Annotated in this window: 59 protein-coding genes and 5 pseudogenes (1 of these 64 running past the window's edge); 22 read left to right on the top strand and 42 right to left on the bottom strand. The window is 42.4% G+C overall.

Annotated features, from left to right (window positions below):
* Positions 1-153 carry the 3' portion of a hypothetical protein gene (locus tag Q0C11_RS02365; protein ID WP_293005394.1) on the top strand. It extends 51 nt beyond the left edge of the window, so only the last 153 of its 204 coding nucleotides appear in the window; its start codon lies off the left edge, out of view; its stop codon occupies positions 151-153.
* A gap of 1,087 nt (positions 154-1,240) precedes the next feature.
* Entirely contained in the window at positions 1,241-1,591 is a 351-nt protein-coding gene (locus Q0C11_RS02360; RefSeq protein WP_293005392.1) for a KfrB domain-containing protein, read from the top strand.
* Positions 1,592-1,598: 7 nt separating this feature from the next.
* On the opposite strand, the gene Q0C11_RS02355 is transcribed toward Q0C11_RS02360, so the two are convergent.
* Both Q0C11_RS02355 and Q0C11_RS02350 read right to left on the bottom strand, forming a co-directional pair.
* The gene (locus Q0C11_RS02355; protein WP_293005390.1) at positions 1,599-1,952 is read right to left on the bottom strand and encodes a hypothetical protein; all 354 of its coding nucleotides are present in this window, start codon (positions 1,950-1,952) and stop codon (positions 1,599-1,601) included.
* Positions 1,945-2,667, bottom strand: coding sequence for a ParA family protein (locus Q0C11_RS02350; protein ID WP_293005388.1), 723 nt, complete (start codon positions 2,665-2,667; stop codon positions 1,945-1,947). The genes Q0C11_RS02355 and Q0C11_RS02350 overlap by 8 nt, the downstream gene beginning before the upstream one ends.
* A gap of 792 nt (positions 2,668-3,459) precedes the next feature.
* On the opposite strand from Q0C11_RS02350, the gene Q0C11_RS02345 reads away from it, so the two are divergent.
* Positions 3,460-3,702, top strand: a complete 243-nt coding sequence (locus tag Q0C11_RS02345) for a hypothetical protein (RefSeq protein WP_293005386.1) — start codon at positions 3,460-3,462, stop codon at positions 3,700-3,702.
* Positions 3,703-4,083: 381 nt separating this feature from the next.
* Here Q0C11_RS02345 and Q0C11_RS02340 read toward each other — a convergent pair whose 3' ends face one another.
* The 6 genes from Q0C11_RS02340 to Q0C11_RS02315 form a co-directional block, all read right to left on the bottom strand.
* Complete coding sequence (locus Q0C11_RS02340; RefSeq protein ID WP_293005385.1) at positions 4,084-4,392, bottom strand: type II toxin-antitoxin system RelE/ParE family toxin; 309 nt, start codon at positions 4,390-4,392, stop codon at positions 4,084-4,086.
* Positions 4,392-4,652 (bottom strand): type II toxin-antitoxin system Phd/YefM family antitoxin, encoded by a 261-nt coding sequence (locus Q0C11_RS02335; RefSeq protein WP_110342087.1) that lies wholly within the window; start codon positions 4,650-4,652, stop codon positions 4,392-4,394. The genes Q0C11_RS02340 and Q0C11_RS02335 overlap by 1 nt, the downstream gene beginning before the upstream one ends.
* A 185-nt stretch (positions 4,653-4,837) precedes the next feature.
* A complete protein-coding gene (locus Q0C11_RS02330; protein WP_293005382.1) occupies positions 4,838-5,317 on the bottom strand; it encodes a hypothetical protein in 480 nt (159 codons plus the stop codon).
* 52 nt (positions 5,318-5,369) lie between these two features.
* Entirely contained in the window at positions 5,370-5,819 is a 450-nt protein-coding gene (locus tag Q0C11_RS02325; RefSeq protein WP_293005380.1) for a hypothetical protein, read from the bottom strand.
* Entirely contained in the window at positions 5,816-6,547 is a 732-nt protein-coding gene (locus tag Q0C11_RS02320) for an ArsA-related P-loop ATPase (protein ID WP_293005379.1), read from the bottom strand. Before Q0C11_RS02320 ends, Q0C11_RS02325 begins: the two co-directional genes overlap by 4 nt.
* A 78-nt stretch (positions 6,548-6,625) precedes the next feature.
* Positions 6,626-7,012: a TraK family protein gene (locus Q0C11_RS02315; RefSeq protein ID WP_293005378.1), complete on the bottom strand. Its 387-nt coding sequence runs from the start codon at positions 7,010-7,012 to the stop codon at positions 6,626-6,628.
* 451 nt (positions 7,013-7,463) lie between these two features.
* Here Q0C11_RS02315 and traJ point away from each other — a divergent pair, with 451 nt between their 5' ends.
* Genes traJ through traF form a run of 4 tightly spaced genes read left to right on the top strand, consistent with a single transcriptional unit; the run spans position 7,464 to position 11,918 of the window.
* Positions 7,464-7,832: a conjugal transfer transcriptional regulator TraJ gene (traJ, locus tag Q0C11_RS02310; RefSeq protein WP_293005376.1), complete on the top strand. Its 369-nt coding sequence runs from the start codon at positions 7,464-7,466 to the stop codon at positions 7,830-7,832.
* A 2-nt stretch (positions 7,833-7,834) separates the two neighbouring features.
* On the top strand, positions 7,835-9,493 hold the full coding sequence (gene traI / locus Q0C11_RS02305) for a TraI/MobA(P) family conjugative relaxase (protein ID WP_293005374.1): 1,659 nt from the start codon (positions 7,835-7,837) through the stop codon (positions 9,491-9,493).
* Positions 9,490-11,379, top strand: coding sequence for a type IV secretory system conjugative DNA transfer family protein (locus Q0C11_RS02300; protein WP_293005372.1), 1,890 nt, complete (start codon positions 9,490-9,492; stop codon positions 11,377-11,379). The genes traI and Q0C11_RS02300 overlap by 4 nt, the downstream gene beginning before the upstream one ends.
* Entirely contained in the window at positions 11,376-11,918 is a 543-nt protein-coding gene (gene traF / locus Q0C11_RS02295) for a conjugative transfer signal peptidase TraF (protein WP_293005370.1), read from the top strand. The genes Q0C11_RS02300 and traF overlap by 4 nt, the downstream gene beginning before the upstream one ends.
* Positions 11,919-12,155: 237 nt before the next feature.
* On the opposite strand, the gene Q0C11_RS02290 is transcribed toward traF, so the two are convergent.
* The 3 genes and pseudogenes from Q0C11_RS02290 to Q0C11_RS02285 form a co-directional block, all read right to left on the bottom strand.
* On the bottom strand, positions 12,156-12,386 hold the full coding sequence (locus tag Q0C11_RS02290) for a hypothetical protein (RefSeq protein ID WP_293005368.1): 231 nt from the start codon (positions 12,384-12,386) through the stop codon (positions 12,156-12,158).
* 50 nt (positions 12,387-12,436) lie between these two features.
* Positions 12,437-12,517 (bottom strand): annotated as a pseudogene (locus Q0C11_RS14665) (hypothetical protein); the annotation flags it as partial.
* A 12-nt stretch (positions 12,518-12,529) separates the two neighbouring features.
* Entirely contained in the window at positions 12,530-12,805 is a 276-nt protein-coding gene (locus tag Q0C11_RS02285) for a hypothetical protein (RefSeq protein ID WP_293005367.1), read from the bottom strand.
* A gap of 61 nt (positions 12,806-12,866) precedes the next feature.
* Between Q0C11_RS02285 and Q0C11_RS02280 the strand changes: the two genes are divergently transcribed.
* Positions 12,867-13,217, top strand: coding sequence for a DUF3147 family protein (locus Q0C11_RS02280; protein WP_293005365.1), 351 nt, complete (start codon positions 12,867-12,869; stop codon positions 13,215-13,217).
* A gap of 66 nt (positions 13,218-13,283) precedes the next feature.
* On the opposite strand, the gene Q0C11_RS02275 is transcribed toward Q0C11_RS02280, so the two are convergent.
* The 5 genes from Q0C11_RS02275 to Q0C11_RS02255 form a co-directional block, all read right to left on the bottom strand.
* Entirely contained in the window at positions 13,284-13,634 is a 351-nt protein-coding gene (locus Q0C11_RS02275) for a DUF6488 family protein (protein WP_293005364.1), read from the bottom strand.
* Positions 13,635-13,660: 26 nt separating this feature from the next.
* Positions 13,661-14,446: a HupE/UreJ family protein gene (locus Q0C11_RS02270; protein WP_293005404.1), complete on the bottom strand. Its 786-nt coding sequence runs from the start codon at positions 14,444-14,446 to the stop codon at positions 13,661-13,663.
* A gap of 44 nt (positions 14,447-14,490) precedes the next feature.
* A complete protein-coding gene (locus tag Q0C11_RS02265; RefSeq protein ID WP_293005363.1) occupies positions 14,491-14,841 on the bottom strand; it encodes a copper-binding protein in 351 nt (116 codons plus the stop codon).
* A 362-nt stretch (positions 14,842-15,203) separates the two neighbouring features.
* Complete coding sequence (locus tag Q0C11_RS02260; RefSeq protein WP_293005362.1) at positions 15,204-15,431, bottom strand: GDCCVxC domain-containing (seleno)protein; 228 nt, start codon at positions 15,429-15,431, stop codon at positions 15,204-15,206.
* Positions 15,432-15,531: 100 nt separating this feature from the next.
* Positions 15,532-16,452 carry a cation diffusion facilitator family transporter gene (locus tag Q0C11_RS02255; RefSeq protein WP_293005361.1) on the bottom strand — a complete coding sequence of 307 codons (921 nt, stop codon included), beginning with the start codon at positions 16,450-16,452 and terminating at the stop codon, positions 15,532-15,534.
* A 197-nt stretch (positions 16,453-16,649) separates the two neighbouring features.
* Here Q0C11_RS02255 and Q0C11_RS02250 point away from each other — a divergent pair, with 197 nt between their 5' ends.
* Positions 16,650-17,648: a bile acid:sodium symporter gene (locus Q0C11_RS02250; RefSeq protein ID WP_293005360.1), complete on the top strand. Its 999-nt coding sequence runs from the start codon at positions 16,650-16,652 to the stop codon at positions 17,646-17,648.
* Between the two features lie 72 nt (positions 17,649-17,720).
* Here Q0C11_RS02250 and Q0C11_RS02245 read toward each other — a convergent pair whose 3' ends face one another.
* Both Q0C11_RS02245 and Q0C11_RS02240 read right to left on the bottom strand, forming a co-directional pair.
* Positions 17,721-18,335: a class I SAM-dependent methyltransferase gene (locus tag Q0C11_RS02245; protein WP_293005359.1), complete on the bottom strand. Its 615-nt coding sequence runs from the start codon at positions 18,333-18,335 to the stop codon at positions 17,721-17,723.
* Between the two features lie 12 nt (positions 18,336-18,347).
* The gene (locus tag Q0C11_RS02240) at positions 18,348-18,668 is read right to left on the bottom strand and encodes a DsrE family protein (RefSeq protein ID WP_293005358.1); all 321 of its coding nucleotides are present in this window, start codon (positions 18,666-18,668) and stop codon (positions 18,348-18,350) included.
* 134 nt (positions 18,669-18,802) lie between these two features.
* Between Q0C11_RS02240 and Q0C11_RS02235 the strand changes: the two genes are divergently transcribed.
* Genes Q0C11_RS02235 through Q0C11_RS02220 form a run of 4 tightly spaced genes read left to right on the top strand, consistent with a single transcriptional unit; the run spans position 18,803 to position 21,641 of the window.
* Positions 18,803-19,456: a DUF938 domain-containing protein gene (locus Q0C11_RS02235; protein ID WP_293005357.1), complete on the top strand. Its 654-nt coding sequence runs from the start codon at positions 18,803-18,805 to the stop codon at positions 19,454-19,456.
* 2 nt (positions 19,457-19,458) lie between these two features.
* Positions 19,459-20,193, top strand: coding sequence for an SDR family NAD(P)-dependent oxidoreductase (locus Q0C11_RS02230; RefSeq protein WP_293005355.1), 735 nt, complete (start codon positions 19,459-19,461; stop codon positions 20,191-20,193).
* 16 nt (positions 20,194-20,209) lie between these two features.
* Positions 20,210-20,818, top strand: a complete 609-nt coding sequence (locus Q0C11_RS02225) for a DUF1326 domain-containing protein (RefSeq protein WP_293005354.1) — start codon at positions 20,210-20,212, stop codon at positions 20,816-20,818.
* On the top strand, positions 20,784-21,641 hold the full coding sequence (locus Q0C11_RS02220) for a DUF2182 domain-containing protein (RefSeq protein ID WP_293005353.1): 858 nt from the start codon (positions 20,784-20,786) through the stop codon (positions 21,639-21,641). The genes Q0C11_RS02225 and Q0C11_RS02220 overlap by 35 nt, the downstream gene beginning before the upstream one ends.
* 248 nt (positions 21,642-21,889) lie before the next feature.
* Here the strand turns inward: Q0C11_RS02220 and Q0C11_RS02215 are convergent, their stop codons facing one another.
* The 3 genes from Q0C11_RS02215 to Q0C11_RS02205 are packed head-to-tail and all read right to left on the bottom strand — an operon-like array spanning position 21,890 to position 23,472.
* Positions 21,890-22,840, bottom strand: a complete 951-nt coding sequence (locus tag Q0C11_RS02215) for a tyrosine-type recombinase/integrase (RefSeq protein WP_293005352.1) — start codon at positions 22,838-22,840, stop codon at positions 21,890-21,892.
* 1 nt (position 22,841) lies between these two features.
* On the bottom strand, positions 22,842-23,189 hold the full coding sequence (locus Q0C11_RS02210; protein WP_293005351.1) for a type II toxin-antitoxin system RelE/ParE family toxin: 348 nt from the start codon (positions 23,187-23,189) through the stop codon (positions 22,842-22,844).
* Positions 23,176-23,472, bottom strand: coding sequence for a type II toxin-antitoxin system ParD family antitoxin (locus Q0C11_RS02205; protein WP_293005349.1), 297 nt, complete (start codon positions 23,470-23,472; stop codon positions 23,176-23,178). The genes Q0C11_RS02210 and Q0C11_RS02205 overlap by 14 nt, the downstream gene beginning before the upstream one ends.
* A gap of 251 nt (positions 23,473-23,723) precedes the next feature.
* Between Q0C11_RS02205 and Q0C11_RS02200 the strand changes: the two genes are divergently transcribed.
* Together Q0C11_RS02200 and Q0C11_RS02195 are read left to right on the top strand one after the other, a co-directional pair.
* On the top strand, positions 23,724-23,954 hold the full coding sequence (locus Q0C11_RS02200; protein WP_293005348.1) for a CopG family transcriptional regulator: 231 nt from the start codon (positions 23,724-23,726) through the stop codon (positions 23,952-23,954).
* On the top strand, positions 23,947-24,288 hold the full coding sequence (locus Q0C11_RS02195; protein WP_293005347.1) for a type II toxin-antitoxin system PemK/MazF family toxin: 342 nt from the start codon (positions 23,947-23,949) through the stop codon (positions 24,286-24,288). The genes Q0C11_RS02200 and Q0C11_RS02195 overlap by 8 nt, the downstream gene beginning before the upstream one ends.
* Before the next feature lie 59 nt (positions 24,289-24,347).
* Here Q0C11_RS02195 and Q0C11_RS02190 read toward each other — a convergent pair whose 3' ends face one another.
* Positions 24,348-25,058 carry a DUF1524 domain-containing protein gene (locus Q0C11_RS02190; RefSeq protein WP_293005346.1) on the bottom strand — a complete coding sequence of 237 codons (711 nt, stop codon included), beginning with the start codon at positions 25,056-25,058 and terminating at the stop codon, positions 24,348-24,350.
* Positions 25,059-25,115: 57 nt separating this feature from the next.
* Between Q0C11_RS02190 and Q0C11_RS02185 the strand changes: the two genes are divergently transcribed.
* Positions 25,116-26,362, top strand: a protein-coding gene (locus Q0C11_RS02185; RefSeq protein ID WP_293005345.1) for an IS3 family transposase whose coding sequence is annotated in 2 segments (ribosomal slippage) — positions 25,116-25,398 and positions 25,398-26,362 — 1,248 coding nt in all. Because the reading frame shifts where the segments join, the coding sequence is not laid out codon by codon here.
* Here the strand turns inward: Q0C11_RS02185 and Q0C11_RS02180 are convergent.
* The 8 genes and pseudogenes from Q0C11_RS02180 to Q0C11_RS14660 form a co-directional block, all read right to left on the bottom strand.
* A complete protein-coding gene (locus Q0C11_RS02180) occupies positions 26,305-27,507 on the bottom strand; it encodes a DUF262 domain-containing protein (RefSeq protein WP_293005343.1) in 1,203 nt (400 codons plus the stop codon). The two genes, Q0C11_RS02185 and Q0C11_RS02180, sit on opposite strands and share 58 nt — an antisense overlap.
* 196 nt (positions 27,508-27,703) lie before the next feature.
* Positions 27,704-30,223, bottom strand: a complete 2,520-nt coding sequence (locus tag Q0C11_RS02175) for a DEAD/DEAH box helicase family protein (protein WP_293005342.1) — start codon at positions 30,221-30,223, stop codon at positions 27,704-27,706.
* A gap of 278 nt (positions 30,224-30,501) precedes the next feature.
* The gene (locus tag Q0C11_RS02170; RefSeq protein WP_293005340.1) at positions 30,502-31,341 is read right to left on the bottom strand and encodes a DUF3037 domain-containing protein; all 840 of its coding nucleotides are present in this window, start codon (positions 31,339-31,341) and stop codon (positions 30,502-30,504) included.
* The gene (locus Q0C11_RS02165) at positions 31,338-32,072 is read right to left on the bottom strand and encodes a HipA family kinase (protein ID WP_293005338.1); all 735 of its coding nucleotides are present in this window, start codon (positions 32,070-32,072) and stop codon (positions 31,338-31,340) included. The genes Q0C11_RS02170 and Q0C11_RS02165 overlap by 4 nt, the downstream gene beginning before the upstream one ends.
* Before the next feature lie 25 nt (positions 32,073-32,097).
* Positions 32,098-33,249 carry a restriction endonuclease subunit S gene (locus Q0C11_RS02160; protein ID WP_293005336.1) on the bottom strand — a complete coding sequence of 384 codons (1,152 nt, stop codon included), beginning with the start codon at positions 33,247-33,249 and terminating at the stop codon, positions 32,098-32,100.
* Positions 33,246-34,784 (bottom strand): N-6 DNA methylase, encoded by a 1,539-nt coding sequence (locus Q0C11_RS02155; protein WP_293005335.1) that lies wholly within the window; start codon positions 34,782-34,784, stop codon positions 33,246-33,248. Before Q0C11_RS02155 ends, Q0C11_RS02160 begins: the two co-directional genes overlap by 4 nt.
* A gap of 48 nt (positions 34,785-34,832) precedes the next feature.
* The gene (gene hsdR / locus Q0C11_RS02150) at positions 34,833-37,217 is read right to left on the bottom strand and encodes an EcoAI/FtnUII family type I restriction enzme subunit R (RefSeq protein ID WP_293005334.1); all 2,385 of its coding nucleotides are present in this window, start codon (positions 37,215-37,217) and stop codon (positions 34,833-34,835) included.
* Between the two features lie 417 nt (positions 37,218-37,634).
* Positions 37,635-37,866 (bottom strand): annotated as a pseudogene (locus Q0C11_RS14660) (recombinase family protein); the annotation flags it as partial.
* Positions 37,867-38,167: 301 nt separating this feature from the next.
* Here Q0C11_RS14660 and Q0C11_RS02145 point away from each other — a divergent pair.
* The gene (locus Q0C11_RS02145) at positions 38,168-38,449 is read left to right on the top strand and encodes an HU family DNA-binding protein (protein ID WP_293005333.1); all 282 of its coding nucleotides are present in this window, start codon (positions 38,168-38,170) and stop codon (positions 38,447-38,449) included.
* Between the two features lie 551 nt (positions 38,450-39,000).
* Positions 39,001-39,732 carry a hypothetical protein gene (locus tag Q0C11_RS02140; protein WP_293005332.1) on the top strand — a complete coding sequence of 244 codons (732 nt, stop codon included), beginning with the start codon at positions 39,001-39,003 and terminating at the stop codon, positions 39,730-39,732.
* Between the two features lie 109 nt (positions 39,733-39,841).
* Here Q0C11_RS02140 and Q0C11_RS02135 read toward each other — a convergent pair whose 3' ends face one another.
* The 5 genes from Q0C11_RS02135 to Q0C11_RS02115 form a co-directional block, all read right to left on the bottom strand.
* Positions 39,842-40,180: a hypothetical protein gene (locus Q0C11_RS02135; protein ID WP_293005330.1), complete on the bottom strand. Its 339-nt coding sequence runs from the start codon at positions 40,178-40,180 to the stop codon at positions 39,842-39,844.
* A gap of 281 nt (positions 40,181-40,461) precedes the next feature.
* A complete protein-coding gene (locus Q0C11_RS02130) occupies positions 40,462-41,181 on the bottom strand; it encodes a cysteine hydrolase (RefSeq protein WP_293005328.1) in 720 nt (239 codons plus the stop codon).
* A gap of 37 nt (positions 41,182-41,218) precedes the next feature.
* Entirely contained in the window at positions 41,219-42,610 is a 1,392-nt protein-coding gene (locus tag Q0C11_RS02125; RefSeq protein ID WP_293005326.1) for a hypothetical protein, read from the bottom strand.
* A gap of 250 nt (positions 42,611-42,860) precedes the next feature.
* Positions 42,861-43,457, bottom strand: a complete 597-nt coding sequence (locus tag Q0C11_RS02120; RefSeq protein WP_292930029.1) for a cytochrome P460 family protein — start codon at positions 43,455-43,457, stop codon at positions 42,861-42,863.
* A 2-nt stretch (positions 43,458-43,459) separates the two neighbouring features.
* Positions 43,460-44,059, bottom strand: coding sequence for a cytochrome P460 family protein (locus tag Q0C11_RS02115; protein ID WP_293005324.1), 600 nt, complete (start codon positions 44,057-44,059; stop codon positions 43,460-43,462).
* Positions 44,060-44,267: 208 nt separating this feature from the next.
* Between Q0C11_RS02115 and Q0C11_RS02110 the strand changes: the two genes are divergently transcribed.
* Both Q0C11_RS02110 and Q0C11_RS02105 read left to right on the top strand, forming a co-directional pair.
* On the top strand, positions 44,268-45,161 hold the full coding sequence (locus Q0C11_RS02110; protein ID WP_293005323.1) for a LysR family transcriptional regulator: 894 nt from the start codon (positions 44,268-44,270) through the stop codon (positions 45,159-45,161).
* Between the two features lie 444 nt (positions 45,162-45,605).
* Positions 45,606-47,129 carry an ISNCY family transposase gene (locus tag Q0C11_RS02105; RefSeq protein WP_293005321.1) on the top strand — a complete coding sequence of 508 codons (1,524 nt, stop codon included), beginning with the start codon at positions 45,606-45,608 and terminating at the stop codon, positions 47,127-47,129.
* A 326-nt stretch (positions 47,130-47,455) separates the two neighbouring features.
* On the opposite strand, the gene Q0C11_RS02100 is transcribed toward Q0C11_RS02105, so the two are convergent.
* Positions 47,456-50,491, bottom strand: coding sequence for a Tn3 family transposase (locus Q0C11_RS02100; RefSeq protein ID WP_293005320.1), 3,036 nt, complete (start codon positions 50,489-50,491; stop codon positions 47,456-47,458).
* Between the two features lie 148 nt (positions 50,492-50,639).
* On the opposite strand from Q0C11_RS02100, the pseudogene Q0C11_RS02095 reads away from it, so the two are divergent.
* A pseudogene (locus tag Q0C11_RS02095) lies at positions 50,640-50,930 on the top strand (recombinase family protein); the annotation flags it as partial.
* A 117-nt stretch (positions 50,931-51,047) separates the two neighbouring features.
* Positions 51,048-51,242: pseudogene (locus tag Q0C11_RS02090) on the top strand (HU family DNA-binding protein); the annotation flags it as partial.
* 148 nt (positions 51,243-51,390) lie between these two features.
* On the opposite strand, the gene Q0C11_RS02085 reads toward Q0C11_RS02090, so the two are convergent.
* The 6 genes and pseudogenes from Q0C11_RS02085 to Q0C11_RS02060 form a co-directional block, all read right to left on the bottom strand.
* Positions 51,391-51,804, bottom strand: coding sequence for a hypothetical protein (locus tag Q0C11_RS02085; protein ID WP_293005318.1), 414 nt, complete (start codon positions 51,802-51,804; stop codon positions 51,391-51,393).
* A gap of 14 nt (positions 51,805-51,818) precedes the next feature.
* Positions 51,819-52,943: a JAB domain-containing protein gene (locus Q0C11_RS02080; RefSeq protein ID WP_293005316.1), complete on the bottom strand. Its 1,125-nt coding sequence runs from the start codon at positions 52,941-52,943 to the stop codon at positions 51,819-51,821.
* Positions 52,944-52,963: 20 nt separating this feature from the next.
* Complete coding sequence (locus Q0C11_RS02075) at positions 52,964-55,246, bottom strand: zincin-like metallopeptidase domain-containing protein (protein WP_293005314.1); 2,283 nt, start codon at positions 55,244-55,246, stop codon at positions 52,964-52,966.
* Positions 55,247-55,289: 43 nt separating this feature from the next.
* A pseudogene (locus Q0C11_RS02070) lies at positions 55,290-55,394 on the bottom strand (conjugal transfer protein TraD); the annotation flags it as partial.
* Between the two features lie 97 nt (positions 55,395-55,491).
* Complete coding sequence (locus Q0C11_RS02065) at positions 55,492-55,821, bottom strand: KfrB domain-containing protein (protein ID WP_293005312.1); 330 nt, start codon at positions 55,819-55,821, stop codon at positions 55,492-55,494.
* A gap of 137 nt (positions 55,822-55,958) precedes the next feature.
* Positions 55,959-56,399, bottom strand: a complete 441-nt coding sequence (locus Q0C11_RS02060; RefSeq protein ID WP_244073781.1) for a transglycosylase SLT domain-containing protein — start codon at positions 56,397-56,399, stop codon at positions 55,959-55,961.
* Positions 56,400-56,558 lie beyond the last annotated feature (159 nt).

Here is a 56,558-nt window from a genome sequence, read left to right as displayed (position 1 = left end):
AAATTATTAACGGCAAACACTGAATTGACATTGTTTGGAAAATTTGTCTATGGGCTGGAGCGGTTGAAAAATCTCATACGTAAAATGCCAATAATCATGCATTTATCGCAAACTACGCTGAGCGCTATCGCCCGGGCGACCGAATCAGTTTAGCTTTCATTGAATCAACCGTAAACTATGTCGTTACCAAATTCTTAGCCAAGCGACAACAAATGCAATAGAGCCAGAAAAGGTTGCACATTTACTTATACAGATTCGAGCCAGGGTGCTCAACGACGAATTGGAGCAAACATTTAAATAATGATATCCCTGCTTCCAGGTGGAGAACAATGAGATGCTCAAAAAGGCGGCTTAGCTTCCCGGTTTTGCATGCTCTCCATATAGTTAATAAATTTTCAACAAATAATTATACGACATAGCCTATTGATAACAGCAAAATAATGCTGTTATGCTCGCACTCACCATCAAATTCACTGTTTCCTACCTATTTCCGCTACCATTAATTTACTTCGGTACCCTAAAGGAAGAGAATAAGAATCCAATCGCGGAATTTGGGCAGAAGTTATAGGTGTAACTCACACATGTTATAGGTATAACTCACATTCGGAACCAGAAGTTATAGGTCTAATCCACAGTTAGTTATAGGTATAACTCACAATTAATATCAATGTTATAGGTTTGACCCACAGAGAAGCTTCGATGATATAGGTTTAACTCACACATCTATAGCTTAAACACACAGATCATATAGGTTTAACTCACACATCTTAGAGGTATAACTCACAATTAGACCCTTTAGTTATAGGTATAACTCACAGTTAAATCCCATGTTATTGGTATAGCTCACAGTTAAAATATAATTTTGTTCGCAATATATTGATATAATTGATTTATCATCCTGTGGATAACTTCCTATTCTTTTCTTCTTTTAATCATATAAATAAGCAATCACAAGAATATTATTTAAAATGTATAATAATCCCTAAAGAATATATTTAAAAGTTACAGCATAACTAAAGTATTAAAACCCCTCCTACAAGTCATTATAAATCTACTACAAGACAATCTAATAACAACATACAACGGGATGGTACCATAACCTATTTTAACCTCGTTAAACCCTCATTAAATCCATTTAAATATAAATTGGCCTCGATTATTAAAAACCTAGTACAAATAATTTACGCCAAGAAAAAACGGTGATTACGAGATTCGTGTTTAAAATTATTGAAACTTAGATATGAAAAAACGATTACTTGTTATGAATGGCCAAAAATTAGTACAAAACGATTTTGTCGGCGAATGGAAAACAGAGAAAGTATGCAAAGCTGAAGGCATAAAGCCTGGCGTATATAACTTATACAACGCTATTGATGCAGACCAATCAAAAGACAATATTGGAGAAGTTATCCATATCGACAAAAAAGAAAATGTGCTTTATCAAAAGAATGGATCTCAATATATTAAGCATGATTTAAGCTGTTTCGACCAAATCCCCGAAACAGGCCATATGATGAATATTAAGTACGAAAACAACAAAACAAGTACAACTGAAGTTACTAAGAAACTCCGTCAAAGAATTAAATTGTGAATATAAATCATTTTGTAATTTCTCTAAAACGCTTTTCTAAATCTTCTAAAGCTTCTTTTTCGAGTAATGCCAATATGGCTTTTTCTAAGGTTTCAGTATCATAACAACCCAAATGCTCACCTATATCCTGAAATAAAGTTTTCATACCCTCTCGACACTTTCCCCCAAACTGTGCTGTATAAGGAGAAACCCTTCGACGTTTTTTTGGTTGACGACTAACAAAACCAAGTTTCGCCCCTTCTCTTTCCATAGTCTTCTGTTGATCTAAGGTTAGCTTATGGGGTTGTTGCCCTTTAATTACAAGTTCTTCAAGATCTATTTGTTCCTCATTTAAACCCAATGATGCGCGGTCATTAGACATTTGTAATGCTCCTTTCAAAATGCTGTTTAATACCTTTTTTTAATAACCTTTTAATCTCTTCAGCATAATTTTCAGAGTTTTTAGCGGCTTTATCTATACTTAATTGTTCTTTTCTATTTTCAGTTTTCAGGGTATTAACTGAACCACCAAAAGAAAAAATAGATTTAAATGCCTCCCTATCAATTAAAGAACATTTAAGTATATCTATACCAGCCTCATCAAATGACTGTGTAAGATACTTACCTGTCTTAGTAATAATTGCTGCACTTAACCGAGTAAACATAACAGAGAAAGGAATTTCGCGGCGAGCAATATTCGCCCCATACTTAATAGTTTTAATGGTTTTAACAGCTTCCTTAGCATCATTCTGTGAAGCTTGACAAGGGACTATTACAAGATCGGCACGACTTATTGCACCAACTACTGCACTACTTGCAACTCCTTCTAGGTCAACCAGAACAAATGGTGTTTGTTCCTGTGCCTGATCAATAACATCTAGAATATTTTCTTCTGTAACATTTTCATATAATCGTATATTACTGGGTTTACCATCCAGCTTTGCCCATGCTGCGCTATGCTGGTTCGGGTCTGCATCAATTAAAGAAACCTCTATATTCTTATCATAACCTTGTCTGGCAAGCTCACAAGCAAGAACAACACAAGCTGTTGTCTTCCCTGCCCCTCCCTTACTTGATGCAAAAACTATAACAGGCATATATCCCCACTCCTCTATCAGTAGTTACCAAAGAGATAACTATATCTAATAGTTATACACTATAGAACTAAAAGATAACAATATATCTTTTTATCGCAGTAAAACAGTTATCAACTAGATAACTAAATGATAACTATAACATAACACTGGTATCTCATTAACCATCACTTAAAAAAACTATCTTTTCCCTATTTAATAAGCAGATAAGAATAATGTTATCAACAAATAATTTCATTTTAACTACAAAATTTTGAGGTTTGTTTTATGAAATGTGGAATCTTTGCGATCTCATATTGTTATAGTCAATTGTAATTTATGAATTAATTTCCTATGTTGTAAGTATACGTTAACGGAACACTAATGATAACATAAAGTTATTTTGTTGTTACCTATTAGGTATTTATTGAAATACATAGTTACCTATTAGATAACTGTAGTAAAGTTTTAAATTATCTTTTCATCACAGAAAATAGTTATTGTGTCAGTAACTGTTTGGTAATCGTTTGATAACTATTATATAACTATAATATATAGTTATATAATAGTTAACTATGTATGAACCATAACTTTTGGTTTTCTTTTAGGTAACTGTGGTATGGTTTTAAGTTAAATTACTTCCAGCAGAGCCGGGGGGCTGATCATAACGTTAATTTTCCTTTTCCTGGTCTCGAATATACGCTCTGACAGAGGGCATCAATAGCGCGGAGGAGGCACGGTAAGTGGTGCGCGCTATTACGAGAGCTGCGCTGGTGCATTGAAAACTATCACAAGGCGTGTAAGAGTGGTGTTGGTATGGAGCGACAACGGTTTCAAACGGTGGAAAATCTGGAACGGATGCTGGTCATCACGGCATTTTTACCGTGTTTACTGCAACTAAGAGAACGTCTGGATGCACACATCGACGTACCTGAAATGGCGTGTGAAACGGTGCTAAGCAAAGACGAATGGAAAGTGTTGTGGTTATCGATAGAGCACAGCCATCCCTTGCCAAAGATTCCGCCGTCTGCGCATTGGGCGTTTTACGCCATTTCATAACTGGGTGGATTTGCTGATACCAAGTGCACGGGACGCCCCAGATGGGACACTGTTTGGCACGGTTGTGTTCGCTGAGTTGTGATCAAAAGACAGGGCTCTGCCGGGGGCTTACCTATTATTAATTATCTTTTTCATCACCGTAAGTAGTTATTGTATAGGTATCTGTTTGTTATATTATCAATAACTAATAGATAACTTTATGTTATAGTTATCTATTAGTTAACTATTGAAAATAAGCAGCAGAGCTGATGATCTGTCCGGATTATCTTTAGCGCAAAGAGGGGTTGTATAAGCACTATAGGAAAAATAAGCGTAGAGAAATCGGCACAACGCAGGCGCAGAAAGGAATTTGTTGTTTAATATAGGGGTAGTTATTACATATTAAAACGTCTCTCGCACAGTAAGGTGGTTAAATGGCACCATGCGTTTATGCAATACGCCGAATACAACCAATTGTTGCTCATACACAACGTAGTAAATGACATGACTTGAGCAGGGAAAACTTAATACTTTCGGTCCAACATCTGGCCTTGATTTACTGAGAGAAGGTGTTTCAGCCAGCAATCGAATCGTTTGCTGAAGTTCTGATAAATATTTTTGCGACTGCGCTTTGCTCCATTGTCTGATCGTAAAACGGCGTATTTCAATAAGGTCGGTCTGAGCATCTGGGGTTAAACGAAAACCAGGCATTAGTCGTACTGATCAGTTTCTAATGTACCAAAAAAAGAATCGCCATCAACGATGTTGCCCGCCTTGATATCCATTTGGGCTTGGACGGCTCTCGATTGCAAAAATCGAAGCTTGAGCGCCTCAATGCTTTCGTATTCATCCATCGAGATGACTACAGCAACTGGTTTCCCGTTTTTGTTAATTTGAATTGGGGCACGCTGCGCTTTTAACAGCATGTCACCAAATTGAGTTTTTGCTTCATTTGCTGAAAGTGCATCCATTATTGTGACCTTATTAATATCGTTCGAATCGTTCATTATAATCGAATCGTGCCAATTAGGTAAAAATCTAGTCTCTTCCAATATGAAATTAGTCTGAAGGGGTTTGCGTATTTCCAAGGAAAAAATAGTCAAAGCAAATCGGTCATTATGTGAGGCATGGTGATCGACATGGATGAGTAATCGTTTTATATGAGTGCCAGCTTCTTTTTGCCTTGTAATCGATCTAGCCAGAACAATGCAGCTTGTCCTCGATTTCTGGTGCTCAAGGTCAGCATGCCGTCCTTTCTTACGGTGATGTCTGTCTTCATACAACGTCCGCGTAAGTAATCGGATGAAAATCGTAATTCTCCGCTGACAAAGCGTAGGCACTCGAACAAATCGCTTACTGTAAATTCGTCGCCATCGACCAAATCTTGATCTGATAAGCCCCGTGGTCGAGCATCTGCAAAAGACAAAACAGCCAGAGCGAAAATGAGTCCAAAAGACGCCCATTCAGCGATATCGGCGGGTTCTTCCTCGTCAGCGACTCCCAACATCAAATCAATCTGGAGGAAGATATTTTCCCCGTCAGTACAGGTTTGAATAAGTGGTTTACCGATTCTGAATTCGACCAGCGAGGCTGATTCCAGGAGTTGGTAACCGGCGCTGCGGTCATGATGCTTCATGATATTTCTTCAGCTTGCGATAGGGTAGAGTAGCTTCTTCTGGTGTTACCTTTTATTTCGTTAGAAAAATAGTCAAAATAATTCCAGCAGAAATTAAAGTAATAAATGAAGCAATAATATTCAATATTGCAGTTTGTCTTGAAGTTGTCATTGTTTTGCAGGCTTCATTAAATTCAGCATGCAAATCAGCTTTCCAGCGCTCAATAATAATATTGGATTGTTCTTCCATCACTCGCGCCATTTCATTTTTGCTTGTCGTTATTGTTGTATTGAGAATTCGGTCAGAATGGTTTTTAGCTTGAAGTGACAATTCAGAAACAGTCACTTCAAGTTCACTTCTGAAATTATCCAACAATTCCTTTTGTGCAGCCTTGCTATCCGAAATGAGGCGATCATTCATGGTATGCAGTATCATGATTGGATCATCTTTTGATACTGCTATGCCATGATTGGATGCGATTTGCTGAATTGCTTCATCAATCTTTTCATCGATCGTACTCATGCTAATACGGCTTGTGCACCTTCTAATTGCTCAAAGAGTTGGCTTTTAACTATTTTAAGCCGTTGGCGCATCATAATTGTTAATTCTGGTTTATCTATCGCATCGTCAAAAGTTAATTTAGCTTGTAACATTTCACTTAAATCACGACCGAAAGTTTCAGCCTTATAGTCTGGTATTTTGATAATAGCTGATACGCGACTTTTGTTATCCAAATAAACTTTCATTGACTCGAAACTCTTTCCATTGGATTCTATCTTTCCCCAGAAAGGGTTAAGCCACACGACAAAAGTAATATCACTCGAGAACTGTTTAATCATTAAGTCAAACCCATTTAATGTATCTGATAGTGCCTGACCGCCAGTAATTACGGTATGCACGATCAACTCATGTCCCATTTCTTTAAGCAGGGCAGGTATGTGGTTACTAATTAAATAATGGGATAAGGCCACGAAGGTGCTGGCGCCGTTATCAATCACTACATCTGATTTACTTTTGGAGATTAATTCAACCAAATTATCAAATTTACGAGGATCAATTTCATCGCCTTCCATTAAATCCAGTTTTTTAACATTTAATTTCTTAAACCCAAGGAAAGTGGCATTCACCGGATCGGTATCAATACAAAGCGTATCTTTTTTCTTGGCGTAACAATGTTGTGCAATGATTGATGCGATGAAAGATTTACCAACGCCTCCTTTGCCTTGCAATACCATATGTATTTTAGCCATTATGAATAATCCTTTGAGTTAAATTATGGAGAAATAATACTTCTGACATCATTGGATGAATCTAAAACAATTTTATAGTCATCCAACAAGATCATCTAGATTGGATTCATTATTCCATTCAAAACCTTCTGCTTTGCCTGCATCCTTAGCTAATTTCTGTGTTTCTTTTGTTTCAGTTTTTGGTTCTAATTCATTTTCTTTACTTATTCTTTTACTACTTCCTTTTCTTTTAAAAGCCGTGTATTCGGTGTGTTTTTTAACCAGCCTCAAGAACACTTGATAGCTAATAACAATCTTTTTTTCTTCGTGCAATAACTGCCAGATATCCTTAACCGACCACCCAGTATTGATTGCTGAATTTATTTCATCGCGCAAAACAAAGAAAATCGCAAGATTTCGTTTGGCATGTTGTGAATCACTATGAGCTAACTTTTCAGCAAGACGTGCAGAAAGATCCTTTTTCATAGCACTTATAGAACCCAGTACATTATTAGTAATAATTGTTGACTATAAGTTGTATTGAATGAACACACAAGCATTACCATTAAATCAGGAGCATTAAGAGGTAATTTAGAAGTAATTAAGAATAATTACCAGCATACATACTATGCGCATAATTCATTAAAATATACTACACTTAAGTAAGTTACAACAATAATGTTATACTCATTCAAGAACAATTACTACAAAATAGGGCAGGATATGTGATGTTAGCTAACAAGTAAACTTGTCATCCAACATCACAAGCTCTTATTCGCACGGTGTGCTCAACGATAATCCTGCTCTGCGAGGCAAGGGTAAAAGCAGAAGCAAAAGCAGACGCAAAGCAAATTCAAAGTCCGAGGTAGAGGCAACGCCAAATAAATGAAATAAGAAACACAAAAGCAATCGAGAAAACCAAGAACCAACAAAAGCAATGAGTGAGACAAACCCAAAGAATAAAAGAAAATACAAACTTCATCTCAGGGTTCCAGTGGAACCGGAAGAAGGAAAAATCATCAGGGAGCAAGCCGAAAAATGCGGCCTGAGTATTTCAGAATATTTAAAAAAACTAGGATTAGGTTATGAGCCAACCAGCATCATCGATAACCAAAAAGTAAACGAACTGGCAAAAATAAACGGTGATCTAGGCAGGCTAGGGGGGCTTTTAAAATTATGGTTAAGCGATGACCGGCGTGCAGCGCATTTTGACAAGAAAACAATTAATGGTCTGTTAAAAGACATTGAAGAAACCCGCACACAAATGACGGCCATCATGATGAAAATCATCAACTCAAAAAAATAATCATGATAGCCAAACACATCCCAATCAATTCAGTTAAGAAAAGCAACTTTGCCGGATTGGTGAATTATATTGTTGACCCACAAAATAAGACTGAGCGCATCGGTTTAATCCGAGCAGTTAATTGTTACTCGGATCGTCCGGATTGTGTGGTTGCAGAAGTGCTTAATACGCAGCAGATGAATCAGCGCGCGACTTCTGACAAAACCTATCATCTGGTGGTTAGTTTTCGTGATGATGAACTATCCGAAGCTACTTTGCAGCAAATAGAGGATCAACTCTGCGATGGCCTAGGCTTTGGTGAACACCAACGACTCAGTGTGGTGCATCATGACACTGATCATCTGCATATGCATATTGCGATCAACAAAATACATCCGGAAAGGCTTACGATCCATAACCCGCATTATGACTATAAAGTCATTGGTGAACTTTGTGAAAAGTTGGAACAAGAGTATGGATTAACACCAGATAATCACGAAACAAAAAAGCGTGGCGCGCAGGGTAGGGCGTCCAATATTGAGTTCAAGGCTGGATCTGAGAGTCTTATAGGTTGGATGCAACAAGAATGCCTGGCGCAGATTCAAGCTGCGACAAGCTGGACTGAATTACACCAAGTATTAAAGGATCATGGCCTTGAATTGCGTGAACGCGGTAATGGTTTTGTATTTGTTTCCAGTAATGGGATTGGTGTTAAAGCCAGTTCTATTGACAGAGCCTTATCAAAGGCCAATTTGGTTAAGAGGCTTGGTGATTATGTCGGGTTTGATGATGATACAACAACAAAAAAGCAATATTCAAAGCAATATGAACCCAGGCCACTGCGTAACAAAATTGATACATCAAAACTTTATGCGCAATACACAAAAGAGCAGAATAAGGCGGCAATACTTGGAAAAAACCAATGGAATAAACTGCGTGATAAAAAGAATCAAGCCATAGAAGCTGTCAAAACCAAAGCCAAGCTAAAACGACTGCTGATCAAAAATGTTACTGCGGGTAGGCTGTCCAAAAAAATAATGGCTGCGTCTGTTTATAGTGAATTGAAAACCAGCATTGGAGCGATTAATAAAGACTTTAAGGAAGGATATCAAGCCTCAAAAGCAAGGCATAAAAGAATGGACTGGTTGAGTTGGCTGGTTAAGGAATCCCGGCAGGGAAATCAGGAAGCGCTGGACATATTGCGAGCCAGAAAAGATTATAGCGCGCAGACAAATAATGTCTCGGGTACACAGACTAATGACGATTCTCTAAAGAATAAGGATTTTATAGAGACGATTACTAGAACGGGCACGATTATTTGTAATATCGGATCAATCGCCATTCGTGATGGCGGCAATCGGTTGGTCATTATGGCTGGTGCGGCCAAAGAGAAAATTTCAGGAATATTACAAGAGGCTAAGATTAAGTACGGTAAGAAATTGACTATCAATGGGTCGGATGATTTCCGTGAAAAAGTTGTTCAAGTCGCTGTAGATACAAATCTTGATGTTACATTTGCTGACGAAGCATTAGAACAACGCCGATTAGATTTAATCAATACCAGAACGGGTCAAGGATTAGAGGGCCGCGATGCGAATGGTTTAGATAAGCAAGATAATCCATTGCAGCAGAAAGTGTCCAGAAGCAGTATCAAATCACCTCGGAAAGGACGGTCAAAATGAACCATTCAAACCAAAATGCGGGAAATCCACTAGTAAAGAACGAAGGATTGGTTAAAACCAGGCTTACTCAAATGATGGCGATTTTCTTTATGTTGGGTGGGGTTCAGGTTGCAACGCAATATTTTGCCTATAGATTCCAATATCAACCGCAGCTTGGTGTTCACTTTAACCAGTTATACCCGCCTTGGTCGATTTTTGAGTGGGCTAATAAATGGTATGGCCAGCATCCGGATATTATTGAGCTATCCGGAAGTATGGGTGTTTTATTTGCAGGAGCGGGGCTGATTCTGACACTGATTGTAAAAATGGTTGCGGATAATTCATCGCGTCCGAACTCAAGTTTACATGGGTCAGCGCGCTGGGCGGATGAAATAGACATCCAAGCGGCAAGGCTGCTTCCTTTAAGACAATCCTTCTTCAAAAGATTAACCTCGAAAAAGATTCCACAAAATGATTATGTATATGTAGGTGCCTGGCAGGATAAAAAAGGCAAAACCCATTACCTTAAACATAACGGCCTCGAACATGTTTTATGTTATGCGCCGACTCGCTCGGGTAAAGGTGTTGGTTTGGTTATTCCAACCTTGCTTTCATGGGGGCATAGTGCGGTTATTACTGATCTGAAAGGCGAACTATGGTCTGTAACAGCCGGTTGGCGGAAGGTTCATGCCGGTAATAAAGTCATTCGCTTTGATCCTGCCTCACCAAAAGGGAGTGCTTGTTGGAATCCGTTGGATGAAATCAGGATGCATGATGGGCTTGAAGTCGGTGATGTGCAAAATCTCGCTACTTTAATTGTTGATCCAGATGGAAAGGGACTAAGAGACCACTGGCAGAAAACCAGTCAGGCGCTTCTTGTTGGTGTGATTTTGCATGTTTTATATAAATCGGGAAATGAAGGCGCTGAAGGGACTGAGGCCACATTGCCTCTTGTTGATTCAATGCTATCCGATCCTGAGCGGGATATTGGTGAACTATGGATGGAAATGGCTACCTATCCGCATGTTAATGGACAAAACCATCCGGTGGTAGGCGCCAGCGCACGAGATATGCTGGATCGTCCCTCTGAGGAAGCAGGGTCAGTTTTATCTACAGCTAAATCCTATCTATCCTTATACCGTGATCCACTTGTTGCAAAGAATATTAGCCGCTCGGATTTTGCAATTCGTGATTTGATGCACAACGCTAACCCTGTCAGTTTATACATTGTGACGCAGCCTAACGATAAGACTCGTTTACGGCCACTGGTTCGCATCATGATGAATATGATTGTGCGGACATTGGCAGACAGGCTTGATTTTAAGGATGGTCAGCCGGTGGCGAACTATAAGCACCGGCTTTTGTTGATGCTCGATGAATTTCCCAGTCTGGGTAAACTGGAAATCTTTCAGGAATCCTTGGCGTTTATTGCTGGCTACGGTATTAAAGCCTATTTGATCTGCCAAGATATCAACCAACTTAAAAGCCGCGAGACGGGATACGGCCACGATGAAGCGATCACGTCCAATTGCCATATTCAAAATGCCTTTCCACCCAACCGGATTGAGACAGCCGAGCATTTATCCAAGCTGACCGGACAAACCACGGTCATCAAGGAGCAGATTACGACCAGTGGTAGGCGGGTAGGGGTGATGCATGGTAACGTGACGCGAACCATGCAGGAAACACAGCGTCCTTTACTAACACCTGACGAGTGTTTACGCATGACTTCACCAGAAAAAGATGCTGAAGGCAAGATTACCAAGCCGGGTGACATGATCATTTATGTGGCGGGTTATCCTGCTATATATGGCAAGCAGCCTTTGTACTTTCAAGATTTTGTGTTTTCTGCGCGGGCTGCTGTTCCTGCACCTGCTTACAGCGACAAAATAATCCAAGCATCATGAGAAAAACACGCAATATTCTGGCAGGCATTGTTTTGTCTGTCAGTGCCGGTATATTTCTGTTGAGTATTGTTTTTCGACTCACTGGTATTTATTACAATAATACGCCGAGTTTTCCGGTGGGGTTTTACAAGATCATCGATGCGCCGGTAGGGAAGGGTGCGTATGTTTCCTTTTGTCCGCCGCAAAACGAAGTTTTTGATATGGCTATGGCACGGCATTACATTAGCACGGGTAATTGTCCGGGCGGTTATGGGATGTTGCTGAAACGTGTTTTTGCGGTAGCCGGGGACAGTGTTTCTATTGGTGAGGCAGGGATTAGAGTTAATAATGAACTACTGCCAAATAGTGCGCAGATCAGCGCGGATATTGATGGTCATGAAATGCCGCAATATCGTTTGGAGGAGAAAATTTTGGATGATTCTGAATATCTGCTTATGTCTGATGTAAACCCAAATTCTTTTGATGCACGGTATTTTGGACTGATTGCGGGTTTGCAGATTCAGCATGTTGTTGAACCGTTTTTTACTTGGGGTTATTAAGTGGGGTTCTTCTGCAATACCCGTATAAAGGGCCATATTCGTTGGATTTAGATCGAGTGGCTGGAAGACCGTTTTTCTTTGTAGAATACCAATAATCAGTAAGAGATTTTTTCCACAAAATCTGTGGATGAGGTTGTAGATGAATGTGCTAAGTATAGGGGCAAATAGACTCCTGATTGTTGCCTTAAATGTAGGCAAAGAGATTGACCGGCAATGTCTATCAGACCAGAGAATCTGCTATAACCGATATACAAATACATGGCTTACTATATCAGGGGTAAGCACGTTCTCAGGCTGGGGCGGGATTTTGGTAGATGACGGCAAAGGTACCTTTGTTTCTTCCACACTGGCGATACCTGCACCACTAATACCCAAACCCAGCGCAGAGGCTGCCGCCAATTTCAGGAATAAACGTTTTCGTGAATCATGCTGAAGGTATTCGTTCTTTTTGTCACATACCTGACACATAAAAGCTCCGGTATTTAAAATCATTCACATCAGAGTAAATGAGCAGGTATTTAGTTACTGATCTTTGCATGTCGCCTCGTGCGATTATAATATACTTTGATATACTCAAAAATAAGCCATTTAACATTTTCTCTCGTTTTAAATCAATAATGATGCAAGTTTTCAGTTTTTAGCGTGTCAAAGAAACAATTACCCTTACAACTCATGGAAGTTTGTATGCCACAGCTGGCTTGTAATGCACGGTAAACAGCACTGCAATATTCGTTGCCACGTTCAGCTTGATGTTCAAGCCAGGGAACAGACTTTTTCTTCCAATACTGTTGGCGTTGTTTCCAAGTTTGATGCTGAAAAGGGTTTGTTTGTTTCGTGATTAGTGCCTGAGAGTCGGTTTGATATGATACTGCAGAAAAGTTTTTCATGAATATATTCATTCTCTATGAATAGTATTGCCATACTTATGGCTATTAAAAATTAGACCTTATGCTTTATTACGCACTCAAAATAATTATTTCGGCCATTGTAATAGTAGCGATTGCAGAGATTGCCAAGCGAAATACAGGACTTGCTGCACTTGTAGCGTCTCTGCCGCTTACATCGTTATTAGCTTTTATCTGGCTCCATATTGAGGGAGCTGCAGTATCGCAAATCGCAGATCTGTCAAAGCAAATATTTTGGTTCGTATTGCCATCGCTTCTGTTTTTCGTATTGCTGCCCATATTTCTTAAACATGGCTTGGGTTTTTGGCTTAGCCTTAGCTTATCCGGTGTGGCTACCATTAGCTGTTATTTTAGTTTCATGTTTTTTTTACCCAGGATCGGGGTTCAACTATAAAAAAAGACCGCTGCCATAGCGGTCAAGAATTGGTGCGCAAAGTGTTATCTCTAAGTGTGAATGTGCTTAATTGCCGGTAAAGTTTGCGGCAATAAAATTGCCTGTGGATGTGAAAAATAAATAAAGTTTCTCTTTCGTCTTATCATCAACAGCAGGATTAGTAAATGTGACTAGCCATTCTTTGCCTTTTTTCCCATCTACCATCTCGATCTTATCTTGTTCAATCATTTTCCATGATGGATCGATCTTACCTTGCTTAATCAATATTTCTTTTCGCTCAGTCGCGCAGTTTATTACAGTCTCTTCCGTAGCAACCTTGCTGCCGTGAAAATGGCAACTACTGCTTTCCGCTGCCATTGCCCCGCCAGCCCCAAATATTCCAGCAACCAAAATCGTTATCATCAATAGTTTCTTCATTAAATTACTCCTCGGTAGTTAGTAAATTAAAGGCTTTCACGCCCCGTATCAATGCTCTGCTCAACTTCTAGATCCTCATGCGCATGTTTGTGTTCTTGGCTGGGAAAGCGGAAACTATCAGGATCAGAATCATGCTGATACCCGTGTAATTGCATCAACAGCAAGAGTACTCCGGCATAAATAAGAGATTGGTTAGATGCAAAGCTAAATCGTTGAAAAGATGGTTTATGTCTCCATAAAGAAAGCAAAGCCACCATGACCACCAAAGCAACGATCTGCCCTATTTCTACACCCAGATTAAAACTCAATATTCGTAATAGAATGTCAGTGCTATCGTCGCCGAGTGGCAACTGCTGAAGGCGAGTTGAAAGGCCAAAGCCGTGTAGTAAACCAAATAAAAAAACCGCGCCTAACAGGTTGGGTGATTTCATATCCAGATACTTCTGGAAGCCGCCGTTATTGTCAAAACCCTTATAGATAACACTAAGTGCAATAATCGCGTCAATCAAAAAATAATTCCAGGTAATCTGGTAGAAGGTTGCAAAAATCAGTGTAATACAGTGTCCGACCGTGAAGGCTGTTACAAACTTTGCTATATCCTTGAAACTGGTCAGGAAAAACACTACCCCAAATAGGAACAGTAAATGATCATATCCAGTCAGCATGTGGGTAGCACCAAGCCCTATGTATTGGAGGTATCCACCACTCAACATTCGCAGCTTATCTTCCTCAGAAATACCGTGTGCTAACGCTGAAACTGGTATTAATAAAAATAATAATATTATAAATTTGTATCTGGTAAAGAAGCGCATATCCGGAGTTGGCACTATATTTTTCTAAAAAATGGTTTTGATGGCTATTTGCTAGACTGGATACGCGTGACTATATAGTCACTGCCTGATTGAATGAATGTAAAGGTCACAACATTATCCACCTTGATTTCTTGCAATAATGCTCTATCCTTAATCTTGAAATTCATGGTCATAGACGGCCATTTGAGGGATGCAATCGGGCCATGGGCTAGCTTCACGATGCCTTGGTTCATATCAATCGCTTTGACAGTTGCTATACCCTCATGAGAGACGACCATTTCTTCCTGTGCTGCGATTGCTATATCGGCAAGTTGCATGGCCAACACTCCAGACAATATTATTAGCACGAACATACTGCAAATATTGGTAAAAACATTACTAATGTTTCTTTTCAAGATTATCACTCCGATATAAATATAGTTTTGCACACATATTGGTAAGCAATAATCTGCTTAACATTCGATTTGAACAATCTTTGCAGGTTCAATTCCCCACTCCTTGGAACAGAGAAGCTAGTTGAAACTAGTACATTGAAATGCGTAGTTTATACCTTGCCGCAAGCAGCGGAGTGCTTTATTAAGAATTTGTTTAACTTAAAAATTAGTAGCGTTCAAGATGATATAGATATTTAATGTACGCATTTATATTAACTTATCAAATTGAGTGCCTTTTAAGTTAAGTCTAAACAGGTTTATTGCAACCTTGACAGAATTCCAATAAGGACTAGAAACCACGATAACGTTTAGCACTTGGTAATTCAAGAATCTGTACAACCAGAAGAATTGCTAGCGGACAGTTGAATCGGTGGACACGGCACATTGCCATAAGAACAGTAAACACAGCAGTCTCCCGCTTTAGCCTTCAATAAATGATGGCAAGATCCACATTCATAAAAGAATTGACAAGCATTGGTCGGCATCGTCTCCAGTTTTTGAGTTCCACAATTCGGGCAAGTAATAGTCGATTGCAACTGTATCGTATTCATTTGTGTATATTTGTCACGTAATTATTAATTTTACAAAACCTGCGGAGCTCTCGAATAATTATTTATTGTGATGATAAAACAAAAGTTACTCATTTCTACTTTAAACCACTTCTGCTGGTGCTTGCTTACAGGGATGGGATGTATCTCCACGTTCAAATTGAACAGTAGTATGCTGAATTCCAAACAGCTCACGCAATTCATTATTAATTTGAACCAATAGCAAATCATCAATGACTGCATCTGGCTTGATTAAATGCACGGTTAGCGCAATTTCCGTCGTGCTCATTGCCCAGATATGCAAGTCGTGAACTGCTTCTATTCCTGGAAGACTAGCGAGGTAAGCTTCAACTTTGGCCGGGTGGATATTTGCTGGCACAGCATCAAGAGCAAGACTTAGCGATTCACGGAGCAAGCCCCAAGTGCCAATACCAATAATTACGGCGACCACAAGGCTCATGAATGGGTCCAACCACAACCAGTCCGTAAATTTTATGGCAATAGCTGCCAAAACAACACCAAGAGAAACTGCTGCGTCAGCCATCATGTGCAAATATGCACCGCGAATATTCATATCTTGCTTTTGGCCGGACATGAATAACCATGCCGTGAATCCATTAATGACTATGCCAACTGACGCCACCCAAATGACTGTGTCACTTGCCACTGACTCGGGATGGCCAAATCTGAGAATGGCTTCCCAGGCGATGGCGCCGACAGCAACAAGCAAAACTAGCGCATTAATCAATGCAGCCAATATCGAAGTACGGCGCAAACCATAAGTGTGCCGCTGTGTTGGTAACTTGCGTACTAAGACGCTTGCGCCCCACGCGAATAATAAACTCAAAACATCGCTGAGGTTATGGCCTGCATCTGCCAATAGCGCGAGAGAATTTGCAAATAAACCAAAAATAACTTCAACCACAACGAAACCTACATTTAGCGCAATCCCAATTGCGAATGCGCGATCAAAGTTTTTTGGGATATGGCCATGATCATGATCGTGGGAGTGGTTATGTGCCATAAATAGATTCTCTTTCCGGCATGTGAATTTCTAAATTCAGCGGATTTATTAAAATTATATGGAACTGATCGAAGATTCGTAGACTGAACTACAATGGTTATACCAAAATGATCAGAAACATTGAAATAAAACGCTGCGCCAAATTATGGCACAAATTTTTCACTGTACCATGACGGTATGTATTTTAAGGAAACACAATGCGAAGAGAACGACTAGAAGAAAATCAGATATGGTTATATGCTGTGGCCTTGGCTGTCGGGATGGGGCTTGGGTTGTGGAATTCTAGCTTTGGCGCAAGCCTGGAGTATTTGATTTCTCCCGTGCTTGCGCTGTTGCTTTATAGCATGTTTGCGCAAATCCCTTTTCTTCAACTGCGCGAGGCGTTCGCGAATAAGCGGTTTACAGCTGCGCTATTGCTAGTTAATTTTATCATCGTGCCCATCGTGGTTTGGTTATTGTCGCTTCTTTTACCGGAACACCCGCCGCTGTTACTAGGGGTATATCTGGTTCTGTTAACACCTTGTATTGATTATGTTGTAGTTTTTACTCACCTTGGTCGTGGCAATGCCCGGCTTGTACTTGCTTCCACGCCTTTGCTGCTACTTACCCAGATGCTTCTTTTGCCCGTGTATCTATGGCTTTTCATGGGAGAACAAGCTGCACAAGTCATGAGTGCTGAGCCATTCCTTGAGGCTTTTCTTATACTCATTGCTTTTCCACTGGGGCTTGCCTTACTAACGGAGTTTTGGGCAAAGCGCCAGCGTAGCGGTGCAACCTGGCTTGAGGTCACGGCGTGGTTTCCGGTGCCATTTATGGCGGTTACATTACTTCTCGTTGTGGCATCTCAAATTGGCAGAATAGAAGAATACCTCCCTGTTGTGGAACAAGTCGTGCCAGTTTATATTGCCTTTATGGCTATCATGCCCTTTCTTGCTCGCTTGATAGCATATGCATTTCGCCTGGACACACAGGCAGGAAGAGCGCTCGTTTTTAGCGCAGGAACGCGGAATTCATTGGTGGTTCTGCCTTTAGCGCTAGCTTTGCCGGACGGTTGGATTCTGGCATCTGTCGTAATCGTTACTCAAACGCTGGTGGAGTTGGTCGGTGAGTTGATTTACATACGCTTGGTGCCTTCGATTATCTTTCAAGAGTCTAAAAGTTTAGAAATCTCAAAAGCGCTTAGCAAAAAGAAGTAATCAGGATAAATAAGTTGTGCTTCTATGCGGGAAAGATTATGCAGTTACTAAAAATATTCGGAGAATTAGCTATTACCTCTTGCGGCAATAGCAATACACAAACTGCTGAACGGTGCCAAACGGAGTGTGATGTGCCTCTTTCTCATGTTCGACCAGCTGGAAAGTATCTCCAAATACCGCATGTAGGGCTTCAGGTTGGTATCGCATCACGGGTAGACCACTACATTTTTCTGGTCCATCTTCGGCAAAAGTGGCAACAATCACATGTCCACCTGGCCGAACCGAACTTAAGACACGCTCGACATAAGCATGGCGATCTGCCGGATCAGTCAAAAAATGGAACACTGCACGGTCATGCCAAATGTCGAATCGGTTCATGGGAAACTTTGCACGGGTAATATCGCCTTCTATCCAGTGAACAATATCCGCATGTTTCCCCAAACGCTGCCTTGCAACAGCAAGCGCAGTTGATGACAGATCAAATACTGTCAAATCAGTATAGCCTTCTGCCACAAGGTCATCTACTAGTCTGGAAGTTCCCCCTCCCACATCAATAATGGCCGCATCTTTACCGAGTCTTGTATTATGGATTAGTCGCAGAGACTGGTCAGCGTGTTCCTGAAACCAACTAACTGAGTCAGATGCCTTAGTGGTATATACCTGTTCCCAATGCTGCTTATTATCCATGGGGTAATTTCTCTAAAAGCTCAATACCTTATCTGAATCGTGAATCAGCGTATATAAATCCTGCATCGTGGATATCGGGCAGATTCCTAACTCTTCAGACTGGCGAAGTTTAAGACAGGTTCCACAAGCTAGAATTGCACCACCTATATCCAAAAAACTGTGAATCTGTCCGGTAATATCAAACTTGTCTCTATCAAGAGATTCTACTTCCACACCTTTTCCAAGCAAAAAGACTGAAACAACATCCCCTTGCTTGCGGGAGAAAATTCCAAGCCGGAAGGCGTTCCATACAGTTTCAGGGTCATTCGAATAAATGATAATTACAAGCTTCATTTAATCTCCTTCAGTTCCAATAGTCGTTCGTTAGACTCTCAAATGTCATGTTGACAACGGTTTGATGATCGATAAGCGCCATTGCGTTATACTATACCTCAGAATTTACAATTCAATTACCAAAGGAGCCAAGCATGAATCAGGAAATCCCTCCGTTAGATCCACATCCACTGAGTGAGTATGTTGCTTGGGCGGGTGGGCGTAATCGTGAACCAATTTTAGGTGTGTTGAAAGACAAATTACCAAAAGATCCTGAGCGTATTTTGGAAATGGCCAGCGGTAGCGGTATGCATATTAATTATTTTGCACCGCATTTTGAACATCTGCATTTTCAGCCATCGGATAAAGATGTCGAAGTTTTTGATAACATCAAAGAATTAAGCGGCAATCTCGGCAATAATAATATTGCAGATCCGGTTCATCTGGATTTGACGGATCCGCAGACTTGGTTTAATCCAGGGCCAGAAAAATCATTTGCCGCTATTTTCTGCATTAATATTTTTCAGGTAGCACCGATTTCAATTGCCGATGGCATGATGAAATGTGCTGCACATCTGCTGAAAGATGATGGTTTTTTGCTGATCTATGGACCATTCCAGATTGAAGGCCAGTTTTCTACCGATTCCAATAAAGCTTTCCATGAAACCTTAAGTTCTGTCGGAGTACCCGAATGGGGTTTGAAGGATGTCGCCGATTTGAAGAAGGCAGCCGCCAATTATGGTTTGGAACTCAAGGAACGAATTAATATGCCCAGCAATAACTTTTCATTGATCTTCGGGAAGATTTAACGATGGACCAGCCGGGTTCAGCAATTGTTGTCGGTGTCGGGCCTGAGCGCGGTTTGGGTGCAGCGCTGGCCACGTATTTTGCTGAAAAAGGCTTGCATGTTTTTATTGTAGGCCGTAGTGAAGAAAAATTAAATCATGTCGTACAGCTCATACAAAAAGTAGGGGGGACAGCAACATCCATTATTGCTGATGTGACTGTTGAGCAGGATGTTGCGCAGTGTTTTGGTGTGCTGCGGGAACGCGGCGATGTCATTCGGGTTGCTGCCTACAATGTGGACAGCAATATCCCTGCACCATTTCTGCAGACTGACGTGAAAACATTCACCACTCTGTGGCAACAGAACTGTTTGGGTGCATTCCTGTTTGCCAAAGAAATCATGGCAATCATGCAAGCGCAACAGCAAGGCACAGTATTTTTTACTGGGGCAACCGGTTCATTAAGAGCCAAGCCCCCTTTTACTGCATTTGCATCAGCTAAGGCTGGATTGAGGGCACTGGCACAAGGATTGGCGAGAGAATTTTCACCGCGAGGTGTGCATGTGGTGCATACGGTGATTGACGGTGTGATTGATGGTGACCGTGCACGCAGTCAGTTTCCAGAGTATGTTGAGGCCAAAGGTCAGGAAGGGCTGCTGCAATTGGAAGATATTGTGCAAACGTACTGGGCCATTCATCAGCAACCACGCAGCGCATGGACTCATGAACTGGATTTGCGGCCCTTCAAGGAGCCGTTCTAAATTATTAGGAAATATTATGAATACAACAACTAATTGGAACTTGCAGGGCAGTTATTTTGAAGCCTGTAATTGTGAAACCGCCTGCCCATGTGTCTGGCTGCAACCGCCCTCTGAAGGGAACTGCAAACTGCTGGTCGCGTGGCATATTGATTCCGGCTATTTGAATAGTGAAAAACTGGATGGTCTGAATGTTGCATTAGCCTGCTATTCGCCGGGTCATATGAAAGAGGGTAACTGGCAAGCCGCGTTGTATGTGGATGAACGCGCCACGGACGCGCAGTTTGATGCGATCACACAAATCTTTGCAGGAAAACTTGGTGGTCATCCGGCTATTTTGATGGGTTTCGTCACTGAAGTATGGGGTGTCAAGAAGGTTAAAATTGATTATCAGGAACAAGGTAGCAAGCGGCAATTAATTATTCCTGATATCGCACAGGCAACAATTGAGAGTATCCAGGGAATCAAAGGCGGAGATGCAACCATTGATAACCCACCCTTATGTGTTGTACCCAGCCACCCGGCTGTGGTGGCAAAATCCAGTCAATATGAATACCACGATTATGATAAGGCCTGGAAATTTACCGAACGTAATGGTTATTACTCGCCATTTACGTATCAACCTTGAAGCATTAAACAACATTTTTGAAATATTTTACGCATGGACAATCTCTACCAAAATGATTGCCTATAACTATTTAATGCCTAAAAATCAACTGGCTACTTGGATAGCCATGCTGGCAGTTATTGTAGCTGCCTGGTTTTATCTGTTTTATCAGAACTGGCAAATGACATCCCTGCCCATGTCTGAAATGTGGATGCCGCCATCTGAAACATTTGCCTGGAAATGGATAGATTTTGGCCTAGTTTATCTGATGTGGGCGGTAATGATGGCAGCCATGATGTTGCCTTCCGCCATTCCGATGATTTTGGTATATGCCAGAATCTGTCAGCAGCACACGCAGACAATTCATCCGTTTGTTTCATTATTTTCATTGGCATATTTACTGGTATGGTTAGTGTTTAGTATCGCGCTAACAGTATTGCAATGGCAAATGCATGGGCTGCATTTTTTATCGCCGATGATGGATAATCAGAATGAAACAATGGCTGCAATTATTTTTATTTTGGCGGGTATCTATCAATTTACGCCGTTAAAAAATAGTTTTCTGCAAAATTGTCGATCTCCCATGGGATTTTTGTTAACCGAATGGCGTGATGGCGCAAGAGGATCTTTTCAAATGGGGCTGAAGCATGGCAGCATGTGCCTAGGTTGCTGCTGGGCGCAGATGATGATCATGTTCGCTGTAGGCGTAATGAATCTGCTGGCGATGGCATTGATCACGGTGCTTGTTTTAATTGAAAAGGTCTTGCCGATACATCAGCAATATTTCTCAAAAACGGTCGGTGTTCTGTTTCTTGGTTGGGGAGTTTGGCTTTTGTGGCTTTGATCAAAACGAATTCTATCGTACGAAAAAGTATTACTTAGCCCTAATAAAAATTAGTATGCTGCAAACAATTCAGTGATTCACTTCATCACTGAACCAAGATCAAACGTGAATCCAGTTAATGATTTATGTGAACTTTTGACGCGATACTGAAAAGCCATACATAATCCACAATCAATTCAAACCTAAACTTACTCAGATTATCCAGAATAAATCCTATGCTATGTTGTTTGACACAAACAATTAAGCAATCAATAAGCAACCTTAAACGTTGGACTATCCTCTGGTCGGGTTTTACGATGATCATAAATTCTTGTGGTAGCAATATTGGCATGACCCAACCATTCTTGCACTTTCGCAATATCTGCTTGATGATCCAGTGCATTAGTGGCTGCCGTTGCGCGTAACGAATGTGCGCCGATCTTGAAACCCAATTTTTCAGAGTATTTCTGTACCAACTTGTATACGCCGTCTGGCGTAATTGGTTTTTGTGATTCCTTATCTCGGTTATTACTGGCTGAACGGAATAATGCCCCAGTATCTTCCAGACTATGTCCTGCAGCATCCAAATAATCATGGATTAAACCGCTTGCAGCAGGATGCAGTGGTACATAACGAGTTTTTCCTCCTTTGCCGGAAATCTTTATATGGGGTACACCACGGCGCTCCTGCTTAAAATCCTTAACCTTCAATTTGCACAATTCATGACGCCGCAGTGCGTGATAGAGTAGGGTGGCCAGTATTGCACGATCGCGCTTGCCCTTAAGTGAGCTACCATCTGGCGCATTAAGCAACTCGCGTGCCTGATGATCGCCGATTGCCGGAGTTTTCCCCTCATAACTTTCTACCGCTGGTCGCTTCACACCCTTGACTGGATTATGCGTAACTGTATTTTTCTCACACAAGTACTCAAATAAAGAAGATATTGCCGCCAAACGGTGGCGAATGCTCATACTACTTAATGTTCGACTCAACAAATCATCGCGCCAGGCAATAATATGGGCACGAGTTACAATCCTGAATTCTTCCGGATTCTGAATACCTGTGAAATTCATAAAATCCTTTAAGGCATTTTCATAAGCGCGCCGAGTCTCGGCGTTACCTAAATTGGCAAACCATTCAACTTCAGGTGGAACATCAGCAAGACCCTGAAATTCTTTTGCAGTGAGTGCACGATTGACTGTAGTTATAAGATCTGTCATGTTATCTATCTAGCCCATCATTTATATGCGGTGTTTCACTACCCATAATCGCTTCATAATCTCGGCCACCATAAAAAATATTAAGAATAGTGACGATTTGTTTATCCTCAATAACCTCAAAAGCTGCAATCGCGTTTTTATCAATGGCAACGATTCTGAGATTCTTGCGCAAATCATCGCGCTGTTGTCCAATCAAAGGTATTGTTTTAAGGTCATGACACTTTTGGCGTAATTTCTCTATATATGCCCACGCGACTTCAGGAAGTCCGCTCTTTGCAGCTATATATCCATAAATATCAGTGAGGTCTTGTATGGCATCGGGTGTTAGATACACCTCATAGCTTTTCATGACCTAGTGCGCTTATCCGTTGTTGATGAAGTTGTTCTAGCTTTTCAAAGGCCGTATCCAGCAAAACAGGTTCGCCACTGTGTGCCGATTGCTCCAGACGCGCTCGAATGGAAGCAATTCTCGCAAGATGTTCTTCTTCCTGTCTTTGCCATAAACGCATCGCTTCACGAATAACCTCACTTGTGGAAGCGTAAGCGCCATCCTTCACTTTTTCCCTAATAATATTCAGCATATCCGGTGGAAGTGTAATGCTGATTTTTTCTGCTTTATCGGTGCGCTTCATTTTTTGTTTCCTATGTATGTTTCTAACACCTTCCAATGGTAGGATAATATCCTACTCAAGGAAATTTAATAAAGCAAAAAATATTTCAACCTTCCTAAATTGTAGCATCACTCTACTATTGATAACATATTTTATCAATAGTAGAGTAGAGACTTATCAAAAAGTATTTTTACATGAAATATTAGATGGAGTATTTATATATCATACTATATAGTATGATATATATTTTTTATAAATAGTGTGAGAATTATATGACACATAGAACGACCATTACTCTGGATGATGAAAGTTTTGCATTTCTGAATAATATTGCAGGTGATAATCGTAGTGCTTATATCAACGAGCTTTTGAACCAGGAACGCAAAAACTATCTCAAGCAAGCTTTACTCAAGGCAAATCAGGAGGAAGCTCAGGATTCTGACTATCAGAAAGAACTAAAAGAATGGGATACAACTCTGTCCGATGGTCTCTCAAATGACTGAGTTTAAGCGACTAGATATTTATTGGGTTGACCTGGAGCCAACCAAGGGTACGGAAACTAAAAAGCTAAGACCGTGCGTGATTGTTCAAAGCGACCTTGTGAATATCCAATCAAAAACCCTGGTTGTGGCACCGATGCTACCTAACCATAAATCCTGGCCATTTGCAGTAAATCTAACGCCAACCAGTAATAACGGATTGGATAAAGATCGTCATATAAATCTCAAGCAATTACGTGCAGTTGATATCTCTCGAATTGGCAAAAAGCAAGGTAGGCTTGAGAGTGAATATTTGCAATCGATCAAACAAGCTTTCACACTTGTATTTGATTTGTAGTTATTCTTAATTGTATGTCGCCTTACGTACCTTTATAGGATTTAGCCCAAGATTGGGATTTAATGAGGCAGCAACAGATTATCTGGATTCCAAATGCGCTCAGCAATCTCTCTATAGAGAACACCACGCTCCTCAATGTCGGTCTTCTTAAATTGCGAATGTGGTTTGAACAATAGATTGCTTTCCTGCATGAAGTGGCGGAAGCCAGGATTATGTTCGTAACACTGCGGATGTAACGAACGGCTCAATAGATTCTGTGTGTTGTAGTGCGGGAGCTTTTCTTCGTAAGTTAGGTCGCCGTAGCTCGCGTTGAAGCTTTTCGGCAAAAGTAACAGCCCACCGATACGATTGCGATGTTCTGCGAAATCAGCTGGGTGTCCGAATTCATCCATATGGCGTTTTGGATGATCTGCCCAAATGTGTTCTACTTCGTAGCGCCCCTTGCCTTCACTTATATAGTCAAGATAGCGTGAAGGCAATCCTGATTGCGTCTCCACATAATCTGTAAGTCTGGCAAGAATCCGATGTAATGAGTAACGATTCTGCTGATGGGCTCTTAGCCGGTCGTTACTAGCGAATGTCTCTGTTTCCTTGGCAAGCACGTCATGCAACTTGTGGGCAAGCGGTTCAAGTGCAAGTCCGCGAATGTCGCGCATAACGATGAACATGGCATACTGCATGGTCGAATAAGCAATGCTACGGAAATTCCACAACCGCCAAGTAAGCAAAATGTCGATGAAGCGGCCAACGAGGCGGAGTTTCTGATTCACTACTGGAGTTGCCCCCTTTGAACGGACACATTATGTTCTGTTTAAAGGAGAAGAAATATGACACAAAACTACAAACCTGCTTACCCACCTGAGTTTCGTCAGCAGATGGTGGAATTGGTAGCATTAGGCAAATGCCCCAAGCAATTATCCAAGGAATTTGGATGCCACTACACTTCGATACAAACCTGGTGTCGAGCAGCAGGTGTACCAATTAGATCAAGCCAGGCAATTGCTTTCGCTGCGACATCGAGTGTTGCTTCCTTGAGTGCCAACGAACGGCAGGAACTGCTGGAATTGCGTAAGAAGCTCAAGCGTGTGGAGATGGAGCGTGACATATTGGCAAAGGCTACGGCCTGGTTTGCAAACAACAAGGATTGATGGGGAAGGTGTACCAATTAATCAAGGCAAACCGGGCCCAATTTCCGGCTCGTGTTCTATGCGAGACACTCGGTGTATCGCACAGCGGTTACTATGACTGGGCAAAACGCACACCCAGCCGACGGGCCATTACCAACTGTCGATTGATCGAGCAGATCATGGCCATATACCGTACAAGCGATTGTACGTATGGCCGCCCCCGCATTACCGTTGAGCTAGCCGATCGTGGAGTCAGGGTCAATCATAAGCGCGTAGGCAGGTTGATGCGTGAAGCTGGAATTAAAGGGGTGAGTCGCAGGCGAGGCTTTGTGATCACGACTCATCGGAATAAGCGTGACCGCCCTGCACCGGATTTAGTGCAACGCCATTTCAAGGCAACTAGCATCAACCAACTATGGGTTGCGGACATGACTTACATTCCTACCTGGGCAGGGTTCCTGTACCTGGCCGTGGTCATCGATGTATTCAGCCGTAAGGTAGTGGGTTGGTCTTTCGGTGAAACCATGACAGCAAGCCTGGTGATCAGTGCGTTGAACATGGCGTTAATCACTCGTAAACCGGGCAAAGTGATTCACCACAGCGATCAGGGCAGTCAATACACCAGTGTTGAATTCGGCAAGCGATGCAGGGAAATGGGTGTGCATCCCTCCATGGGCAGTGTGGGTGATGCTTACGACAATGCAATGGCTGAAAGCTTTTTTGCCAGCCTGGAATGTGAATTGATCGATAGGCGCTCCTGGAAAAATAAAACTGAAGCAAGGTTAGCCATATTCACCTGGATCGAGTCATGGTACAACCCAACTCGCAGGCATTCCAGGCTGGGATACTTATCACCAAACAATTTTGAGAGAAAACTGAATGAGAAAAATCAAATCGCGATAAACTGCAATCCGCTTTCACAGGTCGAGACTCTCTCGACTCCATGAAAAAAATGTCCGCCAAAAGGGGACAACTCCACTACTGCTTCGCTGTCGTCAGGCTTAAGAGGCGCGAGCAGCAGCATGTATTGCAGCGTGAAGCCGTGTTGGGCGTTGTAGAGCACATGCTCCAGTCCATCGACTTTCGTCTGTGAGGCTTTAGTTAATCGCAGATATTGGCGGCTGTAGAAATTGAAGTCGCGGTCGATGAAGCGATAAAAGTCGGCGCTATGCTTAAGGCCGACGGAATTACTTGCGTCGCGTAGCCAGCGATGGAATTCCGTACCAATCCGGTCGAAGTCCTCGGCTTTCGCGTTTTTTTTCCGTTCGCGAATTTTAGTAGCATACTGACTGCGCAACCATGCCTTAAAGCAATCTGGTTCCACCTCTTTTCCGGTTTCATTCAGTTCGCGGATACGTTCCCGCCAAAGATTGTTAGCGACAGTGCGTTTGGAGCCGTCGTCAATATTAGCCAACAAGTAACCTTTGAGCATGTCTGTAGGGCTGAGCGATAACCCCCGATCATTCATTGTCTCGAAAATCGTGTAGGCGTCGTCATCCGAATATGCGGTAATCTCGACCAGGTGGACATTTTCCAGTAGCCAGTCGATGAAGTAAGGCAGCGCCTCGCCGCGCAGTTCTTCAGGGAAAGACTGGTTCAAGTCTTGATAGCGTTGGTAGAGGTTCTGCACTGACTCTGTTCGATCGGTCAGATCGAATTGATCCCCGTTAAAGAGAGCATCCATGCATGGTGCACGTTCATCAACGTGCAGATTGAATGACTTCTGACCATACTTTTCCGACACAATCAGCTCATCAATGTTCACTTCTTCTGGGCGATCCTGCTGAAGCTGACGAAGTAGGATTAGTATTAAGCTAAGGCTGGTGAGCCGCTGTTGGCCGTCAACGATATAGCTTGCACTCTCCTTCTTGCTGATGATGATCGAACCGAGAAAGTAATGAGGATATTCCGCGACCATATTCCGCGCATGGCTGGGATCGTATTCTTCAAGAAATTTGCCGGTGAGATCATCGACCAACTCGCGGATTTGCTTGTCCTGCCACTTGTATTCCCGCTGATAGTAGTCAATCGAATACTTAACACCCTTGAGCAGTTCGCGGACGGTTTTTGCTTTGCCGAGAATTTCCCTCATTGCGTGATATCCCTTATGATTTCGCTTAGCACGGCAATATAGTCATCTACTTCTTCGGGAAGATTGCGTAGGTGTTTTTCTTCAACCTCACCAATCGTTCTATATTTGCTCATAGCTTGAGTTACTCCTTTCACTGTTCAGAAAAGCTTATACCGTAATTCTGAACAAATATGCATAGCACACACCCTTATTACAATTACATATCATTCATGCCTTTTATCCATAACTGTTTAACTAAAGAAGTTAATTTCCATTTCTCAAGAATACTTTCTTTTTCAATTGCAGCAACCCTCTCAATGGGAGTTGATTTCATCAAATCATCGATTAAAGCAATTACCTGTCCCCTTAAGACTATCATCGCTTCTATGGGACAAAGTCCCATCATTGAAGACGGGTTTGCATTATCATCTACAGTCCCATTTGGGCCAACATATAAAAGACCTAAATGAATATGATCAACGTATTGCTGCTCAATCCAACTAAGATGATCATGTCCTTGCCCAATATCTTTGATCTTATGATATCTTGCAGGAGCATTTTTATCTGTTTTTAGTTCGAAGCCAATAGTAATATGACTTTCATCATCAACCCATAAGACATCTGGCCCAGTACCTTGGTCATTATCAGGTCTTGTAGAGCTGAAACCAAGAATCTCCCCTAATTTTCGTACGGACACCTCTGCTTGCTTAGATGTTCCCTTATCTATAAAACTCAATTCACTCTTAAGCTTCATAATTTCAGAATTGGCTTTTCCACCACTAGAAAATCCAAGATATCCTCTTAAGCTTGAAGCAAAAGAATTTGATTGTTCATTTGCTACTGTTGGTCTCTGATTACTTGATTGAGGCAAAGCGATAGCAGTCCCTATTCTTGATTTAGCTATACCATAAGAACGTTCCGCACTATTGACATCCCCTTCAAGATCAAATGCTGCCCCAAGCCACACACTATGCCATCCTCCTAGCGGAGTATCTGCGCTCGCTACCCTATCAATAGAATTCTCCATGACTTGTCTTGCTTTAGTATAATCCCCATTCCAAATAAATGCGGCATACTCAGATTCTGCCAGAGTAGCTTCTATCATAATTGGTTCAGCAACTTCGGCTCGTTCTATTTGACTCTGATCAAGCTCTCCGAGCTTAACTTCACGTTCATAATAATTAAGCCATGTTTCATCACGGTTTAGCACAGAATTTATTGCATCAGATACTTTACTTGTATTGTCTAATGACATGCCTTCTTGGACAGATCTTCCTAACATAACTTGTTTTTGCAATAACGGCGGAAGCAGTGAAACATTCCGATCTTTTGCTAACCAGATATTGAGATCTTTACCTTCCATAAAAAAAACCCCGTAGTCATTTCTTCCACGGTTTATACGACCAAATAATTGAGCCAACCTATTTGCAACGCGGGCCGCATGTACATTATTCATTTTTAAGAATTCCCACTGATATCTCTCAATAAGAGACGTACCACTGGGTAAGCCCTCCATAAGCATTAATCGGCATGCATCATGCGGTAGATCAATGCCATCAACTCTAGAAACCAAGGTAAAAGCACCATTGCTTGCTTTGCGAAACTCATTCAAAGCTTCAGAAAAATTTTCTGTCGCTGGAGGCGTTGATATTTCTTTCCATTTCTCAGACGCTAAATAACTTGGGACAGCTATAACTATCTTTCTTTCCTGAGCAATTTTTTTAATGTATTCAGCAGAGAATCCACCTTGAATATTACGTCCGTCAATTATTAGACGCTCGCCATTACCAGCGTCATTGGAAGGCATAACCGTCTCTGAAGGCTTCCGTCCGAAGGCTCTTATGAATTCAGTTTGAGATTGCAATGTCGCTGATAAATAAACTCTTCGAATAGGTCTCTCAAAAATATCTAGTGCCAATGATGGTAAAAAAGGTGGCGCAAGCTCAAAAATTCCACGAGTAAAAATTGCAGCACATGCTTCAATGTGATCTTTTATATGTTCAAAGGCATAAGTTAAATTACTATCATCTTTCAGATTGTATTTTTCAAAAAGTTGCAAAAGTTGTGCTGTGCGCTGATGCACCCCTCTCGGGGCTGCAAACGCTGTTGCCTGCTCACCTAAACTCAAGCTGTCTTTAAACCTTGATAGTGCTTTTAATTCCTTAAAATGTGGCTCAAATAATTGAGCTATTTCATTAAAAAGATCCGCATAATCTTTGCTGGCAATTCTTACCGTAAAAGCATCTCTTAAAACGCTTTCTGCCACATGGGCATCATCAAATATGACAGCTCCAGGAAAAAATTTACGACGAAGAACACTATGTCCATTGAATAATGCCTGATACGTTGTAATACAGAATGATTTTGCAGTTTCAAATAAATCATTGCTAAAATTTGTTTTGATACGAATTGTATGAGGTATGCCGATACGTCTGGCTTCAGCTGCCGTTTGGTTTACCAAATCAATGGTAGAGCAAACATAAATTACATTTTCAGTACCTTCGTTAACCAAGCTTTGAGCTATAAGCAATCCTACAATTGTTTTTCCAGCACCAGTATTAAGTGACACCAGAACATCTTTACTATTTCGAACTGTGTGCCAATTCGTCAAAGCCTCAGCTTGCCCGCGCCACAGATCATTTGGGGTATTTTCTAGACTAGGCAGGCTTTCAAATAATTTTATAGGTTCAACGGGTGCTGCTTTCTTAGCTGTCGTTCCTAATTGAGAAAAATCCATTATTCTGCACCTTGTTGGTTTTTAGGTATGAATAAAGCACAATCTGTCGTTTTTTGTGGGCGCATGAATAGGAAGTTAAGGGTAACTGCCTGACACCTGCGTTAAACATGGAGTTCCGTAAGGATTCCTGCGTAAATGAGTAACATCCCGGATCTGTTGAGTACGCTATATCGCCTGGTCAATTTAAACCCCGCGCTAACAACATAATCAGGTATATCAGATGGGAGGGGATAAGCGTTGGCCAATATTATTTTTTGCAACAGAGCCCACAATCCCTATTACGAACGGGCAAATCCGATAATCTGTTCCTTATTTTCGTAAGGTTCAATTTCTACACCGGTACCTTTCAGTCTGTCTATGCTATCTATATAAGCGTGGTATCGATTGTTGTCGATATCTTCCGGACCCCTGACAGTAAATAATACCTTTCCAGGCAGCCGCTTACGTCGTTTGAGTTCTTCGATTCGAGAACGCCATAGATTTCCATGATCAATTATCTTGCTCGGTTTTTCTTGAGCAAGATTTAACGGTTTGATAATCTTTACTGGTCTATTATCAATTTGCTCGACAAAAGGAAATATCGCCTCATACTCATCGTCACCTACAGCTAATCGCTGGAAACGCTCGCCAATGCTGGCTTGAGATAACCACTTTCGGATACCTTTTTCAAGACGTGTTTCAATATACTCTTTGGTCACAAAATTTCGCTCAACATAGAACGAAAAAAGTTCATTGAGTTTTTCTTTAGGATTTTCCACCAAGATAATGCGGGGTTCACTAAAACGGACAATATTCTCCCGTGGGCGAATGAGCTCAACAAAGAGTTGCTGTGCGAAATTCACATCATTAACCTTAAACCGTCGATCGAAGCCATGCGCCTTCAGTACCTGATGTAGACGTTCAAGTTCAATTTTGAGTATATGGATTGCTTGGGTATAGAGTTTTTTATCCAGCTCTTCAAAAAATCGAGTGATACGACCATAGCGCTGTGTTTCTAGTTTAGAGGCGAAATAGCGCTGACTGGGAGCCATCAATACGATTCCCACATTGGCAAATTCCCCCGTTTCAATGAAAGGGGAAAAACGAACAATGGTATATTGGCAGGCGATTTTATTCATGGGACAGTCCAGAAGCCGTCTTTTTTGTACTCTTCTAACAATTTATAGGCGTCGCCTAATGAAAAATTCACAGGCACCGTCATTTCTGCGTCCGCAAAGAACCATTCTTTTGGTAGGCCATTGCATATTTCTGGCCAATTATTCAAGGCCAAAGTGAACCGCCGATTATAGTCTTGATGGCAAAGCATGTCACCAAAAACCCGATGTCTCTGAGAACGAAATATATGAAGCTCATTGAAAACGTCGGGATTAAATGCAGCATCAAAAGCTTGATTGTGATCGATGACTATCAATTCCTGATCTCTAGGATTCCAGAATAAATTGGGATTTCCGCCTTTTTCCGTCAAAAGACGATCACTGTTTCGTATCCACCAATCGAATGCAAAGACATCCTGTTGAAGTAATTCAGATACCTCATCTACGGCAGAAACGTTGAGTTCCATTACTTCTTGTCGTTGGGAGCCAAAAGCAGGCCCTGATCCTAGGTCAGAGAGATTGAGGGTGAAGTTCAATTCCATCAATTCTTCTGGTACTTCTACGATATCAAATGGTGCAATCGGCAAACCAAGGGCCAATCCTAAATTACCGGCAATCCATTCGCAGAGTTGACTGCGCCGGCCGGCGCCAATTCCTTTGACGAAATAAACTTTATCGTTGTCCCCCCGACAAATATAGGGCTGTGTGATGCCCTGCTCGGAACGGCGGATAACTTCGACAATTTGTACTGTCATATGTGAAAAACCTTAAATTGTTTATTCACAATTCTCCTTTGAACGCTTTATTCAATAAAGAAGGAAGTAAAGCATCAAGCTCGACTTGGTTATCGGCTTGGATCTGCTGAATGGCCATGACCTGGGTTTGGAGGCGGTTAAACCAGAGTTGTTTATCGGAGGGTGGAATGGGAACTTCGATTTTTTCCAATTTATTTAAGCCAAGCGTGCGATTCCGCCCTGCACCCCCCGGTGACGCTGCACGCACTTTTTCAATTCCTTCATCCGTCAGCAAATAGAAACAGAGAAATTCCGGTGTAGTGATACCTTTTTTGGCCACACAAGTAATAAACCGGTGCGAACCGACTCGATCAGCATCTTCTGGCTGCACGACGGCGATAGCACCCTCCCATGCAAAAACGTTGCTGAACACCAAATCTCCAGGGCAAATGCGGTAGAGTTTCTTCGTGCCAACATCAACCCCGTTGAGCACCGGCTTGTGGAAGGTGCCTTTGCCAAATGATCGTACACCCAATTCCTGATATTCGCTCTCTATTTCGACTACTACTGGGCGACGGACAATGGGAGCAACTTCAGCCATGGAGCGATATCCCGCTCCTTCGATAGCTTGCTGGAAAGCGCTTTGCAGCAGGGCCCGAGCATCAGCCTGGATCGCTTGTCGCAGTTGTCTGGTCTCATCAATCTTGGACACAAGGGATTCAATCTTATTGACGATGCGGCGTTGTTCGTCGAGAGGAGGTAACGGTATGCCAATTTCAAGAAACTTGTGTGGCTTAATCCTGTTCTTTCCACTTGTGCCGCGTGATTTTTCATCACAACTGTTCCAGAACCAGCGCGCCTTGGTAATCCAATAAAACCACTTGGGATAAAGTGCGTCTGGGATTGGACGATAAAGCGGAAATTCATTGGAACAGTAGCAACCTGCTAAAGTCCTGTTTACGACGCTTACGCTACCATTCCTTGCCCATATTTTATTGACGATGATGTCGTCTGGTTCGACACAATTAAGCGTTTGATACTGCGTATCAGCGCCGTCCATCGATTCGCGTTCGTATGCACCTTCCCCCCATAGACGAACACCAATCTGCCGATAGATTATTCCAGGTTGCGGAGATTCTTGTCTATCAACCAGTGTAACAACTTCACCAATCGGAACAGTTACCCAACCAAACGTCATGGCTGCACACCCAACGTCACTTGAATTTCTTCCATAATCCCCATTACTCGCCGTTCCTTCTCCAACATGTCGACAATCAACTCATCCGGTGGCCGATGTTCCAGCGCTTCCAGGCTGTTGGGATTCTTGATGTCGAGATTGACCGAAATTAACTTGTTCTCCGTGTCATATTTCAATACATCGGCAGCGTGGATCTTCCAGGCATGAGCGCTCTCATTGCGTTCGATGCACCAGGTCAGACAGACATCGAACTCTGCATACTCCATAGGTTTGGTTTTAGTGTATTTCTTGCGACCTTGTGGCGGTGGTATCTGATAAAACCAAATATCGCTGGTCGAACCGGAACGATCAAAGAAAATCAGATTGGCGGGAATATCTGTATAGGGAGCAAAAACACCCTCAGGCAAGCGCACGATGGTGTGCAGATTGTAGTTCTTAAGCAATTCCTCTTTGATGCGAGCGGCGACGCCATCTGCAAACAAGGTACCGTTGGGTACCACCACGGCAGCACGCCCGCCACGATCACTGCCTTTCCCAGGTCGCCTCAACTTGCGCATAATAAGCTGCAGAAACAATAGTGTAGTTTCGGTAGCTTGCATGTCATCGGGAAAGTTACCGAGTATGCCCTTCTCCTCTTCTCCTCCAAAAGGCGGATTGGTCAAGATTATATCTACCCGATCCTTGTCGCCGATTTCGCGTAGTGGGAAACGAAGACTGTTGTCTGGATCAATACGCGGGTATTCCAATCCATGGAGCAATAGATTCATTTGTACCAGCAAATAGGGCAAGGGCTTGGCTTCGCCACCATAGAGACTGTTGTTTTGCAGGATTTCGCGATCTTCGACAGTGTGGCACTGTTTCTCCAAATGACTCATAGCCTCGGCTAGGAATCCCCCGGTGCCGCAGGCTGGATCGAGAATGGATTCACTTAATCTGGGATTAATCACTTCCACCATAAAACGTACTACCGGCCGAGGTGTATAGAATTCACCGGAATCACCTGCCGCATCGCGCATCTCGCGTAGCATGGTTTCATACAGGCGACTGAGGATGTGCATTTCATCAGAGGAGTTGAAATGAATGCCATTGATCTTATCGATTACATCTCGCAACAAATAACCATTAAGCATGCGGTTTTGCAGACCTTTGAAGACGGTTGCGATCACGTCGCGCCGATCGCCGCCATTGGTACCCTGGAGATTGCGCAGATAGGTGAACAGACCGGGGCCTTCGTTGCCGTTAGGTAATATTGCCTGCTCCTGATTAATGAAGGCAATCAGTTCATCACCGGTGATACCCCCTTCCACTGCTGCCCAGTCGCGCCAACGGTAGGGCAGTTTGATTGCGGGTTGAAACGTTTCACCTTTCAGCACAGCCTCGGTCTCGCGGAGCTGCTCCAGGTCATCGAGAAATTTCAGAAACATTACCCATGTCAGAATAGGCAAGCGATCTAGGTCACCGGAAAGGCCCTTATCCTTACGCATAATCTGGCGGGCGGATTTAATGATACTGCCCAATTGTTGGGCAGTTGTCATAGGTTGTTCTATTTTTTTCTTATTTGTCATTCTGTTTTTTGTACACGGTTATTGGGTGTAGATCATTTCCTGAAGGCGATCCACCGCTTGTTTCATCTGTGCTGCACCACCGAATAGGCTGGCGATTTCCATTACATTACCGTGTTCGGATATGGGCGGTACTTGCAAAGTATCGGGAATGTTGAATTGGCTGGGACCGAAATCGGTGTACTTATCGAGAAGCGCGGCGAGTATCTCTCGTGCCTCCAGTCCATATTGGTCGAATAGATCAGGCTGATTCTTGCGCAGATAGTCGGCGCGTTCTTTTCTTGTCCGTAGCGGAGTATTGAAAGCGAGGTGACAAAGTAAGTCGAGTGGATCGATGGCAAACTTTCCCGTTGCCTCCGATAGTTCCTTTAATGCTATACCTCGCTCTTCCAGCTCCAGAATCACTTTTTCACGTTTGAGTGGATCAGCCCAGCTATCTTGTAGTTCGTTGGCAGAGGTAAACAGAGTGCGAACCTTTTCGCCTGCATAGTCGGTAAACTGCACAACACGAAGTTGATTGCCTTCCGCATCCAATTCGTAGACTAAATGAGCTACGATCTCGACACGACCACCGTCCGCATAGAACTTGCGGGGCTCACCTTTTCCGCCACCTTCACCCGGACCAGCGGTTATCTCAATTCCGTATTCACTTCGATCCTCGGCTTGGAATTCTCCTTCTGTTTCTTGAATTAACACTTCCGCTTTGGTCTCATAGCCTTTTTCGTCGATAGTAATCTCCTCTTCGATCTCTGGGAAACCATCGAAATCGGGGTCAGCAAAGTTCTGAGTGGCCGATCCTGTATAGTCGATGATGTTGAACCAGGTTTTGCCGTAATCTTCACGCATGCGAGTACCACGCCCGATGATTTGCTTGAACTCGGTCATGGAATTAACAACGCGAGCCAGTACCACATTCTTACAGGTAGGTGCATCAACACCCGTGGTCAGTAACTGTGAGGTAGTGAGAATGACCGGATTGATGGTCTCCAGTTCCTGAAAACGGCTCAGGTGCCCCTTGCCGACCTTGCCTTCTTCAGAAGTAACACGAGCAACGTAGTCTGGGTATTTTTTCACCAAGTCGGTGTTGAAATTGTTTAGGGCACGCCGCATCTCGTCGGCATGTTCCTGATCAACACAAAAAACGATGGTCTTGGCGAAACGATCCGTGCGCTCCATGAACTTAGCAAGATGGCGAGCTATAGCCTCTGTGCGGGCGCGCAAAGCAATAATGCGCTCAAAGTCTCGAGTATGATATTCCCCGTCGGGAATCTCCCGACCATAACGATCGACTTCACCTTTGCTGGGTCTCCATCCGGTAGCATCGACCTGTGTGATTACCCTGTGAACTTGGTAAGGAGCAAGAAAGCCGTCTTCGATCCCTTGCCTTAGGCTGTAAGTATAAAGTGGATTGCCGAAGTATTCGTAAGTATCGCGATTGTCCTCGCGTAGTGGGGTGGCAGTCATGCCTAATTGATAGGCTGGCTCAAAATATTCAAGAATTTCTCGCCAATTACTATCGTCTCGGGCACTGCCACGGTGACACTCATCCACGATAATGAGATCGAAGAAGTCTTTTTGATACTCGCGATAGAGACCGGGGCGACGGGAATCTTTGGCAATGGCTTGGTAGATGGCAAAGTACATCTCCCGACTTTTGATTGCTTCACCCTCGATTTTATGACGAGCATCGCCGAAGGGAGCAAAAGTTTTATCTTTTGGATCATCAATTAGGACATTCCGATCTGCCAAAAACAGGATACGGGGTTTACGGTGCGCACCTTCACGGTTCCATCGAGCATTCCATAGCTTCCAGCTGATCTGAAATGCCACCACAGTTTTACCTGTACCGGTCGCCATAGTTAGTAGATTGCGCTTCTTGCCTTGCAAAATAGCCTGTACGGCCCGATTGATAGCAATCTCTTGGTAATAGCGCGGTATATGTCCAGGAATGTGGTAATAGGGCGTCAACAATTTATTCGCTATTTCGTCTTCTATCCCATGATTAGCCTTTAGTCGAGAGAAGAGTTCTGCAGGTGACGGGTAGGCCGTAAGCTCTGATTCTTGCCCAGTCAAGTAATCAAATTCAATGATCTGGGGACCGTTTGTGGCATAGGCAAACTTCAATCCAAGAATCTCGGCATATTCTTTTGCTTGCTGCATGCCTTTGCCAGGCGAATCGGATTCAGGTTTTGCCTCAACTACGGCTAGTGGAAAATCTCGAGTGTAGCGGAGAAGGTAATCGGCTCTTTTCTGTTCTCGGCGGCGAACAACATTACCCCGTACCTCCACACGCCCATCGGTAAAAGTTTTTTGTTCAGTGATAGAATGTGGATGCTGCTCCCAGCCCGCCTCCCTAATTCTGCGGGTTACATAGACACGACAAGTATCCGCCTCATTCAATGGCACTCATTATTCCTCATGAATTATTATTGCCCGCTGTTTGTGGTTCAAAAATCGCCACATCATTTAGTTCATAGCAGTCGGCTTAACGACTCACTATATTAATATACGGATTCTCACCAAGATGAATCTTTTATTTTAATATCTCTATCCAGTTTGTAAATGTACCGTAATATCTAACATAATCCAATTTGATCGGTTATTTACTGATGAAAGAGGTAATCAATGATAATTGATAATAATCGTGAACAATTGCTAGAAAGTATTACCGTAAAAGATCGGGTTTAGATCAATTCTATAAAAAACAAATAGGATCGCTTTAATCAAGTTTTTTTGATCTTGGCGGCATTAATAGGTGTTGTAAGCCGAAACCCTCAGAATTTCTGAAGTTAGCTTTTTCAACGAATGCGAAGTACGCTAAAGCTAAATAGAGTCAGAAATCCATCGAGATAGAGTTGGCACTGACACCCCAAGATTCTTGGCTACATCCCAAGGTGGTACCACATTAGCCAAAAGTCTCTTGGCAGATTCGATCTTGCTGTCGGTCATCTAGCGTTTGCGTTCTTCTACGACCAAGTTGTCTGGCGATTTTCAATCTTGCGCGGTTATGCTCGATTGTAAGCTCTCGTTCAATTTCAGCCAGATCTTAAATCAGTTTTCGGAAAGAGGGATGATCAATTGATGATGCTATTTTCATATTTGCAACGGTAGCTTAGCCTTAACAGTAGTTATATTGATCGGTGATGAGGCAAACAGAATAATTGTAACGACAAAACTTGGTCACATAATCCCACCTATATGGAAATACAATGCATTCCATCAAGATTAAAATCCTACTTTGTCTTATATTTTGCGAATATAGTATTTTTCAGGCGATAAATACATAAAGCTATTGATTTATGGTTATATCCTGCTAGATTACCATTTACTTCTTAAACTACTAATAGAGCGTTCCCATGAACAAGACTGAACTGATTGATGCTGTTGCTACTCGCTCCCAAACGACCAAAACCCAAACAACTGCCATGCTGAATGGATTACTTGAAGTTATTCAAGAAACTATAGCAAACGGCAACGATGTTCAGTTAGTGGGTTTTGGCACTTTTTCAGTGACAGAGCGTGCAGGTCGTGAAGGCCGCAATCCATCGACTGGTGAAACCATCAAAATTTCTGCCAAAAAGGTTGTTAAATTCAAGCCAGGTAAGGTTCTATCTGATGCTGCAGCTTGTGTAAAGTAAGCCATGAAGCTATTGAGCAGGGGCTAAACAGACTGCAAAAAAGAAATAATACGATCAGGCATGTTTTGATTGGAAGAACCAGAGAATCATCAAGGTATAACAATTCCATGGAAAAGGTTATATGAAGAAAATCCTACTGTAGGTTCTGTTAGTGCCTACAATTATTTTATCGACCATTCAAAATAAAAATTAAACGACTATTGATCTATAGTAGCTCAAACTTGAGTTTACAGCTCCAAATATTGGTCTGTATTCAATTGACATTGATTGACTGGTTTGTGTCGCATTGCACGCCATTACAAGAGAAGTTAATAGAAGCTGAAAAACATTTCTGAGCTTATTTGACTGGAATTTGGTTAGTTGGAAGAAGCAGTCTCTTTTTGGTTTCCGGCTGAATGTCATATTTATCAACCCCACCTGGGGCATTGAATTAAGAGACAAACATAAAATCAATTACTTAAACATAAACAACTGGAGTTACACGACAAATCCATCGGATTATTGGACAACTGATGCCGTATACATTATGTTAGTGACTATCAGCACAAACCATGTCATTTGAAAATTTCATAAACTTAGACAACTCTGAACTCGATGTGCCCATTTATCGAATCATGCCCATCGACAGGCTTCTTCAGTGTTTTGAAGAAAAAAGCATCGTCCTGGTGCCGCCGAAGAAATGGGATGATCCATTCGAAAATCTACTACTTTCATCGCAAGTGGTTGTTTCAGAAAGCGGTGAAATTGGAGGAATAGAGCCCATTCGGAATCAAGTTTTTGGCCAATGCTGGACCCTGCATCGTGAGACCGATGCTATGTGGAGGATTTATTCTCCCGATAAAGGTGGAGCAAAAGTAAAGACTACTCCGAGGAAATTGCTAGGGGCATTAAATTCATGTGATAGCAATTTTGCTGATATACATTGCTTCATCGGCAGAGTTGCTTACTTGACACAAACAGATTTAGTAACAACTTTGTCAGGTTTAGACCTATTCAATCCCAACGGATCGGGAATAGCCAGATCATTACTCTATAAGCGAAAGGAATTTAGTCATGAAAAGGAAGTGCGTTTAATTTATACGAATGGAAAAGGAAGTTTGCATAAATTTTCTATCGATCCTTGTGATTTGTTTGATGAAATCGTTTTTGATCCAAGGTCTAACGAACATCTGCTTAAGGCATATAAGACATCAATTCAAAACTATGGTTATAAGAATAGGATAGAAAAATCAGTGCTGTATCAGCTCCCGAAAGGGCTAGTTTTAAAGTTGATTCAGCGCTAACAACGTGCTCCAAGCTGGTTGAGCAACGGCGTACACATTAGGGAGTTAGGGTGAAAATTGACCGTGAGTATTTGAAGGGTTTTGCTTGAGGCATTTATGCTCAAAAATCCTATTGGTAGTTTCGTACCTTCATGGGATTTAACCCAATGTTTATCGGTGACTGCCGACCACCTGTTTCGCAGGCCATGTATTCTTCACTGAGCATTCCCCAGTGTTTTGGGCCTTCGATGCCCAAATAGTCCCAGTGAGCCCTCCTGGGTTCGTCCTCGGGGGTGGTTGTGAGTTTTCTATGCAACTCCTCGGTCTTTTCGTTGGCCTGTGCTACAAAGGATAAGACCGGTATGGAGAAAAGGAGGGTCCATGAGAAAACCATGGCGACGAAGGAACGCTGGTCAAATGATTGATGAGTCCTTGCAGTTCTGTCCCAAACGCTAATCCTGAATTTCATTATTGATCTCCTTTCCCATTTGAAAGCATTCAGTTTAAAAAGTTTTGATTCCGTGCACTTATGTATCAAGAAGAGCGAGCTCAACAAGAGAAGTGATGGACATGCTTAATCTCTTCAATACATGTGACAGTTGTGAAGTAACAAAGTAAAGAGCCGCTTCCCAAGAATTACCTGTCAATATCCGAGTAAAAATGGCTTGAAACATCCCTGCTATTATTTAGTAACGCTAGCTTGTTTTGCAGCTTTGGCCTTATTAAGTCGCTTAATTATTTCCTCAGCAGTTACAACCTCATGCGCGAGGAACTCATAGTTAGTGTGCGCCGCCTCAATGAATCAGTCCCAGCTGCTGCAGTTGCATCCGCAACAATAATTACATCAAAACCATTTTCAATGGCATCTCTGGCATGCGATTCAACACACATGTTAGCTGCCATACCCGCCATGATTAACGTTGTTACGCCATATTGCCTGAGTTGCAGCGCTGCATCACCGGTCCAGAAGTTACTAAGACCCTTATGTGGATTCAAAACAACTGTATTATCATCAGGTTTTATGTCCGGATGAAAATCATGACCCCATGTGCCTTGGATAAAAAAATTGTTATCAAACATGATCTTGTCGATTCTGTTAAAGCTGGTCCAATTGGCGTAGTCCTTCCTGGTATACATATGTGTCGAATAAAATACCGGGATTCCTACCTTCTTAGCTGTATTTCTTAATTGAACCAAGCGCTCGACAACTTTGCCCGACACTACGCCTTCGCCGACCAAAGGCCAACCAGCTCCTCCTTCAGATAAAAAATCATTTTGTGGGTCAGTAATAAAAATCGCCGTTTTGCTCAAATCAATTTCAACTATTTGTCTGGGTATAAATTCTTGTTGATAAACATATTTAGACGCAGCGGTGTTATGTCCATGATTTTGATCAGACATTGCAACAGAGTCATCCTGACTTGTGACCAATACGGTTAAAGCAGCCATAAAAGTTTTTGCACATTTCATAACCGCCATCCTTATTATTCAGTTTACAAATTACAAATTACAAAGCGACAACACCCTGAGGCCGAGCCAGCAGATCGTCTCGAACGGGTAGTATTTGGGGTGATGAAGCAACTTCCTCGAGTGTGCCATCAGGCTTTATCTTAAGCACATTCAGTTCGCTGCCTTTACCTATAGGTGTTTCAGAAAAAGTCCTGTGTTTGACGATGTGTAAAAATTCTTCCGAAGAATCCAAATCCATTTGATAAGGGTGACCATTGCCCTTGAGTTTCAGCGTTTGAATCTCTATGGGATTGGTTGGGTCGGCAAGGTCATAAACAGAAACAGTATTATCTCCATTATTGGTGGTATAAGCGCGCGTGCCAGCTTGGTTAATTTTGATCCAGCAAATCAGTTGACCCTTATTGGGCACTAAACGCAAAAACGATAGCTGGCCGTCATTGTTATATTTAAAGACTGCAAGACGGGCGCTTGAAACCATGCTGACATACACCAGTGGTTCTTTAGGGTGTGCTTGCAATCCAAACATCAGAGGATCAGGTTCGCCATCATTATCCACATCAAGCCCGCCTTCAAATGCACCTGGCGGTGCAGGTGTGGGTGCATGCTGTGTCAATGTTCCATTGGGATTGATTTTGAACGACCTGATCATGCTCGGGGTATCCTTTTTGATATCTTCACCCCACATGGCGACACGACTGGCCAAGGGGAAGCGACCAAAGTCACCGTCAAAAATGAATTTATCTCTGACAAGCAATGCCTGAGTGGGTGATCGACTCGCAGTCGATAATTCAATCGTTGAATTTGGAATCGGCGTGAGTTTCCCGTTTTTGTCGACTCTGAAGCCCGTGTAGTTAGGCTTGGTTTTTGTCATATCACGCTCAGGGTCTTCATTTTTATTGACGACATATAATTTATCTCCCGCCAAAGCTAGACTGACAGGATTTTTACCACCCGACGGGAAAGGTGACCCCTTAATAGACACTAATCCGCCATCAGGTTGAATATCAAAAACCGCAATAGTATCCGAGCCTCCATTGGTGGCGAAAAGGCGTGTGTGTTCAGAATTGACAATAATATTCTGATCAAGATCAAAAGGCCCGAAATGGGGCAACCCAAATTCTTTTTCTTTAGTGGCATAACCCTTGCCTCCTGTATGAAATGGTGAGCCTGGCAATGGGGTTAGATTACCTCGATGATCTCGCCGATATCCGAGTATTGCATTGCCATTATCAACCGGATCGTTGCTCACTACATAGACCACGCCCTCCAAATCGGATACCGGCTCTTTGGGTGCAGCATTACTCACTTGAAATCCTAGACCGAATATTATCAGCGATAAAAATCCTAGAATTATTTTTAGCTTATCGGAACCAGAATGGCTTTTATTGCACCTTTCCTCAGTAAGCTCACAGGTTTTTTGAATATTCATAAATACAATCTCCATGACTATTTATTAGCGGGTAGTGCCCAGGAAAGCACTGTATAAAATCACAAGCAGTGGATTATTGCGTTGAACGGCACAAAGAAACTTGCATGTGGCTCTACCGAAACTCAAGATATCCGTTTTCCAATTTTCATGCACTAGAAATAAAGTACCCCGCCGCAAGCAGCGGGGTGCTAACTGCGCTTTTCTATCAGTTGGTTTACCCCAAAGGGACGGGGAATCAAACCAATAGATCTTACTTGGGCGTAGTCAAAGTAGGATAACCTTCAACATAGATCCAATCGTTTTGCTTAGCTGGCATATGGCAGCCTAAGCAATCTGCTTTATAATCATTGGATGCATTTTTACTGGTGTCGTCGGTTTTGAACAATGCCCAACCCCAGCCATCACCCCATATAGGATTGTTTTTAAAACGTCCTTTAGTATCCTTTACCATTACGAACCACTGTTTAATATCGCCTGTTGCATAACTAACGTTTTTTCCAGTTGTGTAATCTCCGGCTTTTGATGGGCGTAATTCTTTAACCAGAGTAGCGCCATCTGGAAACTTTCCATGTTTCCGATAGTAGAGCGCGGTTTCTGCTTCTGTATATACATCATGGAATCCACTTGCGTCACCTTCTGGCACGAACCAGGAACCCAGATGTATCATTGAAATACGAAAATCTTCAGGTAGACTGATATTTCCTGATTTATCAACATAAGGTGAAAAACCTGTGTCATCGGCTATCGCCTCGCTCGTTTGTAGCAACATTGTTACCATCGACAAAATAATTAAAGTTGAACCTATAGAGGATAAGCTCAACTTTCTTGTTAGCATAAAGTTTTCCATTATCACCATTCCCCCCCGACAGCCTTCTTAGGATTCGCTTTAGCGGCTTCTAAGACTGGATAATATTGTGTAAATACGAAGTCGTCTTTTGCTGACGCATCATGACAAGCGTTACAACTTGCTGTTGGCTCAGCCTTTGTTGTCTTTTTCAGAGACTTATGATCTTCTGTTGAGAAGCTGAAGTAAGCCCAATTACCAGGCTCATTTGGAAATTCACGTTTACTTTTTATAGTTGCCTCAAGACCCATGAATCTACCCATAAAGTAGCCCTGTCCACTTGGAGCAGATTTAGTGCCAACACTATTCATTTCCTTGACAAGAATGGTGCCATCACGAAACTTTCCTGTTTGCTTCCAGTGTTCCCAGCTCTCTGGATCAATGTAAACACTGTGAAATTCTGGAAAGCTAGCTTTTCCGTTATTCATGTCATTGGGTGTAACTGGAGCGCCCACATAAATCCACTCACGATATCCGGTAGGGCGTTCCAATTCGCCATTTTTGATAGTGAAGTACTCTTTTGCAGAAACACTGCTAGACATCAAAAAAAACATGACGACAGTGCTTGCAATGAATAAACTGGTTAGATATATTTTGCTTTTCATTTGTTTATTCCTTTTCAATAATTTAATTATGTCAAAATCGTACGCTTAAATTCACTACAGAAGTGGTTCTCCGCTATGATGAGCCTTCATTTTCTCCTTTAAACTGATTGAATTGTGGATTAGGAACCAAAAAGATAGCGATTTGATTATATGTGTGGCAAACTTTATTTGCCAATACCTGTTTCCTATTGGCTAATAGGAATAACTTATGCAATTACACCAACTGAAGTATTTTGTATCTGTAGTCAACACCGGCAGCATAACTAAAGCCGCGGAACATTGCTTTATTTCACAGCCTTCAATTAGTCAGCAAATAGCAAAATTGGAAGAAAATGTTGGAAAAAAATTATTTACCAGAGTAAATGGCAGGCTTGTTCTGACCGATCCAGGCCATATTCTGTATGAACAGGCAAGCAAAATTCTGAAAAGCGTGGATGACGCCAAGCGTTGCGTCAGCGATTTTGATAGTACCAGTGGCGGTTCTGTTAACATAGGTATTTTGCCAACATTGGGTCCGTTTATACTACCAAGTACGCTGAGGGCTTTATCAGAAAAATTTCCTAAAGCAGTTGTTACGCTACGGGAGGAGATATCCGAATCTTTGGTCATAGCCGCTAAACGTGGTGAACTTGATATTCTTATCGAATCATTACCTTTTGACGAAAACAATCTGAATGTCGAACCTTTATTTTTAGATCCTTTTTATCTAGCTGTTCACCGGGATAGTCATCTGGCTGAAATGGATGAGATTCATATCGACGCACTGGATGGCATGTCATTTATCTTGTTGGAAGACACACATTGTCTAACACGACAAATTGAGCAATTCTGCTTTAATGCACACTTTATCCCCAAAATAACCTTCCAAGCCTCGCAGCTAAGTACAATTAAGCTGCTTATAGAATCACAGTATGGAATTTCAATCCTGCCTTCCATTTCGATAGAGGAAAATGCTAATTCCAAGATTCGATATATCAAGCTCGTTAGCAATGATCAAACGCCTGCAAGAGAAATTGTATTAGCCACCTCAAGAGATAGATACTTTAGTCCTGCAGCGGAGCTATTCATTGAGACTGTAAAAAAGCAATACCAAAAGAAATAGGGTGATCGTAAGGATTCCGGCTCTGCTGCAAAAAATGAGCAGATTGGCGCATTATTGTATTTTCAGGTTAGGTTTCAACTTGCGATTCCCCGTGGTCTTGCCGCGGGGATAGGTGCAGGGCGCGAGGAGCAATTTATTGCCAGATTTAGGGTGCTGTGGGCTCTGTTACAAAAATCAAAAAACAAGCTTTCTGATTTCTTTAAGTCGCGGTTTCTCCACTATTTTTTGAAATCACTTTTCGTCAAAAATCAATTTTTGCAACAGAGCCAAAACAGGACAATTTTAGGACTGACCGACAAGGATCTGTGTTAACACCAAGCGACTTTGTCGTATCTTAATTACCAAGCGATTCTGTCGTAATCGCTAATTACCAAGGGAAACTGTCGGTCTCTTTTTTACATGTTTGTTAGTGTTCTTTTTTTGAATACTGGAGGCATGTTGAGGATGATTGTGATGGATTCTAAAGCTCAACTCACCGTTGATATAATTGCTAAAATTGTTGAAGGCAGAATAACAATTGCCAATGGTGCTAAATTACTCAGTAAGTGTCGACGCACCATTGAACGCTATGTGACGCGATATCAGCAAGTCGGTATTCAGTTTGTCGTGCATGGTAACAGTGGCAAGTCACCGCCAAATAAAACGCCAACGTCGATTAAAAAAACGGTGCAAGCCTTAATTAAAGACAAGTATTTTGATTTGAATTTGCTGCACCTTGCTGAAAAGCTTGAGACCGATGAACACATTGTGGTGAAACGAGAAACGCTGAGAGGTTGGGCGCATGATATCCATCATGTAAAGCGAGCCAAACGTAGACGAGGTAAAGCCCGTAAATGCAGAGAGCGTATGGAAGCCGCAGGCTTAATGATGCAAATGGATGGCAGTCCGCATCGTTGGTTTGGTGATAAGAAACACTGCCTGATTGCCATGATTGATGATGCGACCAGTGAAGTGCATGCTGAGTTCTTCCCGTCTGAAACCACAGCTGGTTGCTTGAAAGTCATGCGAGATTGCATTGAAACGAAAGGACTCTTTAAAACACTTTACGTGGACAGAGCAGGCATCTTCGGTGGACCTAAACGGTGTAACTTCTCGCAAATGCAGCGTGCCTGTAACGAACTGGGCATCGAAATCATATTTGCTAACTCACCCCAAGGTAAAGGCCGCATTGAACGCGCGTTTGATACCTTCCAAGACCGTTTAGTGCCTGAGTTGCGATTGAATAATATCAACGCTATTGCTGCTGCCAACGCGTACCTTAAGCATGTGTTTATCCCGCAGTTCTGGCAATCTCAAATCCAGGTAAAATCTAAACACACGGCTGCTGAATTTACGCCACTACCTGGATATGCAAACCTTGATAATATATGCGTCATCAAAGATCACCGCAAAATACGCAACGACCATACCTTCAGCTATGGCAACAAGTTCTACTTAATTGATTCACCGCTTAAGTATTCGATTGCTAACCAAAAGATAGAAATCAGAAATACCAGCAAGAAAGGTTTCACGGCGCACTTCGCGGGGCGCAAACTCGCAGTAACTGAAGTCACCGAGCCTGGCAAACTGGTGGCAGAAGACTTAGCGGTTCAAAAGAAATTAGAGGTGCTGGCCTTGGTTGAAAAACTGGGTAACGTCTCTATGGCTTCGCGTCAAAGTGGTGTATCGCGTGACACTATTTACCGTCACTTAAAACTGGTTAAGCAAGGTGGTGCTGATGCACTAAAGCGGCAAGAAACACCTAACTTACGGCATAAAAACTGTGTGGATATGGCAATCGAGAAAGCGGTTGTCCAGTTCTCAATAGAGCATCCGCACCTTGGACAGCAAAAAGTGGCACTGAAGATGACGGAGGCTCTCGGCGTTGATGTAAGTACTAGCGGTGTACGTAGTATGTGGCTAAGAAATAATATGAATACCACTGCGCTGAGAGTTGAAAGGTCACAGGCCTTGCAAGAATCGGCATAAAACATAGCCACTTTAGCAACTGGCTTAAATGCTCATTAGCGACAATAATATTGTGGTATGAGGCGCGACTTGCTAAAGTGATTATGACAAAGTCGCTCGGTAATTAGACCGACAGTTTCCCTTGGTAATCACACTAATACAAACTAATTCAGAAATATATCTTTGGGGTCTTCGGTCTGCAATCTCATTTCAATTAAATCATATTTTTGAACAGCCATAATTAGGGTTAAATCCCATAAAGGTACGTAACTACCAATGGGATTTTTCCGGAAGCGTTTTGGGCCGTTTATTTCAATGATTTTGACGGCTGTCTTTATTCGTGTTGATTATGTTGCAATTTTTGGGAGTCGGATTCCGGCAGTATCTTTAAGTTTCTCATCTGAAAAATCATATTCACCAAGCAGATTGGTATGTGCCCATGACATAGGGGAATGCGACGAAATCGCGGACAGGAGCTTATCTTTTTGTTCTGGATTGTCTATCCGTTCCAGTTTTTGTGATAAATACAGATAATTCCAGCAGATAATGGAATTTTTAATCAGTCGGTTGCAGCTCTCGGCAATTTCCTGCTCTTCTTTGTCTCCTTGCGTAAATTCTCGCGGATTTCCGACGGCGATAGCTCGTGTGAACCTGTTGGCCAGTTCGACTTTGTTGAGCTGTCTTTCAATAGCCTGCCGTAATTCAACATCATCAATATAACGAAGGATAAAATCGGATTTTATGATCTGTCCGAAGGATTTAAGGGCTTGATATAATTTGTGCTGTTTCGAATATGAATTGAGTCGCCTGAAAATATCCGAAGCACTTATTTCCTTGAGTTTTATTGTGGTAACAAGCCTCAGAATATCATCCCAATATTCTTCGATAACCGTTTCATTCACATATTTTGTTGACTGAACATTCCAATCTGATTGGACATTATTTTTTCCGTTTTTAAAAATATAAAGCGTTTGTTTCTTCAAGTTTTTGATGCGTGGCGCATAAGAAAAGCCAAGCAAGTGCGTGGTGGCAAAGATGGCTTCGCTGTAACCATGCGTATCTGTAGAATGAATGTCGCTTTTGATGACATCGTTGTGCATGAGGCCATCAATTACATAGGCACTTTCACGTTCTGATGCGCTAAAAACAAGGGAATGCCAGAGCAAATTACGCTCATCAATGAACGTATTGGCTGTCACGCCTTGCCCTTTGCCAAAATATTTGAAGGAGTAATTGGCGTTCAGGGAATCTGTCCTGACCTCGAATTTCTGTCCATCACTGGCCGTATGCAGGGTTTCCTGATTTTTACGGTAGATATTGGGCAGTTCCATCCGATCCATAAACCGAACAATACAATCATTGGCCGCGCGGATGTTATCAAGCGAAAAATACCAGTTGACGGCATGTTGCAGAGCGCTCTCATTTATCAGTTTTGATATGCGTGACATTTTCGGAATGCCGATTGCACAGCCCATACCTACAATTCCGGCATATAGAACTTTGTCATCTGTACGGCCTTTGGCGTATCTTTGCTGCCAATGCTGGAATTCCTGCAAAAATTCTGTGTGAGCGTTTACGGTTGATAATATTTCCGGTAGCGGTACAAAATGACGATCTGGGAAATACGGTTTGAGTAGGTCGACTGCTTCATCTTCCTGTTTCGGTGTTGCAATCGCGAAATTATTATTGGCTCCGACCTTGAAATGTGGATTGTTGTTATCACAGATATTGTTGTTAGTTTTCTGATACTGCACGGACAAAGCTTGATCCAGTTGTTTGAGCACGTTTGTGCAATTTTCAAAGGGCTCTAACGCTGCTCTACGCAACAACTTTTTTCTTTCTTCACTCCATCTATCCTTGGAAATTAAATATTCGTCCAAAGAGCGGTATTTGTAGGAGTTTTCTAAGTTTAGCTGGCCTGATTTGATAGCGTTTGCCACATGCATGAATAAAAGGGCTTTGTAAAGAGACGGTCGAAACGTCCCGTTTCCGGCAACGGCCTGTTGTTGGGCGCTTTCCAAAAAGCCCATCGGGGCATTATGCCTGATCACGCCATTGGTTTTCTTAAAGTGGTCTATGGCATCAGCAATATCTTTTGCGCTTATTTCACCATGAAATTCCAAAGCTTTGAGAATGGGACTGACCCGGTTTTGCAATCGCAAAGAGCGCTCTTCCAGAATATCGTAATAACTTGGATCATCGGCATCAAATCCGCTTCTAAAATCCTGCCATTGTTGTTCAATATCCGGAAAATAGGTCTGGTGCGTTTCCAATAAACCCTTAATCAGAGCCAGTTTTCTAGAATCGGCTTCATCATTGTCTATGATGTCCTGGATCTGGTGCACAAAACCGAACACTTTTTCATCAATTGAAAAGGCAAGCGTTTTAAGAGATTGATGCTGCGTTTTATGCTGCTCGTAGCACCATTCTTTATGATCCCGTTTGGCACTATTTTCAAAGGTTTTCACAGAAGCTAAAAGTGTATCGACCAGATTATCCTGAAGCCGATAATATTGATGAGTGATGAAAGCAACAACATGTACGTAGCGGTCTTCTTCGGTGCGCTGATTGAGCTGGAAAATATCAGATTTGATAACGGAATTGGCAAAATACCGGATACCTTCATATCCAAGATCAAGAACAGGAAGGAGAGGTTTCAGACTATCGTAAAGTTCAGCAATATACAGAAGATCGGCAGCCCGTTCCTTGATCTGTGTCGGTTTTGTCGATTGCGATAGCTTCTTGAGCAGGGTCAATTTATATCTGGCATGCGAGCTTTCTGTTTCCTGGGCAAACATACCATCCAGTAAGGATTTCACCTCAACACTTAATTCTTGGCGAATCACGGCTGCGAGTTCTTTTTTTCTTTGGTTTACGGCTTTCAAAATTAGTTCCGAAAGCTGAAAATATGCCGGAATTTGTACACGCTCCCGGATCAAAACATCAATACACCTCCAGAAAATCAATCTGGGTTTGAGTTGTGAGCGCATCATGGAGATAATTTCTTCACTGATGGCATCGAGACTTTGTTGATCGAAGCGCCTGTAGCCGTAAAATTCCAGAATAATATCCTGGTGCCAGTGCCGCGTGCTTTGTACATATTGCTCTGGAGCAAATTGATCCGGTAAAAGATTTAAAATACGGGCGACATAGGCAGTGTCATTTTGATGATAATCTTCGGGTTTAAAAAACCTTTTGGTGGCTTTGAAATACCCGCAAGACAAGAGGAAGCCAATTTTGGTTGATGGTTTGCGCAACGTCTCTGTTTTTTCTTTTAAGGAATTCGGGAAATTGCAAAACCGTTTACGCTCAGCGCTACTAAAAACAGGAGGTGCATCAAACATCTCTTGTTCGCTTTTGTTCAAAATATTCATTCTTGGCATGGCGTAACCCCGAGATGTTCTGAAAAGGATGGTTTTGAGAGCTAAAAATATGCTTATCGGATATGCAAGGGTATCAACACTGATCAAAATCTGCAGCACCAGATCGATGCCCTTAATGAAGCCGGATGCAAAAGATATTTAAGGAAAAATATTCGGCGCCAACAAGAAACGAAAACAGTTACAGGAAGCCCTCGATTATATGCGTGAAGGTGATATGCTTGTCGTTTGGAAATTATCGCGCCTGACGCGATAATTGACTCAGGTGATTAGCACGGTTAAAGATTTAGAGGAATGGCAAATTGGCCTGAAAGTCATCACTCAGAATATCGACACATCAACACCGGAAGGCGGGCTCTTCTTCTACATGAATGCTGCTTTCGATCAGTTTCAGCGCAAAATCATCGTTGAAAACACACAGGCCGGGTTGAAATCGGCCCGCAAAAATGGCCGGATTCGTAGTCGACCAACCCTCATGACAGATGAAAGAATCCGGGCCGCTCAATCTATGCTCAAAAATCCTATTGGTAGTTTCGTACCTTTATGGGATTTAACCCGATTTGGTACTTTTTCAGTGACAGAACGCGCAGGTCGTGAAGGCCGCAATCCAGCGACTGGTGTAACCATGACAATTCCTGCCAAAAAGGTCGTTAAATTCAAGCCAGGTAAAACTTTATCTGATGCTGCGGCCTCTGTTAAGAAAACCAATGCAGCCAAATCAACAAAGCCAAAACAAACAGATAAAAAGAAATAATACGATTGGGTGTGTTTTGATTGGAGGAACCCAGGGAATCATTAGGGGAGAACAATTCTCTGGGAAAAGTTTCTGAATAAAATCATACGGTAAGATTTATTAATGCCTACAATTATTTCATCGACCAGATAAAATAAAACGTGAATGACTATTGATCCTTCAGTCGAACCAATCTTGGCCAGCGGTCATGTATCCAGGCATATTCAGGTGGCGTGTTGATAGTCACCACATAAACCCGCATTTCATCATCTCTTTCTGCCAATAGTCCTTGAATCGCCATTCTTGTATCCAAGGATACCCAGTGAGATTGATTGTCATGGTCCTTTTCCATGAACTGGCCAGCGGCAATTAAAACCGGCCTTGGATGCCAGGGCTTCCATTTACCGTTTTTTATGGAATTCAATCGTGCCCAGCCGCCATTCGGAAATTTACCGGTAGCTTCATCCTTGCGCCTGCCCCACGTTATCCAGGTAACATGGCCATCTCGTAGCCGCACAGGCAAGCGTGCATCCGGTTGCGGGAAATAAATCTTCTGATCCTGGTATTCAATACCGCCACACATAACTATCCCGCCCGTTACCTACTGCGCCCTCTACCCCTTGTGTATTTGCCCAATCCGCCATCTTCCTTCACAAAGGCTCTGGGCTTCCTAAAAATGGCGCTTATTTCACCGGGCATGGACGCAAATAACCCTTCTTTCCGCAATGAACGATAATCAGAGCCCTCTACGGTTAGCACATCTTTTAGTATGCCAACTTCACAGGCTTTAGATAATACCGGGTGTCTGTAATCATTGGCATTCGCGATGGCAAATACCGTATTGACGCCAGAATTACGTGCAAAATTTTGTAGTCGCGCCAAAAGCAGATTTTGAGGGCGATTCAGTACAGATAGGGGTAACTCACTTAACGATAATACATAACCTGTTGCACTGATGCCTATCAAGTTAAAAAACTGGTCTCGCTTTTTTAAAGCATGGCCTATCTTTGCCAGATCCTCCGGTGAGGCTATTTTCTCCAAAAGCAGCTCATGACTTTTAGAATGATTATTCTGATAACCCCCTGCCTGATCGCCCATCCAATCCACAAAATCGACCTGACCGTCTTTATCAATGACACTGTATTGACTGGTATTGATAACCACATGGCCTTTGAAACTCGGAACAAATGATGCGATTATTTCTGTGAGCCTGACATCCTGACTTGATGGCTTAGCATTACCCGATGGATGGTTATGCAATAACCAGTAACCATCTGCTTTAACATGTCGCCTAGTCTTTTCTACCAAAACACCCAGATCATGTTTGGCATGTCCAATCTTCTCCAGATAGACTGCACCCGGCAATCTGGAACTCACAGCCGTATGATGAACGATACGATTCATACGGGTATAGAAGATTCTCAGCGTCTCATAGCGCGGATCGCGCAGTATTTGCGCCATTATTGCCAGATCTTGGCCTGACTTGATAGGCTGATTCAGGAATGTGCTTCCTCCTTTTTCTCGGAAATCTTTTGGGAAATCACAACCCAGTAAGGTGCCACCTGCCCATCGAGCATGAGCTTCGAGCAGTTCTGTGTAGGCACCTCGCCCCGCTTCTTTTTGCTTTTCGGTAGTACCGGGACGAGTCTCAATGTTTTCATAAAGATCACCTTCATCAGAATTGGATGGGGTTCCTGGAATCTTCAGCATATTATCGCGCATCTTGCGGCCTCCTTATGAGATTACCTGACCAATGCCCGTTTTTGCTTGATTTCCTGCTGTTTAGGTTCAATAGGGACTTGTAACTTCAATAAGCTGTCCTGTTTAGCCTGCTGAGATACTTTTTCAACAACCGACCCGACCTGACGTTTGACTGCTTCAATACCCAACACGCTTTTATTAGCCAGATCATTAAAGTCACTTAATTGTTGTGACATTTGCTCACCGGGTGCAAAAATGGGAAGAACTACAGCACCATTCACCAGCTGTGCGGCTTCCATTGCTTTTTCCTTACCTGGATTTTTGCCATTTATTGATTCCTGTGTTAAATCATCATCACCGGCGATAACAATAGGTTTCTGCGGGTATTTATTTTGCAAAACTTGAGCGACTTTAAGCAGATTGCCCGAATCAAATGCAGCCACAACCGGACAACTTAAGGCTTGCGATAAGGTATCTGCGGTCGCGTAACCTTCTGCGATCACAATCGCCGTCACAGCATCGAGTGCAGCCAACCCCCGATATTCACTATCAACCACATGAAAATTGCTTTCTTTTTTGCTACCTGTTACAAAAAACTTGGCACCACCCGGTTGTATCGTTTGCACTGTCCAGGTTTGTCCATTGATGTCTTCTGCCGGTAGCAACAAATCACCGGCTGTTAAAACGATGCTGCCTGGGTTTTCTTCACGTAATGCCTTGGCTTCCTTCCAGTCTTTACCAATTTTAATCATAGAATCAGCGGGCAAAGCATCTGCATTCTCAGGTACTATTCTCAAATCACCTGGCCGTGCATTCTTATCCAATAGGTAAGGATGTTCAGAATCCGCAAGTGGTGCAATTGCCAGTAATTCCTTGATAGCTTCCGCAACTTTCAATTGCTGCTGGTGTTGCTCGGTTTTTCTACTTTGCTGCTTGATGGCGGCCTTTGTCACAAGTGCCGTTTTTTGCTCGTCAGTTAAGGAATATCCTTTGGCCTTCCAGCGTGTCTCAAGCCCTGACCGATTATTCTTGAAATATCCGGCAGGATGCCCATCCAGATGTGCCACATAAAACCCGGATTTTTCACCGGGCTTGTCACCGATAACCTTGACCCTGTGTTTGCTGCCATCCAGTAGCGGATGATTGTCGTCAATAACGCAACCGTGAGAGCGCAGTAAGTCGGCAAATTCAGCTTCAGGCGACATAGCGGGATCCTGCTGTCCGGAAACATTCTCAGGCAGCCAACGCTGCAAGGTGCGAATATCCGCTTCTGGCCCTACATACCAGGCTTTGGCCGTGTTATCCCAGCAAGCACCGGCAGCTTTCGCCAGATCTTTTTCTGCATAAGGAACAAATAGGTATTTACGTGAGCCTGCATCATTATTCTGCTGACTGGTCTGATCCATCGTGATTTCCTCCTGATCAACAATTTCCTGTTGCTGTGAGAATGATAGTACAAAATCCTTGATTTTTTCAGCATCGGCCGCCGCTCTAAAGATCTCTTTCGGGTCTTCTTCCAATACCTTGATCCATGAACTCACATAAGCAGCATGTTGTTCTGGATCATGACCAATGCCCAATTCTCCCCCTAGCAACATACTGGCAATCTCAGCGCGCAATTCTTCTTTTGCATAACCTTCACTACCGAATGGATGTGAGAGATCACGATTCAGACGTGTCTCTGATCCACTCCAATGTCCCAATTCATGTAGCGCCGTTGCGTAATAGTGTTCCGGTGCTGAAAACTGGTGCTTATGCGGCAAATGAATGCTGTCCGTTGATGGCCGGTAAAATGCGCGGTCATTTTCACCATGATGGATGACGGCATTGGATTGTTGCAATATTTGTTCGGCACGATCCAGCGGCTCCCAATCGGGGGCTTTAATTTCAAGCTTGGGCAAGTTATCAATCTGTTCAGCATTGAATACGGATGCATAAAACACCCTCGGACGCTCAAGTTTTACTTGTTCTTTTATTTGCTTACCCTCACTATCCAAAACAGGATTACCGTTGTCATCTTTTTTGATGCGCTCATCCGCAAATTTCCAATGCTGCACCAGTGTGCTTTTTTCACCTTTACGAACCTGTGCGCCAAAGTTTACTGCCTGTTTGTACGTCAGCCAGCGCGGATCAGTGCGCCCCTGACACATCAATTGCAACACATTAATGCCCTTGTAGTTTTTACCCGTTGTTGGGTTATTCGGTAATGTTAGAAGTGGATCTCCTGGCTGCCACGGCTTTTGCCAAGGTGCTGTGCCCTTCTTTAGTTGCTCAATCAAATTTTCGGCTATTTGCTCATGAAAAGTCTTTTTGATTTTTTCCATCACGCATTAACCCCTATGCTTGTTGATCTATCACGCTATCCAGTGCATCTTGTTCGCTCAGAGCATCTTCCTCAAAGGCCCCAATCCTTTCAGCTTCCATTGGATCAAATTCAGCTTGAAAGCCTGGTATTTCAGCGTCCTGAAGCTTCGCATCTATGATCTCGTCCATGATCTTCAGGTCTTCCACCGACATCCCATTTATCCCATTTTTTGTCTTATTCATGTCACTTACTCCTGTAAGAAATCTATAGGCAATGATTTTCTAAGGTTAGATTTAATTGGTTATTGTCGTACCGAATAGAAACATTCTTGCCAATGGTTGGTTTAGTTTTAAATGGTTTCAGTTTGTGTGTGATAAATTCTTTATCTACCTTTTGAAAAACAATTTCTTTTTCTTTATCTATATAAAGAATGATTCCTTCATAAACGGTATTGTTTGCTTCAGCTACTTTTGACAAAAATAGGTTATAAACACCCGCCACAATACCCTTTTCAACCTTCTTTATTGTGCCCACAGTTTCCCATCCCTGACCATTGTGGCTTTGCAAAATTCGAAACCCATTCATTACGATCATTCTCTGTTTCATTCCTGGTCTATTCCCACAAAGGATTCATAGGATTTTGCCTGTCATTTAGGCACGGCTAAATAACATTATCGTTGCGTGACATAGGCCGGTTATTCACAGCTCTATCCACGGAATTTGTTAGTAACTTATTTTTTCTGGTTGTCCGCTGTCATGAAACGATTTTCCAGCCAATCCGCCCATTTAGCGGCTTTAGCCATCAAGTCAGCCCGATACTTTGCATTAACTTTTGGAGTACGCGAATGATAATTGGCCGCTTTTGTCCACAAATCGCCTTTATCTTGCTTGATATGCAGACGTATTCGCCAAGCTGCTAGATCATAGGGATAGCAACCGGGTTGTGCGACATCATTGGATGTGATCCCGTATCGGGCTAAATCGCCCAGGTAGGCCGTATTGAATTGCATTGAACCCACATCATGCGTTCCATTGCGGTTACTCACCCATTGCCCCGGTTTTCCCCCTTCTTTTTCCGCAACGGCCAAAAGTATATTGGCCGGTATTTCATACTTTATGGCCGCCGTGATTGAGCAAACGATTCTTTCTTGCTGATCGGGTGGCAAATCCATTATGGATTAATAGGCCGGTTGTTGAATATATTGTTGCTGATCTTGGTGCTGCGGCAGTTCTTGTTGTCGCTGTTGTTGTGGTTGCGGCTCTTTCACGAAAATCTCTACACGACGATTTTTTGCTCTATTTTCAGGAGAAGTGTTGGCTGCCACCGGTTC

The organism is Nitrosomonas sp., from assembly GCF_022842015.1.
GTDB lineage: Bacteria > Pseudomonadota > Gammaproteobacteria > Burkholderiales > Nitrosomonadaceae > Nitrosomonas.
The sequence above is the reverse complement of the archived record's forward strand: the minus strand, read 5'-3'. Positions and strand labels throughout refer to the sequence as shown.

Excerpts from the sequence above, each read along its gene's own strand:
- Q0C11_RS02170 (WP_293005340.1), bottom strand. The coding sequence starts at position 31,341 with ATGAATAAAATCGCCTGCCAATATACCATTGTTCGTTTTTCCCCTTTC.
- Q0C11_RS02130 (WP_293005328.1), bottom strand. The coding sequence starts at position 41,181 with ATGAAATGTGCAAAAACTTTTATGGCTGCTTTAACCGTATTGGTCACA.
- Q0C11_RS02250 (WP_293005360.1), top strand. The coding sequence starts at position 16,650 with ATGCGAAGAGAACGACTAGAAGAAAATCAGATATGGTTATATGCTGTG.
- Q0C11_RS02120 (WP_292930029.1), bottom strand. The coding sequence starts at position 43,457 with ATGGAAAACTTTATGCTAACAAGAAAGTTGAGCTTATCCTCTATAGGT.
- Q0C11_RS02230 (WP_293005355.1), top strand. The coding sequence starts at position 19,459 with ATGGACCAGCCGGGTTCAGCAATTGTTGTCGGTGTCGGGCCTGAGCGC.
- Q0C11_RS02345 (WP_293005386.1), top strand. The coding sequence starts at position 3,460 with ATGGAGCGACAACGGTTTCAAACGGTGGAAAATCTGGAACGGATGCTG.
- Q0C11_RS02275 (WP_293005364.1), bottom strand. The coding sequence starts at position 13,634 with ATGAAGAAACTATTGATGATAACGATTTTGGTTGCTGGAATATTTGGG.
- Q0C11_RS02210 (WP_293005351.1), bottom strand. The coding sequence starts at position 23,189 with ATGAAAAGCTATGAGGTGTATCTAACACCCGATGCCATACAAGACCTC.
- Q0C11_RS02360 (WP_293005392.1), top strand. The coding sequence starts at position 1,241 with ATGAAAAAACGATTACTTGTTATGAATGGCCAAAAATTAGTACAAAAC.
- Q0C11_RS02255 (WP_293005361.1), bottom strand. The coding sequence starts at position 16,452 with ATGGCACATAACCACTCCCACGATCATGATCATGGCCATATCCCAAAA.
- Q0C11_RS02270 (WP_293005404.1), bottom strand. The coding sequence starts at position 14,446 with ATGCGCTTCTTTACCAGATACAAATTTATAATATTATTATTTTTATTA.
- Q0C11_RS02085 (WP_293005318.1), bottom strand. The coding sequence starts at position 51,804 with ATGTGTGGCGGTATTGAATACCAGGATCAGAAGATTTATTTCCCGCAA.
- Q0C11_RS02260 (WP_293005362.1), bottom strand. The coding sequence starts at position 15,431 with ATGAATACGATACAGTTGCAATCGACTATTACTTGCCCGAATTGTGGA.
- Q0C11_RS02200 (WP_293005348.1), top strand. The coding sequence starts at position 23,724 with ATGACACATAGAACGACCATTACTCTGGATGATGAAAGTTTTGCATTT.
- Q0C11_RS02180 (WP_293005343.1), bottom strand. The coding sequence starts at position 27,507 with ATGAGGGAAATTCTCGGCAAAGCAAAAACCGTCCGCGAACTGCTCAAG.
- Q0C11_RS02205 (WP_293005349.1), bottom strand. The coding sequence starts at position 23,472 with ATGAAGCGCACCGATAAAGCAGAAAAAATCAGCATTACACTTCCACCG.
- Q0C11_RS02135 (WP_293005330.1), bottom strand. The coding sequence starts at position 40,180 with ATGAAATTCAGGATTAGCGTTTGGGACAGAACTGCAAGGACTCATCAA.
- Q0C11_RS02165 (WP_293005338.1), bottom strand. The coding sequence starts at position 32,072 with ATGACAGTACAAATTGTCGAAGTTATCCGCCGTTCCGAGCAGGGCATC.
- Q0C11_RS02160 (WP_293005336.1), bottom strand. The coding sequence starts at position 33,249 with ATGACGTTTGGTTGGGTAACTGTTCCGATTGGTGAAGTTGTTACACTG.
- traJ (WP_293005376.1), top strand. The coding sequence starts at position 7,464 with ATGAGTGAGACAAACCCAAAGAATAAAAGAAAATACAAACTTCATCTC.
- Q0C11_RS02320 (WP_293005379.1), bottom strand. The coding sequence starts at position 6,547 with ATGGCTAAAATACATATGGTATTGCAAGGCAAAGGAGGCGTTGGTAAA.
- Q0C11_RS02195 (WP_293005347.1), top strand. The coding sequence starts at position 23,947 with ATGACTGAGTTTAAGCGACTAGATATTTATTGGGTTGACCTGGAGCCA.
- Q0C11_RS02125 (WP_293005326.1), bottom strand. The coding sequence starts at position 42,610 with ATGAATATTCAAAAAACCTGTGAGCTTACTGAGGAAAGGTGCAATAAA.
- Q0C11_RS02245 (WP_293005359.1), bottom strand. The coding sequence starts at position 18,335 with ATGGATAATAAGCAGCATTGGGAACAGGTATATACCACTAAGGCATCT.
- Q0C11_RS02330 (WP_293005382.1), bottom strand. The coding sequence starts at position 5,317 with ATGAAGCATCATGACCGCAGCGCCGGTTACCAACTCCTGGAATCAGCC.
- Q0C11_RS02355 (WP_293005390.1), bottom strand. The coding sequence starts at position 1,952 with ATGTCTAATGACCGCGCATCATTGGGTTTAAATGAGGAACAAATAGAT.
- Q0C11_RS02145 (WP_293005333.1), top strand. The coding sequence starts at position 38,168 with ATGAACAAGACTGAACTGATTGATGCTGTTGCTACTCGCTCCCAAACG.
- Q0C11_RS02215 (WP_293005352.1), bottom strand. The coding sequence starts at position 22,840 with ATGACAGATCTTATAACTACAGTCAATCGTGCACTCACTGCAAAAGAA.
- Q0C11_RS02105 (WP_293005321.1), top strand. The coding sequence starts at position 45,606 with ATGATTGTGATGGATTCTAAAGCTCAACTCACCGTTGATATAATTGCT.
- Q0C11_RS02285 (WP_293005367.1), bottom strand. The coding sequence starts at position 12,805 with ATGAAAAACTTTTCTGCAGTATCATATCAAACCGACTCTCAGGCACTA.
- Q0C11_RS02115 (WP_293005324.1), bottom strand. The coding sequence starts at position 44,059 with ATGAAAAGCAAAATATATCTAACCAGTTTATTCATTGCAAGCACTGTC.
- Q0C11_RS02075 (WP_293005314.1), bottom strand. The coding sequence starts at position 55,246 with ATGGAAAAAATCAAAAAGACTTTTCATGAGCAAATAGCCGAAAATTTG.
- Q0C11_RS02175 (WP_293005342.1), bottom strand. The coding sequence starts at position 30,223 with ATGGATTTTTCTCAATTAGGAACGACAGCTAAGAAAGCAGCACCCGTT.
- Q0C11_RS02140 (WP_293005332.1), top strand. The coding sequence starts at position 39,001 with ATGTCATTTGAAAATTTCATAAACTTAGACAACTCTGAACTCGATGTG.
- Q0C11_RS02325 (WP_293005380.1), bottom strand. The coding sequence starts at position 5,819 with ATGAGTACGATCGATGAAAAGATTGATGAAGCAATTCAGCAAATCGCA.
- Q0C11_RS02280 (WP_293005365.1), top strand. The coding sequence starts at position 12,867 with ATGCTTTATTACGCACTCAAAATAATTATTTCGGCCATTGTAATAGTA.
- Q0C11_RS02300 (WP_293005372.1), top strand. The coding sequence starts at position 9,490 with ATGAACCATTCAAACCAAAATGCGGGAAATCCACTAGTAAAGAACGAA.
- Q0C11_RS02340 (WP_293005385.1), bottom strand. The coding sequence starts at position 4,392 with ATGCCTGGTTTTCGTTTAACCCCAGATGCTCAGACCGACCTTATTGAA.
- Q0C11_RS02315 (WP_293005378.1), bottom strand. The coding sequence starts at position 7,012 with ATGAAAAAGGATCTTTCTGCACGTCTTGCTGAAAAGTTAGCTCATAGT.
- Q0C11_RS02350 (WP_293005388.1), bottom strand. The coding sequence starts at position 2,667 with ATGCCTGTTATAGTTTTTGCATCAAGTAAGGGAGGGGCAGGGAAGACA.
- Q0C11_RS02225 (WP_293005354.1), top strand. The coding sequence starts at position 20,210 with ATGAATACAACAACTAATTGGAACTTGCAGGGCAGTTATTTTGAAGCC.
- traF (WP_293005370.1), top strand. The coding sequence starts at position 11,376 with ATGAGAAAAACACGCAATATTCTGGCAGGCATTGTTTTGTCTGTCAGT.
- Q0C11_RS02335 (WP_110342087.1), bottom strand. The coding sequence starts at position 4,652 with ATGGATGCACTTTCAGCAAATGAAGCAAAAACTCAATTTGGTGACATG.
- Q0C11_RS02100 (WP_293005320.1), bottom strand. The coding sequence starts at position 50,491 with ATGCCAAGAATGAATATTTTGAACAAAAGCGAACAAGAGATGTTTGAT.
- Q0C11_RS02235 (WP_293005357.1), top strand. The coding sequence starts at position 18,803 with ATGAATCAGGAAATCCCTCCGTTAGATCCACATCCACTGAGTGAGTAT.
- traI (WP_293005374.1), top strand. The coding sequence starts at position 7,835 with ATGATAGCCAAACACATCCCAATCAATTCAGTTAAGAAAAGCAACTTT.
- Q0C11_RS02060 (WP_244073781.1), bottom strand. The coding sequence starts at position 56,399 with ATGGATTTGCCACCCGATCAGCAAGAAAGAATCGTTTGCTCAATCACG.
- Q0C11_RS02065 (WP_293005312.1), bottom strand. The coding sequence starts at position 55,821 with ATGATCGTAATGAATGGGTTTCGAATTTTGCAAAGCCACAATGGTCAG.
- Q0C11_RS02080 (WP_293005316.1), bottom strand. The coding sequence starts at position 52,943 with ATGCGCGATAATATGCTGAAGATTCCAGGAACCCCATCCAATTCTGAT.
- Q0C11_RS02110 (WP_293005323.1), top strand. The coding sequence starts at position 44,268 with ATGCAATTACACCAACTGAAGTATTTTGTATCTGTAGTCAACACCGGC.
- Q0C11_RS02290 (WP_293005368.1), bottom strand. The coding sequence starts at position 12,386 with ATGTGTCAGGTATGTGACAAAAAGAACGAATACCTTCAGCATGATTCA.
- Q0C11_RS02155 (WP_293005335.1), bottom strand. The coding sequence starts at position 34,784 with ATGACAACTGCCCAACAATTGGGCAGTATCATTAAATCCGCCCGCCAG.
- Q0C11_RS02220 (WP_293005353.1), top strand. The coding sequence starts at position 20,784 with ATGGTTATTACTCGCCATTTACGTATCAACCTTGAAGCATTAAACAAC.
- Q0C11_RS02240 (WP_293005358.1), bottom strand. The coding sequence starts at position 18,668 with ATGAAGCTTGTAATTATCATTTATTCGAATGACCCTGAAACTGTATGG.